The organism is Bhargavaea cecembensis DSE10 (assembly GCF_000348905.1).
In the GTDB taxonomy this organism is placed as follows: domain Bacteria; phylum Bacillota; class Bacilli; order Bacillales_A; family Planococcaceae; genus Bhargavaea; species Bhargavaea cecembensis.
The window spans coordinates 115,343-173,013 of record NZ_AOFT01000002.1 but is presented as its reverse complement, the minus strand read 5'-3'; the positions used below and the strand labels follow the sequence as shown (position 1 = coordinate 173,013).

The 57,671-nt window shown below is 56.3% G+C and carries 59 protein-coding genes and 1 riboswitch (2 of these 60 running past the window's edge); of the genes, 53 read left to right on the top strand and 6 right to left on the bottom strand.

The features are described 5' to 3' along the window. The 21 genes from yfmH to glnA all read left to right on the top strand — a co-directional run. On the top strand, positions 1–952 hold the 3' portion of the coding sequence (gene yfmH, locus C772_RS02515; RefSeq protein ID WP_008297121.1) for an EF-P 5-aminopentanol modification-associated protein YfmH. It extends 347 nt beyond the left edge of the window; only the last 952 of its 1,299 coding nucleotides appear in the window; the start codon falls outside the window, past its left edge; it ends in the stop codon at positions 950–952. Beyond that, positions 949–1,683, top strand: a complete 735-nt coding sequence (gene ymfI, locus C772_RS02510; RefSeq protein WP_008297119.1) for an elongation factor P 5-aminopentanone reductase — start codon at positions 949–951, stop codon at positions 1,681–1,683. The genes yfmH and ymfI overlap by 4 nt, the downstream gene beginning before the upstream one ends. A gap of 292 nt (positions 1,684–1,975) precedes the next feature. Beyond that, positions 1,976–2,767, top strand: a complete 792-nt coding sequence (locus tag C772_RS02505; protein ID WP_008297117.1) for a DUF3388 domain-containing protein — start codon at positions 1,976–1,978, stop codon at positions 2,765–2,767. Between the two features lie 16 nt (positions 2,768–2,783). Further along, a complete protein-coding gene (locus C772_RS02500; RefSeq protein WP_008297115.1) occupies positions 2,784–3,680 on the top strand; it encodes a helix-turn-helix domain-containing protein in 897 nt (298 codons plus the stop codon). Between the two features lie 44 nt (positions 3,681–3,724). Continuing rightward, entirely contained in the window at positions 3,725–4,303 is a 579-nt protein-coding gene (gene pgsA, locus C772_RS02495) for a CDP-diacylglycerol--glycerol-3-phosphate 3-phosphatidyltransferase (protein ID WP_008297114.1), read from the top strand. Between the two features lie 12 nt (positions 4,304–4,315). After that, the gene (locus tag C772_RS02490; RefSeq protein ID WP_008297111.1) at positions 4,316–5,569 is read left to right on the top strand and encodes a competence/damage-inducible protein A; all 1,254 of its coding nucleotides are present in this window, start codon (positions 4,316–4,318) and stop codon (positions 5,567–5,569) included. Positions 5,570–5,772: 203 nt separating this feature from the next. Next, positions 5,773–6,834 carry a recombinase RecA gene (gene recA, locus C772_RS02485; protein ID WP_008297109.1) on the top strand — a complete coding sequence of 354 codons (1,062 nt, stop codon included), beginning with the start codon at positions 5,773–5,775 and terminating at the stop codon, positions 6,832–6,834. Between the two features lie 318 nt (positions 6,835–7,152). Continuing rightward, complete coding sequence (rny, locus tag C772_RS02480; protein ID WP_008297107.1) at positions 7,153–8,718, top strand: ribonuclease Y; 1,566 nt, start codon at positions 7,153–7,155, stop codon at positions 8,716–8,718. Positions 8,719–8,792: 74 nt separating this feature from the next. Beyond that, positions 8,793–9,590, top strand: coding sequence for a TIGR00282 family metallophosphoesterase (locus C772_RS02475; protein ID WP_008297104.1), 798 nt, complete (start codon positions 8,793–8,795; stop codon positions 9,588–9,590). A 103-nt stretch (positions 9,591–9,693) separates the two neighbouring features. Beyond that, positions 9,694–9,960, top strand: coding sequence for a stage V sporulation protein S (locus C772_RS02470; protein ID WP_008297102.1), 267 nt, complete (start codon positions 9,694–9,696; stop codon positions 9,958–9,960). Between the two features lie 210 nt (positions 9,961–10,170). Further along, a complete protein-coding gene (locus C772_RS02465) occupies positions 10,171–10,602 on the top strand; it encodes a RicAFT regulatory complex protein RicA family protein (protein ID WP_008297101.1) in 432 nt (143 codons plus the stop codon). A 95-nt stretch (positions 10,603–10,697) separates the two neighbouring features. Beyond that, positions 10,698–11,276 carry an outer spore coat protein CotE gene (cotE, locus tag C772_RS02460; protein WP_035001294.1) on the top strand — a complete coding sequence of 193 codons (579 nt, stop codon included), beginning with the start codon at positions 10,698–10,700 and terminating at the stop codon, positions 11,274–11,276. 90 nt (positions 11,277–11,366) lie between these two features. After that, the gene (gene mutS / locus C772_RS02455; RefSeq protein ID WP_008297097.1) at positions 11,367–13,952 is read left to right on the top strand and encodes a DNA mismatch repair protein MutS; all 2,586 of its coding nucleotides are present in this window, start codon (positions 11,367–11,369) and stop codon (positions 13,950–13,952) included. A 4-nt stretch (positions 13,953–13,956) separates the two neighbouring features. Then, positions 13,957–15,897, top strand: a complete 1,941-nt coding sequence (gene mutL, locus C772_RS02450; RefSeq protein WP_008297096.1) for a DNA mismatch repair endonuclease MutL — start codon at positions 13,957–13,959, stop codon at positions 15,895–15,897. 19 nt (positions 15,898–15,916) lie between these two features. Continuing rightward, on the top strand, positions 15,917–17,410 hold the full coding sequence (glpK, locus tag C772_RS02445; RefSeq protein WP_008297094.1) for a glycerol kinase GlpK: 1,494 nt from the start codon (positions 15,917–15,919) through the stop codon (positions 17,408–17,410). 14 nt (positions 17,411–17,424) lie between these two features. Further along, positions 17,425–19,065: a glycerol-3-phosphate dehydrogenase/oxidase gene (locus C772_RS02440; protein WP_008297092.1), complete on the top strand. Its 1,641-nt coding sequence runs from the start codon at positions 17,425–17,427 to the stop codon at positions 19,063–19,065. Positions 19,066–19,078: 13 nt separating this feature from the next. Continuing rightward, entirely contained in the window at positions 19,079–19,981 is a 903-nt protein-coding gene (locus tag C772_RS02435; protein ID WP_235046363.1) for an alpha/beta fold hydrolase, read from the top strand. Further along, entirely contained in the window at positions 19,978–20,931 is a 954-nt protein-coding gene (gene miaA / locus C772_RS02430) for a tRNA (adenosine(37)-N6)-dimethylallyltransferase MiaA (protein WP_008297088.1), read from the top strand. Before C772_RS02435 ends, miaA begins: the two co-directional genes overlap by 4 nt. A gap of 108 nt (positions 20,932–21,039) precedes the next feature. Then, the gene (gene hfq, locus C772_RS02425) at positions 21,040–21,285 is read left to right on the top strand and encodes an RNA chaperone Hfq (protein WP_008297087.1); all 246 of its coding nucleotides are present in this window, start codon (positions 21,040–21,042) and stop codon (positions 21,283–21,285) included. A 157-nt stretch (positions 21,286–21,442) separates the two neighbouring features. Next, positions 21,443–22,708, top strand: a complete 1,266-nt coding sequence (locus tag C772_RS02420; RefSeq protein ID WP_008297085.1) for a methionine gamma-lyase family protein — start codon at positions 21,443–21,445, stop codon at positions 22,706–22,708. Between the two features lie 19 nt (positions 22,709–22,727). Continuing rightward, complete coding sequence (glnA, locus tag C772_RS02415; protein ID WP_008297083.1) at positions 22,728–24,062, top strand: type I glutamate--ammonia ligase; 1,335 nt, start codon at positions 22,728–22,730, stop codon at positions 24,060–24,062. Between the two features lie 47 nt (positions 24,063–24,109). Here glnA and C772_RS02410 read toward each other — a convergent pair whose 3' ends face one another. Further along, positions 24,110–24,754 carry an SDR family oxidoreductase gene (locus tag C772_RS02410; protein WP_008297081.1) on the bottom strand — a complete coding sequence of 215 codons (645 nt, stop codon included), beginning with the start codon at positions 24,752–24,754 and terminating at the stop codon, positions 24,110–24,112. 136 nt (positions 24,755–24,890) lie between these two features. Continuing rightward, on the bottom strand, positions 24,891–25,508 hold the full coding sequence (gene lexA, locus C772_RS02405) for a transcriptional repressor LexA (RefSeq protein ID WP_008297079.1): 618 nt from the start codon (positions 25,506–25,508) through the stop codon (positions 24,891–24,893). Between the two features lie 169 nt (positions 25,509–25,677). Here lexA and C772_RS02400 point away from each other — a divergent pair, with 169 nt between their 5' ends. The 6 genes from C772_RS02400 to C772_RS02375 all read left to right on the top strand — a co-directional run bounded on the left by C772_RS02400 (position 25,678) and on the right by C772_RS02375 (position 29,944). Next, a complete protein-coding gene (locus tag C772_RS02400) occupies positions 25,678–25,986 on the top strand; it encodes a cell division suppressor protein YneA (RefSeq protein WP_008297077.1) in 309 nt (102 codons plus the stop codon). After that, on the top strand, positions 25,983–26,648 hold the full coding sequence (locus C772_RS02395; protein ID WP_035001230.1) for a YneB family resolvase-like protein: 666 nt from the start codon (positions 25,983–25,985) through the stop codon (positions 26,646–26,648). The genes C772_RS02400 and C772_RS02395 overlap by 4 nt, the downstream gene beginning before the upstream one ends. A gap of 56 nt (positions 26,649–26,704) precedes the next feature. Further along, entirely contained in the window at positions 26,705–26,938 is a 234-nt protein-coding gene (locus C772_RS02390; protein WP_008297075.1) for a DUF896 domain-containing protein, read from the top strand. A gap of 94 nt (positions 26,939–27,032) precedes the next feature. Then, positions 27,033–29,030: a transketolase gene (tkt, locus tag C772_RS02385; protein WP_008297074.1), complete on the top strand. Its 1,998-nt coding sequence runs from the start codon at positions 27,033–27,035 to the stop codon at positions 29,028–29,030. Positions 29,031–29,197: 167 nt separating this feature from the next. After that, a complete protein-coding gene (locus C772_RS02380) occupies positions 29,198–29,653 on the top strand; it encodes a hypothetical protein (protein WP_008297073.1) in 456 nt (151 codons plus the stop codon). Positions 29,654–29,722: 69 nt separating this feature from the next. Continuing rightward, positions 29,723–29,944, top strand: coding sequence for a YneF family protein (locus tag C772_RS02375; protein ID WP_008297072.1), 222 nt, complete (start codon positions 29,723–29,725; stop codon positions 29,942–29,944). 184 nt (positions 29,945–30,128) lie between these two features. On the opposite strand, the gene C772_RS02370 is transcribed toward C772_RS02375, so the two are convergent. Together C772_RS02370 and C772_RS02365 are read right to left on the bottom strand one after the other, a co-directional pair. Next, on the bottom strand, positions 30,129–31,094 hold the full coding sequence (locus C772_RS02370) for an alpha/beta hydrolase (RefSeq protein ID WP_008297071.1): 966 nt from the start codon (positions 31,092–31,094) through the stop codon (positions 30,129–30,131). Between the two features lie 30 nt (positions 31,095–31,124). Continuing rightward, complete coding sequence (locus C772_RS02365; protein WP_008297070.1) at positions 31,125–32,033, bottom strand: hydroxymethylglutaryl-CoA lyase; 909 nt, start codon at positions 32,031–32,033, stop codon at positions 31,125–31,127. A gap of 88 nt (positions 32,034–32,121) precedes the next feature. Between C772_RS02365 and C772_RS02360 the strand changes: the two genes are divergently transcribed. Next, on the top strand, positions 32,122–33,306 hold the full coding sequence (locus tag C772_RS02360; RefSeq protein ID WP_008297069.1) for an acetyl-CoA C-acetyltransferase: 1,185 nt from the start codon (positions 32,122–32,124) through the stop codon (positions 33,304–33,306). Between the two features lie 22 nt (positions 33,307–33,328). Continuing rightward, a complete protein-coding gene (locus tag C772_RS02355; RefSeq protein ID WP_008297068.1) occupies positions 33,329–33,580 on the top strand; it encodes a YqkE family protein in 252 nt (83 codons plus the stop codon). Between the two features lie 33 nt (positions 33,581–33,613). On the opposite strand, the gene C772_RS02350 is transcribed toward C772_RS02355, so the two are convergent. Beyond that, on the bottom strand, positions 33,614–34,516 hold the full coding sequence (locus tag C772_RS02350) for an aldo/keto reductase (protein WP_008297067.1): 903 nt from the start codon (positions 34,514–34,516) through the stop codon (positions 33,614–33,616). A 66-nt stretch (positions 34,517–34,582) separates the two neighbouring features. Between C772_RS02350 and C772_RS02345 the strand changes: the two genes are divergently transcribed. The 12 genes from C772_RS02345 to C772_RS02285 all read left to right on the top strand — a co-directional run bounded on the left by C772_RS02345 (position 34,583) and on the right by C772_RS02285 (position 45,410). After that, positions 34,583–35,128 (top strand): NUDIX hydrolase, encoded by a 546-nt coding sequence (locus tag C772_RS02345; RefSeq protein ID WP_008297066.1) that lies wholly within the window; start codon positions 34,583–34,585, stop codon positions 35,126–35,128. 57 nt (positions 35,129–35,185) lie between these two features. After that, positions 35,186–35,698: a hypothetical protein gene (locus tag C772_RS02340; protein ID WP_008297065.1), complete on the top strand. Its 513-nt coding sequence runs from the start codon at positions 35,186–35,188 to the stop codon at positions 35,696–35,698. Positions 35,699–35,798: 100 nt separating this feature from the next. Continuing rightward, a complete protein-coding gene (fur, locus tag C772_RS02335) occupies positions 35,799–36,260 on the top strand; it encodes a ferric iron uptake transcriptional regulator (RefSeq protein WP_008297064.1) in 462 nt (153 codons plus the stop codon). A gap of 67 nt (positions 36,261–36,327) precedes the next feature. Further along, entirely contained in the window at positions 36,328–37,230 is a 903-nt protein-coding gene (xerD, locus tag C772_RS02330; protein ID WP_008297063.1) for a site-specific tyrosine recombinase XerD, read from the top strand. 87 nt (positions 37,231–37,317) lie between these two features. Continuing rightward, positions 37,318–38,502 carry a phosphopentomutase gene (gene deoB / locus C772_RS02325; RefSeq protein WP_008297062.1) on the top strand — a complete coding sequence of 395 codons (1,185 nt, stop codon included), beginning with the start codon at positions 37,318–37,320 and terminating at the stop codon, positions 38,500–38,502. 16 nt (positions 38,503–38,518) lie between these two features. Further along, complete coding sequence (locus C772_RS02320; RefSeq protein WP_008297061.1) at positions 38,519–39,820, top strand: pyrimidine-nucleoside phosphorylase; 1,302 nt, start codon at positions 38,519–38,521, stop codon at positions 39,818–39,820. Between the two features lie 636 nt (positions 39,821–40,456). Continuing rightward, on the top strand, positions 40,457–40,810 hold the full coding sequence (locus C772_RS02310; RefSeq protein WP_035001291.1) for an STAS domain-containing protein: 354 nt from the start codon (positions 40,457–40,459) through the stop codon (positions 40,808–40,810). After that, positions 40,800–41,249 carry an anti-sigma F factor gene (gene spoIIAB, locus C772_RS02305; protein ID WP_008297058.1) on the top strand — a complete coding sequence of 150 codons (450 nt, stop codon included), beginning with the start codon at positions 40,800–40,802 and terminating at the stop codon, positions 41,247–41,249. Before C772_RS02310 ends, spoIIAB begins: the two co-directional genes overlap by 11 nt. Positions 41,250–41,252: 3 nt before the next feature. After that, positions 41,253–42,047 (top strand): SigF/SigG family RNA polymerase sporulation sigma factor, encoded by a 795-nt coding sequence (locus tag C772_RS02300; protein ID WP_008297056.1) that lies wholly within the window; start codon positions 41,253–41,255, stop codon positions 42,045–42,047. Beyond that, the gene (locus tag C772_RS02295) at positions 42,044–43,498 is read left to right on the top strand and encodes a spore germination protein (protein WP_008297054.1); all 1,455 of its coding nucleotides are present in this window, start codon (positions 42,044–42,046) and stop codon (positions 43,496–43,498) included. Before C772_RS02300 ends, C772_RS02295 begins: the two co-directional genes overlap by 4 nt. Positions 43,499–43,566: 68 nt before the next feature. Continuing rightward, positions 43,567–44,895: a diaminopimelate decarboxylase gene (gene lysA, locus C772_RS02290; RefSeq protein ID WP_008297053.1), complete on the top strand. Its 1,329-nt coding sequence runs from the start codon at positions 43,567–43,569 to the stop codon at positions 44,893–44,895. Positions 44,896–45,038: 143 nt separating this feature from the next. After that, positions 45,039–45,410: a GNAT family N-acetyltransferase gene (locus C772_RS02285; protein ID WP_008297050.1), complete on the top strand. Its 372-nt coding sequence runs from the start codon at positions 45,039–45,041 to the stop codon at positions 45,408–45,410. On the opposite strand, the gene C772_RS02280 is transcribed toward C772_RS02285, so the two are convergent. Continuing rightward, positions 45,404–45,916 (bottom strand): DUF309 domain-containing protein, encoded by a 513-nt coding sequence (locus tag C772_RS02280; protein ID WP_008297049.1) that lies wholly within the window; start codon positions 45,914–45,916, stop codon positions 45,404–45,406. The genes C772_RS02285 and C772_RS02280 overlap by 7 nt on opposite strands. Before the next feature lie 43 nt (positions 45,917–45,959). Between C772_RS02280 and C772_RS02275 the strand changes: the two genes are divergently transcribed. From C772_RS02275 to C772_RS02220, 12 genes are all read left to right on the top strand, one after another. Further along, positions 45,960–46,706 carry a segregation/condensation protein A gene (locus tag C772_RS02275; RefSeq protein ID WP_008297048.1) on the top strand — a complete coding sequence of 249 codons (747 nt, stop codon included), beginning with the start codon at positions 45,960–45,962 and terminating at the stop codon, positions 46,704–46,706. Positions 46,707–46,708: 2 nt separating this feature from the next. Then, entirely contained in the window at positions 46,709–47,308 is a 600-nt protein-coding gene (gene scpB / locus C772_RS02270; RefSeq protein WP_008297046.1) for an SMC-Scp complex subunit ScpB, read from the top strand. A gap of 21 nt (positions 47,309–47,329) precedes the next feature. Further along, positions 47,330–48,310 carry a D-alanyl-D-alanine carboxypeptidase family protein gene (locus tag C772_RS02265; protein ID WP_008297045.1) on the top strand — a complete coding sequence of 327 codons (981 nt, stop codon included), beginning with the start codon at positions 47,330–47,332 and terminating at the stop codon, positions 48,308–48,310. A gap of 84 nt (positions 48,311–48,394) precedes the next feature. Continuing rightward, positions 48,395–49,126 (top strand): pseudouridine synthase, encoded by a 732-nt coding sequence (locus C772_RS02260; RefSeq protein WP_008297043.1) that lies wholly within the window; start codon positions 48,395–48,397, stop codon positions 49,124–49,126. A gap of 112 nt (positions 49,127–49,238) precedes the next feature. After that, positions 49,239–49,790, top strand: a complete 552-nt coding sequence (resA, locus tag C772_RS02255) for a thiol-disulfide oxidoreductase ResA (protein ID WP_008297042.1) — start codon at positions 49,239–49,241, stop codon at positions 49,788–49,790. Positions 49,791–49,805: 15 nt separating this feature from the next. After that, entirely contained in the window at positions 49,806–51,467 is a 1,662-nt protein-coding gene (gene resB / locus C772_RS02250; RefSeq protein ID WP_008297040.1) for a cytochrome c biogenesis protein ResB, read from the top strand. After that, on the top strand, positions 51,464–52,648 hold the full coding sequence (gene ccsB / locus C772_RS02245; protein WP_008297038.1) for a c-type cytochrome biogenesis protein CcsB: 1,185 nt from the start codon (positions 51,464–51,466) through the stop codon (positions 52,646–52,648). The genes resB and ccsB overlap by 4 nt, the downstream gene beginning before the upstream one ends. A gap of 175 nt (positions 52,649–52,823) precedes the next feature. Beyond that, positions 52,824–53,537: a response regulator transcription factor gene (locus tag C772_RS02240; RefSeq protein WP_008297037.1), complete on the top strand. Its 714-nt coding sequence runs from the start codon at positions 52,824–52,826 to the stop codon at positions 53,535–53,537. Beyond that, the gene (locus tag C772_RS02235) at positions 53,530–55,308 is read left to right on the top strand and encodes an ATP-binding protein (protein WP_008297036.1); all 1,779 of its coding nucleotides are present in this window, start codon (positions 53,530–53,532) and stop codon (positions 55,306–55,308) included. The genes C772_RS02240 and C772_RS02235 overlap by 8 nt, the downstream gene beginning before the upstream one ends. 49 nt (positions 55,309–55,357) lie before the next feature. Next, complete coding sequence (locus C772_RS02230) at positions 55,358–55,891, top strand: RNA polymerase sigma factor SigX (protein WP_008297035.1); 534 nt, start codon at positions 55,358–55,360, stop codon at positions 55,889–55,891. Continuing rightward, on the top strand, positions 55,888–57,126 hold the full coding sequence (locus C772_RS02225; protein ID WP_008297034.1) for a hypothetical protein: 1,239 nt from the start codon (positions 55,888–55,890) through the stop codon (positions 57,124–57,126). The genes C772_RS02230 and C772_RS02225 overlap by 4 nt, the downstream gene beginning before the upstream one ends. A gap of 110 nt (positions 57,127–57,236) precedes the next feature. After that, positions 57,237–57,368, top strand: a riboswitch (FMN riboswitch). A gap of 164 nt (positions 57,369–57,532) precedes the next feature. Next, a protein-coding gene (locus tag C772_RS02220) for an ECF transporter S component (RefSeq protein ID WP_008297033.1) crosses the window boundary here: on the top strand, positions 57,533–57,671 show its 5' end (the start). The gene runs 446 nt beyond the window's last position; the window shows 139 of its 585 coding nt (coding positions 1–139); it begins with the start codon at positions 57,533–57,535; the stop codon falls past the right edge of the window.

Genomic DNA, 57,671 nt, shown 5'->3' with positions numbered 1-57,671 from the left:
ACTCCTGCTGGATTTCGTCCAGGCGCCTTATTTCACGGAGGAAACCGTTGAAAAGGAAAAAGGGATCATCGGACAGGAGATCACGATGTACGATGACCTGCCGGACTGGCGCTCGTATTTCGGAACGATCGAAAACCTGTACAAGGAGCATCCTGTGAAGATCGACATCGCCGGAACGGTCGAGTCGATATCGAAAATCACAGCAGATCACCTGTATGAGTGCTACCACACGTTCTACCATCCGTCGAACATGCTTGTATTTGCGGTCGGAGCGGTCGACCCTGAAGAGATGATGGACTTTATCCGGGACAATCAGGCTGGGAAGACGTTCGACAAGCCGGAGCGGATCGTCCGGCAGTTCCCGCAGGAGAAGATGGAATCAGCAGTGAAGGAAGGCAGCCTGGAGATGGATGTTTCCAAGCCGAAGGTCCATGTGGGAATCAAGCTTCCTGCACTTGCAGAAGAAGGGCTGGAAGGGCTGAAGCAGGAGCTGGCTTACCAGATCTTAATCGACCTCCTGTACGGAAAAACGTCCAAGTTCTATACGGAAGCCTACGAGGAAGGCCTGATTGACGAATCGTTCTCGACTGACTTCACTGCAGAAGAAGGATTTGCCTTTTCGGTGATCGGATCTGACAGTGCCAAACCCGAGGAGCTGACGAAGAAGATCGAGGACACCCTGCAGTGGGCGTCGGAAAAGTTTCCGTTCGGCCAGGAAGACCTGGACCGCCAGCGCAGGAGACGGATCGGCTTCTTCATGCGCGCGCTGAACTCGGTCGAATACATTGCGAACCAGTTCACCCGCTATGCATTCAATGGGATGAACCTGTTTGACACCGTAACCGCACTGGAGGCGCTGGAAGTGAAGGATCTCCAGAGAGTCCTCGTGCCGCTCACAGATGAGAAGGCGCGCACCGTATTCACGGTAAAACCTCCGGCGAACGGAGGGTGACCCCGCTCAGGTCCGCAGCGGTGCTCGGTGCCTCCGGAGGGATCGGCACCGCAGTCGCGGAGCGGCTTGCCGCTTCCGGCTGGTCCCTTTACCTGCATTACAATTCCTCACGGGATTCCGCACTGGCACTCGAGAAGCGGCTCGCAGAGGCTTACCCGCACCAACGATTCATCGCGGTACAGGCGGACTTTGCCGCCCCGGACGGAGGGGAGCGCCTGGCCGCTTCTACCGGCGACCTTCAGGCGGTCATCTCCTGCACCGGCCAGGGAATGACCAAGCTGCTCTCGGACACGGGAATGGATGACCTGGACGCACTATGGCGCGTGCATGCAGCAAATCCGATGCGTTATATCGGCCTGGTTTCTGAAAAACTGCGCCGCCATCCTGTTTCCCGCGTCGTCATGATCGGCTCGATCTGGGGTGACACGGGAGCAGCCGGGGAAGTGGCATACTCCGCCGTCAAGGGGGCAGTCCACTCGTTCGTCAAGGCCTATGCGAAAGAGGCGGCTGCCTCGAATGTCCTGGTCAATGCCATCTCTCCGGGCTGGATCGAGACTTCGATGAACAGCCACCTGGATGAGGAAGAGCGCAGGCTGGCGTTCGGCGAGATTCCGCTTATGCGCCCGGGCACTCCGGAAGACGTTGCCGGTACGGTGGATTTCCTGCTGGGCGAACAATCCCTCTACATCACCGGAGAAATCATCAAAGTCAACGGCGGATGGTATATCTGAACCAACGGCGGACCGGGGCACAAAAGCCCGGTCCGCTTTTTAATGGGTGCTTACCGTGATCTGACAATTAGATGGAAGAAAGATTCCAATGGAGCTTTGCAAAAGCATGCACATGAAACGGCAATCTGAATGATTTTCATATTTTAAGATATTGTTGCCTGATTCACGGTTAATAGGGGATCAAAGTCTTTCGTGGGTTCCGAAATCCCCCCGGCTAACCCTTTTCTTCAAATGACAAATCCGATATGATAGAAATACATTGCGCATCCGGCGCCGATGGAGGCGACCCAAATTGAGTGAGTGGTACATGGAATACGAAATCGAAGTGAACCGGCCGGGGCTTCTGGGGGAAATTTCCTCACTCCTCGGTCTCCTGCGTGTCAACATCGTGACGATCAACGGTGTGGACCAGGGCAGGAGGGGCATGCTGCTCCGGACCGAGAACGATGACGCCATCGAGCGGTTTGAACTGATCGCATCGACGATGGACATGATCAATGTCAGAAAACTGAGGCATCCGAAGCTCCGGGATATCCTGGCGGTCCGGCATGGCCGGTACATCCAGCGAGATGCCGATGATAAAAAGACATTCCGCTTTGTGCGGGACGAGCTCGGCATTCTCGTCGATTTCATGGCTGAAATCTTCAAGCAGGAAGGCCACAAACTGATCGGCGTCCGCGGCATGCCCCGCGTGGGCAAGACGGAGTCTGTCGTGGCGGCGAGTGTGAGCGCGAACAAGAAATGGATTTTCCTTTCTTCGACGATGCTTCGCCAGACGGTCCGGAGCCAGCTGGCCGGCGACGAATTTTCACCGGATAATGTCTTCATCCTCGACGGGATCGTGACAAGGAAGGCGAGCGACGAGCGGCATATGCAGCTTGTCCGGGAAATTATGCGCCTGCCTGCGATAAAAGTTGTGGAACATCCTGACATGTTTGTGCGTCTTTCTGAGTACACCATGGATGATTTCGACTATATCATCGAGATCCGCCGTGATGAAGATGAAGAAATCACTTACGAGAAGCTGGAAGAAAACGACAGGATGTCGAGCCGGAGCGGGATGGATTTCGGATTCAATATTTGATAGGCAGGTGTTTTGGTTGTCCGAATTGGGCGCTCGGCTAAAACAGGCGAGGATGGAGAAAGGCTACTCGCTTGAAGATTTGCAGGAAATCACAAAAATACAGAAACGTTATCTTGCCGCCATCGAGGAAGGCAAGTTCGGCATCATGCCCGGCACATTCTATGTCCGGGCGTTTATCAAGCAGTACGCGGAAGCGGTCGACCTGGATGCCGATGAGATGCTGGCCATGTACAAGGCGGAGGCTCCGGAACCGCTTATCACGGGAGACTCGGCGGGGATGTCCGCCCCGACGATGAGACGCACGTCCATGAGGCGTGCGGGCAAGGCAGCCGAAGCGATGCCAAAGGTCATTCTTGCGCTGTTCATCGTGGTGGCCATCGGCATCGTCTGGTTCCTGAAGGCCAACCAGGCGGCGGATACCGAACCGGCCGAAGAAATCAACGAAACGGAAAGCACCGTGCAGGTGGAACAGGTCGGTCCTGAAGATGCTGAGGACGCGGCACCTGCCGAAGACGCGGATCCTGCCGAAGAAGAGGCTGCTGAAGAAGCGGAAGAGCCTGCGGAAACGGAAGAACCGGCGGAGCCGGAAGCCGCACTTGCAGTCGACAGGACCGAAGGCGAGAACACCTTCTACAACCTGTCCGGCACCGACAAGGCGAGCATCACGCTGAACGGGAAAGGCCGTTCCTGGATTTCCGTGACAGACAATACCGGGAAGCAGTACTTAAGCAAGAGCCTCGAGAACGGACAGACAGAGACCATCGAGGCACAGGGCGTACAGTGGTTGCGTTTCCGCATCGGCTATGTGCCTGGCGTGGAGATCACCGTGAACGGAAGTCCGCTCACTTACGCAGTTCCCGGAACGGATCGGGTTACACAGAACATCATCATCCAGCTTGGTGCTGCACAATAGTCATCTCTAGGGATGACTTATTTTTTTTGAAAGGGGCATAATTGATGAATTTACCTAATAAAATCACCGTGGCGAGAGTTCTTCTCATCCCGGTGTTCATCCTGTTCATGCTGGCTGATTTCGGCATGGGCACCATCCGGGCAGGCGGCGTTGAACTTCCGGTTGAGCATCTGATCGGCGGCATCATCTTCATCATCGCGGCGCTGACGGACTGGTTCGATGGACACCTGGCCCGCAAATACAATCTTGTCACGAACATGGGCAAGTTCCTGGACCCTCTGGCGGACAAGCTCCTCGTCTCCTCGGCGCTCATTATTCTCGTTGAGATGGGCTTTGCGCCTTCGTGGGTCGTGATCATCATTATTTCCCGCGAGTTCGCGGTGACCGGCCTGCGACTGATCCTGGCGGGCGGCGGGGAAGTCGTGGCGGCGAATATGCTCGGAAAGATCAAGACGACCACACAGCTTCTTGCAACCATCTTCCTGCTGCTCCACAATATCTTCTTCGAAGCGGCCGGTATCCCGTTCGGAACCATCATGCTGTACATCGCGCTCATCTTCACGGTCTGGTCGGGCGTGGATTACTTCTATAAAAACCGCCGTGTTCTGCTTGATTCTATGTAAGGGGGAGTCACCGTGAAAGCCGAAATCATTGCTGTTGGATCCGAACTGCTTCTCGGGCAGATCAATAACACGAATGCCCGATACATTTCAGCAGGGCTCGCCGAACTAGGCATCAGCGTCCATTTCCATACCGTGGTCGGGGACAATGCCGGCAGGCTCGAGGATGCGATCCGGATCGCCGAGTCCCGGGCTGACCTGCTCATCTTCACGGGCGGGCTCGGCCCGACAAAGGATGACCTGACGAAGGAAACGATCGCCCGCCACGCCGGCACCCGGCTCGTGTATGACGATGAGGCGCTCGTATCGATCCGTGCCTGGTTCGAGCGCATGGGGCGTGAGATGACGGACAACAATAAAAAGCAGGCCCTGATCCTTGAAGGGGCAGCCGTTCTGCAGAACCATCACGGCATGGCGCCGGGCATGCTGTTCTCCGCAGGCAGCCGCCACTATCTCCTGATGCCGGGTCCTCCGAAGGAAATGGAACCGATGTTCACCGTGCAGGCGAAACCGCTTCTTGCCAGGCTTGCAGGCTTCACAGGACCGATCGCTTCGCGCGTTTTCCGCTTTTACGGCATCGGGGAAGCCGAACTGGAGCACAGGCTGTCGGATCTGCTGGACAATCAGACGAATCCTACACTTGCTCCGCTTGCTTCAGACGGTGAAGTGACGATCCGCGCAACCGCGAAGGCGGACACAGTGGAAGAGGCGGCCGGTCTGCTGGACGGGGCGGAAGCCGAGATCCGGAAGATTGTCGGCAAGTACCTGTACGGTTATGATGACGAAACACTGGTCTCGAAGGCCGCTTCTCTCCTGATCGGAAATGGCCTGACCATTTCCGCTGCGGAAAGCCTGACGGCCGGCCTGTTCATGTCCGAGCTTGCCGAACAGCCCGGCATCAGCGCCGCACTGGCCGGTGGAGTCGTGACCTATACCGCAGAGGCAAAGATGGAGCAGCTTGGCATTCAGCGTTCCCTGCTTGATGAAAAGGGCGTCGTAAGCGAAGAAACGGCTTCCGCAATGGCGAAAGCGGTCCGGGAAAAGTTCGGCACCGATATCGGCGTCGGACTGACGGGGGCAGCCGGGCCGGATCCCCATGACGGCAAACCGGGAGGCACCGTCTGGGTTGCCATCGCAACCGGAAACGAAGTACGGACACGGGAACTTCTGCTTTCGGGCATGCGGAACACAAACCGCATCCGGGCCGTGAAATCAGCTTTGCATATGCTGATCGGGTTGATCGGCGACACGGCTGAAGGGCATAAATAAAAAAGATAAGGCGCCGGGAATTTCGATTTCGGTGCCTTTTTTCATGCCGAAATCCAAAAACGGGGCGCCGGGGCTGCTCGATTTTCAAGTATGACCTGCATGAAAATCGAATGGATGTTCGCTTTTTTCTTGTGTTTTTCTCAATAACCGAGTATAGTAGAGACAGAAAGAAAACCAGTATACACCCATGAGGAGGAACAAGTTTGAGCGATCGCAAAGCTGCATTGGATATGGCACTGAAACAGATTGAAAAACAATTCGGGAAGGGTTCCGTCATGAAATTGGGCGAGCAGACGGACCGTGTGATCTCGACGTCTTCGAGCGGTTCACTCACGCTTGACACCGCGCTCGGAGTAGGCGGGTACCCGCGTGGCCGGGTGATCGAAATCTATGGACCCGAGAGCTCAGGCAAGACGACGGTTGCGCTACACGCCATCGCGGAAGCGCAGGCGGCAGGCGGTTCGGCAGCCTTTATCGATGCCGAGCACGCCCTTGACCCTGTCTACGCGCAGAAGCTGGGCGTCAACATCGATGAGCTGCTCCTTTCCCAGCCGGACACGGGAGAACAGGCTCTCGAAATCGCAGAAGCGCTTGTACGCAGCGGCGCGATCGACATTATCGTCATCGACTCCGTCGCGGCACTCGTGCCGAAAGCGGAAATCGAAGGCGAAATGGGCGATTCCCATGTCGGCCTCCAGGCCCGCCTCATGTCCCAGGCGCTCCGGAAGCTTTCCGGCGCGATCAATAAATCGAAGACCATCGCCATCTTCATCAACCAGATCCGTGAGAAAGTCGGCGTCATGTTCGGTAACCCGGAAACCACTCCTGGCGGCCGTGCGCTGAAGTTCTACAGTTCGGTCCGCCTTGAAGTGCGCCGCGCCGAGGCGATCAAGCAGGGCAACGACTTCGTAGGTAACCGCACAAGGATCAAGGTCGTCAAGAACAAGGTGGCTCCGCCGTTCCGCACGGCGGAAGTCGACATCATGTACGGTGAAGGGATTTCCAAGGAAGGCGAAATCATTGACCTTGGAGCAGAAACCGATGTCGTCCAGAAAAGCGGTTCCTGGTACTCGTACAATGGCGAACGCCTTGGACAGGGCCGCGAGAACTCGAAACAGTTCCTGAAGGAAAACCCTGATATCCGCCAGGAGATCGCCGGTAAGATCCGTGAAGCCTATGGCCTGAACGGCCCTCAGGTTGCCGCGGAAGAGGAAGAGGAGTCCGAGGACGAGATCTTCGACCTGCTCATCGACGAGGAAAAGTAAAAAAATAAGCCCGGTTTTGGACCGGTCCCGGCCGGCAGCGGCGCCCTCTTCCCCCTGAGAAAGAGGTGTCGCTGCCGGCCGGTTTTTATTGCGGCGGCCTGCACCGGGACAGGCCGCGGAAAGGGGCGGGAAATGCCGGGAAACGGCGCAGTTCCAACCTTGACAGCGCTTTTTGCCGCCGGTACAATTGAAGATGGATAGATTTATCCAATAACCATCATGACAGATTTTGTGCAAGACCGGCATGAACAGCATGAATGCCCGGCATGACGCCGGAATGGTTTAACAGACGAATGAAAGCAGGGGGAGGTGACCTCAATGGTTGAAGTGATCATCTCCGCTTTGCTCGGACTCATCGTCGGTGCAGTTGTTGGCTATTTTGCCTTAAAACAAGTGAACGATTCCAAAGTGACCGGTGCGAAGCAGTCTGCCGAATCCATCGTGGAGGATGGCAGGCGCGAAGCGGAGGCACTGAAAAAAGAAGCGCTACTTGAAGCGAAAGATGAAACTCACAAACTACGGACAGAAGCCGAATCGGACATCCGGGAACGCCGCGCAGAACTCCAGCGGCAGGAAAACCGGCTGTTGCAGAAGGAAGAGAATCTTGACCGCAAGGAGGATGCGCTGAACAAACGTGAAGCGGGTCTGGAGCGCAAGGAAGACGCTTTGGCCGAACGACAACAGCATATCGCACAGATGGAGAGCAAGGCGGAACAGCTCATGAGCGAACAGCAGACTGAGCTTGAACGCATATCGGCCCTTACCCGGGAAGAGGCACGGCAGCTGATCCTTTCGGAAGTGGAAACAGAGCTTTCAACGGACATCGCCGTCATGACCAGGGAGGCCGAACTGAGGGCGAAAGAAGACTCGGACAAGAAAGCCCGTGAAATCCTGTCACTGGCCCTGCAGCGGTTTGCTGCCGACCATGTGGCGGAAACGACCGTATCGGTGGTCAATCTGCCGAACGATGAGATGAAGGGCCGGATTATCGGGCGTGAAGGGCGGAATATCCGTACCCTGGAGACCCTGACCGGAATCGATCTCATCATCGACGATACACCGGAAGCGGTCATCCTGTCGGGCTTCGATCCGATCCGCCGCGAAATCGCGCGGCTGGCCCTTGAGAAGCTTGTACAGGACGGGCGGATCCATCCGGCCCGGATCGAAGAGATGGTGGAGAAATCCCGCAAGGAAGTCGACGAGCAAATCCGCGAAGCGGGCGAGCAGACGACATTCGATCTGGGAATCCACAATCTCCACCCGGATCTCATCAAAATCATCGGCCGCCTCAAATACCGGACAAGCTATGGCCAGAATGTCCTGAAGCACTCAAAGGAAGTGGCCTATCTGTCCGGACTTCTCGCGGCCGAGCTCGGGTTCAAGGATTCCGACATCGCGCTTGCACGGCGCGCGGGACTGCTGCATGACATCGGCAAGGCGATTGATCACGAGGTGGAAGGCAGCCACGTCGAAATTGGCGTCGAGCTCGCCAGCAAGTACAAGGAACATCCGGTTGTCATCAACAGCATCGCATCCCACCACGGGGACACGGAACCGACATCGGTCATCGCCATCCTCGTGGCGGCTGCCGACGCCCTGTCGGCAGCGCGCCCGGGTGCCAGAAGCGAGACGCTGGAAAATTACATCCGCCGTCTTGAAAAGCTCGAGGAAATCGCCGAAGACTACGATGGTGTCGAGAAGTCCTATGCCATCCAGGCAGGACGGGAAGTCCGCATCATCGTGCGTCCGGATCAGGTGGATGACATCACGGCCCACCGGCTCGCAAGGGATATCCGGAAGCGGATCGAAAGCGAGCTCGATTATCCGGGCCACATCAAAGTGACCGTCATCCGGGAGACCCGGGCGGTCGAATACGCAAAATAACAGCATAAACAGGCTTCCTGGGAAATGTCCGGGAAGCCTTTTTCATTGCTGATACAGGATGGAGAGAGCACCAAATGAAAATTCTGTTTATCGGAGACATTGTCGGCGAGCCCGGCATGGAAATGGTACGGCGGACGCTGCCGGGCCTGCGGAGAAAGTATGCGCCTGATGTGGTGATCGCCAACGGAGAAAATGCGGCATCGGGCAAGGGGCTGAGGCGCCAGGATTATGACGACCTGATCTTCGGTGGCGTGGACGTCATTACGATGGGAAACCATACGTGGGACAAAAAAGAGATTTTCGATTTTATCGACGGGGCGGACTCACTCATCCGGCCGGCGAACTTTTCGCCGGAAGCGCCGGGCCGCGGCATGACGACCATCTCGAAGGAAGCGGGCCTGCTGACGGTCATCAACCTTCACGGACGCGCATTCATGCCGCCCCATGATGATCCGTTTGAGGCGGCTGACCGGCTGATCGCCCAGGCCAAGGCAGAGTCGCCGCTGGTGTTCGTCGACTTCCATGCGGAAGCGACAAGCGAGAAAATTGCAATGGGCTGGCATCTTGACGGCCGGGTGACGGCCATGGTCGGAACCCATACCCACGTCCAGACCGCGGATGAGCGGATCCTGCCTGGCGGGACCGCCTATCTGACGGACGCCGGGATGACCGGACCATACGACGGGATCCTCGGCATGAAGAAAGAAGAGGTGCTGTACCGCTTCCGCACAAACCTGCCGGCCAGATTTGAAGTGCCGAAAAACGGGCGTACGCAGCTCGGTGGCTTTTTCGTTGAGGCCGATGCGGGATCCGGGAAGGCGATCCGCTGTGAACGCATACTCGTCAATGATGACCACCCGCTAAAAGGATGATCCGGCCACTCCGGTTGTGTGTTCATGCGCTATCCGCGCCCCGCATACAATAAGACATGGAAGAGTCCGGTTCCATGAAAGCGGAAAAACAGGAGGGATAGGCATGGACTCATTGAAAGTATCCTCACGCTCCAATCCGAATTCTGTCGCAGGAGCACTCGTCGCGGTCATCCGGGAGAAAGGGTATGCGGAAATGCAGGCTGTCGGGGCCGGAGCGCTCAACCAGGCCGTCAAGGCCGTCGCCATCGCAAGAGGATTTGTCGCACCGAGCGGCAATGATCTGACCTGCTCGCCGGCCTTCACCGACATCCTGATCGCAGGAGAGGAACGGACGGCGATGAAGCTGCTAGTGGAAAAAAGAAAACGATGAACTGTCGGCCTCCCGATGCGGGAGGCCGTTCGGTTTTCGGATTTATATCCGGACGGCCCTCCAGATGTGTCAATGTGCCGACATTCGGGCACCCGGCTTGTCTGGTCGCAGCCCGGTCTCGTATAATGGGGAAAACATCCCGGTTCCGGCCGGTTAAATTTGTCCGATTGCCGCCCCGGCAAACAGCGGACGGCAGAAAAGGTGGATATCATGGAAAACACATACACGAAACACGAGATCATCGAGAAGGCGAAAGAGCTGGCCGAAATGATCGCGCAGACGGAGGAAGTGGACTTCTTTAAGCGTGCAGAAGCGCAGATCAATGAAAACCAGAAGATCCGGGAAAAAATCGCAAGCCTGAAGAGCCTCCAAAAACAGGCAGTGAACTTCCAGCAGTACGGCAAGGAACGCGCACTCGGACTTGTGGAAAATAAAATCGAGCAAATCGAGAAAGAGATCGACGAAGTGCCGATCGTCCAGGAGTTCAAGCAATCCCAGGTAGAAGTGAACCAGCTGCTCCAGCTTGTGTCCAACACGATAGCAAATAATGTGACCAACCACATCATCGAATCGACCGGAGGCGACGTACTCCGCGGCGAGACCGGCTCCATGGTCCGCAACGCTCCAGGCGGCAAAAAATAAAAGAAAGTCCGAAGGAAGAAATTCCTTTGGGCTTTTTTCACTTCCTGGGCGAATGTTGCATAGGATGGAAGTGAACCGAAGAAGGAGGGTTGACCCTGAGAAACTTACGGCAGATCGTCACGAAAGCGGTAGTCGCCAAAGGAAAGAAGAGAACGGAGTCGACGGAGGTGCTCCGGCCGCCAAATAAGCCGTCGGGCATCCTGGGCTGCTGGATCATCAACCACACCCATCAGTCCAAGAAGTATGGCAAGTATTGCGAGGTGTCCGGCAAGTTCGACATCAACGTCTGGTATTCCCACCATGACCATTCGAAGACGTCGGTCTACACGGAAACCATCAGCTACAAAGACCGAGTCCGCCTCCACTATCGTGATGGTGCGACCGGCGGCCAGGAAGATGTGTACACCAAGGTCATCCAGCAGCCGAACTGCACCGAAGCGATCATTACCAAATGCGGAGAAAAATTTAGCGTTTCGGTCGAGCGCGAACTCCTTGCCGAGGTGGTTGGGGAGACGAAGATTTGCGTACAGGTCCACCCGGACGACTTTGAGGAAGAATGGCGTTTTGACGACGAAAGTTCATCTTCTTCCGGAGGACACGGGGACGGCAATGACTTCAAAAAGGACTTTGGCGGGGAGAAGGGCGATTCAGACAAGGATTCGAGTTCGTACTGAGAGGCCGGGGAGCTTCCCCGGCTTTTTCTGTTGTGCCGGGTCTCTGATATAATTGAAGGAATACTGAGGTTTACGGGAGTTGTAGCAACGATGGCAGTGAAAACATTGACACCTATGATGAGACAGTATCTGGAGATCAAAGAAGATTATAAGGACGCGTTCCTGTTTTTCAGGCTCGGCGATTTTTACGAAATGTTTTTCGAGGATGCGCTGAATGCATCTCAGATTCTTGAAATCACCCTGACATCCAGGGACGGCGGCCAGACCGGAAAGATTCCGATGTGCGGTGTGCCGTACCATTCATCCGCAGGATATATAGAGACGCTTGTCAGGAAGGGCTATAAGGTGGCGATCTGCGAGCAGACGGAAGACCCGGCATTGGCCAAAGGCATCGTCAGGCGGGAAGTCATCCAGCTGATCACGCCTGGGACATTGACGGAAGGCCGCACGGTCGGGGAGAAGTCGAACGTCTATATCGGCTCTGCAGGAAGGACAGGTGAGGGAGAGTATGCGCTTGTGCGCATCGATCTTTCGACCGGCGAGGGAACGGCGACCTACGCGGGGCGTGATCCGAAATCGCTGGTTTCGGAAGCGGAAGCACTCCAGATCCGGGAGATTGTCGTGCCGGACGAGCTTTACCTGGATCTGCACGAGCAGGCCCAGGCCCGTTCTATTTTGCTGTCCATAGAGAATGAGGAAGCAGACCGGGACTGGGAGACGGCACTGACGGATGCCTGCCCCGCTCCGATCCGGCCTTCGGCTGCCCGTCTTCTCCGCTATCTGGAGCGCACTCAGAAGCGGTCCCTGTCCCACCTGCAGCCGATTGTCTATCGTGAGCAGAAATCCGTTTTGTCAATCGACCCGAACTCCAGAAGGAACCTGGAGCTGGTCCGGTCCATCCGCGGAGGCGGCGAGAAAGGCTCTCTTTTCTGGCTGCTGGACGAAACGGTCACGGCAATGGGCGGCAGGAGGCTTAAACAGTGGATCCATGAGCCGCTTGCCGGGAAGGACGCCATCCTGGAGCGTACAGACGCCGTGGAAGAACTGATTGCAGACTTTTTTGTCCGAGGCGAAGTCCGGGAACTTCTGAAGGGTGTCTACGATATCGAACGGCTTGCCGGTAAGGTGGCGCTCGGCAATGCAACGGGCCGGGAGCTGGCCCAGCTTCGCCGCTCCCTGTCACAGGCCGGTCCGATCCGCGGGTCACTGGCGGCTTCCGGGGGAGAAAAGCTAAAGCGGATGGCCGGCTCCATTGATCCGTGCACAGACGTCCTCGCCATCCTGGAGCGGTCGATTACGGACGATCCGCCGATCAGCAATAAAGAGGGCGGTGTGATCCGGGAAGGGTATCATGCACGCCTGGACGAACTGCGGGATGCCTCCAAGAACGGCAAGGACTGGATCGCCGCACTGGAGGCGGAAGAGCGCAGCAGGACCGGCATCAAATCGCTTAAGATCGGATACAACAGGGTATTCGGTTACTATATCGAGGTCACCAAGTCGAATGTCCACCTGATTGACCAGGAACGCTACGAACGGAAGCAGACACTGGCCAACGCGGAACGATACATCACGCCGGAACTCAAGGAAAAGGAAGCCATCATCCTGAATGCCGATGAGGAAGCCCTCATTCTGGAGGCGGAACTGTTCCAGGCGGTGAGGGATGAGGTGAGACGGCATATCCCTTCCATCCAGGCCCTGGCCGACTGTCTCAGCACGCTGGACGTCCTGACCGCGTTTGCGGAAGTATCCGAGAAATACAGGTTCGTTAAGCCCGTCTTCAATGAAGGACGCGAAATGAAAATCATCGGGGGCCGGCACCCGGTAGTCGAGAAAATGCTGGATGACGGCACTTATGTGCCGAACGACTGCATCCTGGATGAAGGCTCGAACATGCTGCTCATCACGGGACCTAACATGTCAGGGAAAAGTACATACATGCGACAAGTCGCACTGACAGTCATCATGGCGCAGATCGGATGCTTCGTCCCTGCCGACCGTGCCGAACTTCCCGTGACCGACCAGATTTTCACACGTATCGGCGCGGCCGACGACCTGGCGGGCGGCCAAAGCACATTCATGGTTGAGATGATGGAATCCCGGCTGGCACTCGCGAACGCGACGCCGGACAGCCTGCTGCTCTTTGACGAGATCGGGAGGGGAACGTCCACTTATGACGGGATGGCGCTTGCACAGGCGATGATGGAGCACATCCACGACCATATCGGGGCCAATACACTGTTTTCCACGCATTATCATGAACTGACCGGACTATCCGAGACGCTCGGCCGTCTGAAAAACGTCCATGTGGCCGCTGCCGAACAAAACGGAAGGGTCATTTTCCTTCATAAGGTGAAGGATGGGGCGGCGGACAAGAGCTATGGGATCCAGGTGGCGGAGCTTGCAGGGCTTCCGGAAAGCGTCATCCGGCGGGCAGACGAACTGCTGGGTGAGTTCGAGGCCGAGAAACCGGCTTCCGAGCCTTATACGGAACCGGAAGGCCAGCTGTCGCTGTTTGACGAAGCCGGTGAAGAGACGGACTCCGCCAAGCCGGCCGGTTCACAATCCGGCCTGGCCGGCGAAATTGAAGGGCTGGACCTTCTGCGCATGACGCCGATGGACGCTTTCCAGTGGCTCCACGGCATGCAGGAACGACTGAAACGGAACGGAAGGTGATCGGATGGGACAAATCGTTCTGATGGATGAACCGCTGTCCAATAAAATCGCGGCCGGTGAGGTGGTGGAGCGACCGGCATCCGTCGTGAAGGAACTCGTGGAAAACGCCATTGATGCCGGAGGGACTTCCATCGAGGTGAGGCTGGAGGAAGCCGGGCTTTCTTCGATCCGTGTGACAGACAACGGGAGGGGCATGGATACGGAAGATGCCCTTCTCTGTTTTTCACGGCATGCGACCAGCAAGATCGGCAACGAGCATGACCTGTTCAGGATCCGGACGCTCGGCTTCCGGGGGGAAGCCCTGGCCAGTATCGCCGCCGTCTCGAAGGTGGATATGCAGACGTCCGACGGTGAATCCGGAGGGTGCAGGATCCGCATCGAGGGCACACGCCTTGTCGAACAGGAGCCGGCCGCCTATCGCAGGGGGACCGACATCACGGTTTCACAGCTGTTCTTTAACACACCGGCCCGGCTAAAGTACATGAAGACGATCCAGACCGAGCTGGGCCATTCCATCGACTACATGAACCGGGCCGCTCTCAGCCATCCGGATATCGCATTCCGGCTGGTCCACAACGGCCAGGAGCATCTCCGGACATCGGGAAGCGGAAATCTCCTCAAAGTCATCTCGGACATCTACGGGCCGGGGACCGCACGAAAAATGCTCGAATTCGGCGGGGAGTCTGCAGATTATAAGGTGTCCGGTTATTGCGCGCTTCCGGAGATCACCCGGGCCTCTAAAAATTACATGACTGTCCTGGTGAATGGCCGCTGGGTCAAAAGCTATGCGATCACGAAGGCCGTGATTGACGCGTACCATACTTATCTGCCGATCGGGCGCTTTCCGATTGCCGTCATCGACATCCAGGGCGATCCGTATCTGACGGATGTGAATGTGCACCCTGCGAAGCAGCAGATCCGCCTCAGCAAGGAACCGGAACTTTGTGCGCTGATCCGTGAAGCGGTCCGCAGGGCAGTGTCCGGAGCGATTGGCGCGCCGGCTGCAAAGCCGCCGAAGGAAGCGCGGCCGAAAACGGAGCAGACTTCTCTCTGGCACCAGCAGGAAAGGGAAAACCGCGTCATTCCGGAAACCGCGAGGACTGTTTATCGTCCGGCTTCTCATAGTCCGGAAGTCCGGGTGACGGATCATGATCCAACCGATCCGGAATTGCCAAACAGGAACGGGCTGCGACTTCCATCAACAGAGGGCAGGCTGCAGGAAGAATCAGCCCGCCGGCATCCGGCGGCACAGATCATTGCCGACCCACCTGCCCATAATGCAGAGACGGCCGCTCCGGAACCTCTCGATGATCCTCCTTTTGAGGAGCAACAGGTGGAAGAAGGGGATGCCAGGAAAGTGCCGTTCGGCGAGCTGGAGGTAGTCGGACAGATTCACGGGACCTACATCGTCGCCCAGAGCACCGACGGTTTTTACCTGGTGGACCAGCATGCCGCCCAGGAACGGATCAAGTATGAGTATTTCCGCGAAAAGGTAAAGCGTGCGGATGGCAATGAGCGCCAGGCACTGATGATTCCGATGACATTCCACTATCCTCCCGACGACATGGAAAGGATCCGTGAACTTCGCGGCACACTGGCGTCAGTCGGTGTGGAAATGGAGGAATTCGGGAGCCGGACGTTTGTTGTCCGTGAGCACCCCGCCTGGTTCCCGGCGGGTTCCGAAGAAGAAATCATCGATGCGCTCGTCGAACAGGCACTGGCCGATAGAAGGGCCGACATCGGCAAGTTCCTTGAAGAGACGGCCATTCTCATGAGCTGCAAGCGCTCGATCAAGGCGAACCATTACCTGACACGGGCGGATATGGAGCGGCTGCTGCAAGATCTCGGGCAGGCCGAGAATCCGTACACTTGCCCGCACGGCCGGCCGGTCATCATCCATTTCTCCACATATGAAATCGAGAAGATGTTCAAGCGTGTGATGTGACACGAAAGGGGAGAGCCAATTGGAAACTTATATTCTGTCAATCGACCAGGGAACGACCAGTTCACGCGCCATCCTGTTTGACCGGGAAGGACGTGTGGTCCATTCCGCACAGCAGGAGTTCAGGCAGTTTTTTCCGCATCCCGGATGGGTGGAGCATGACGCCAATGAAATCTGGGGATCGGTCCTTTCCTGCATCGCCGCAGTGATGACCGAAAGCGGCGTCGGACATGAACAGATCGGGGCGATCGGCATCACGAACCAGCGGGAAACAACCGTCGTCTGGGACCGGAAAACCGGGCGCCCGGTCCACCATGCCATCGTCTGGCAATCCCGCCAGACACAGCCGATCATCAATGAACTGAAAAAGTCGGGGCATGAGGATCTGTTCAGGAAAAAGACGGGTCTGGTGCTGGACCCTTACTTTTCCGGAACGAAAGTAAAGTGGATTCTGGACAAAGTCGAAGGTGCCAGGGACCGGGCAGAGTCGGGGGACCTGCTGTTCGGCACAATCGACAGTTTTCTGATCTACAAGCTTTCCGGCGGAGCCGTCCATGTGACCGATGTGACAAATGCCTCAAGGACCCTCCTCTTTAACATCCATGACATGAAGTGGGATGAGGAACTGTGCGACATCCTGGACATCCCGATGAAAATGCTTCCGGAAGTGAGGCCTTCATCCGAAGTATATGCCCATACGGACCCTTCGGTCTTTTTCGGCGGGAAGGTGCCGGTCGGCGGAGCGGCGGGCGACCAGCAGGCGGCTCTGTTCGGGCAGGCCTGCTTTGAGAAGGGCATGGCGAAAAACACGTACGGCACAGGGTGTTTCATGCTCATCAACACGGGAAAACAGCCAACCCAATCCAATCATGGGCTATTGACGACCGTCGCCTGGGATATCGGGGAGGGGCCGGTCTATGCCCTGGAAGGCAGCGTGTTTGTCGCGGGCTCCGCCATCCAATGGCTGCGTGACGGCCTGCGCATGCTCCGGAAAGCCGGGGACAGCGAACAGTATGCCGCCCGGGTCGATTCGGCGGATGGCGTCTACGTCGTGCCTGCGTTTGTCGGGCTCGGTACGCCATACTGGGATTCAGATGCGCGCGGCGCCATCTTCGGCCTGACAAGAGGGACGGAGAAAGAGCATTTTATCCGTGCCACACTCGAGTCTCTCGCCTATCAGACAAAGGACGTGCTGGATGCCATGGAGAAAGACGCGGGCATACCGGTCAAGCATCTCCGCGCGGACGGCGGTGCCGTTGATAACGGGTTCCTCATGCAGTTCCAGAGTGATATCCTCCAGTCGGATGTTGAACTGTCCGAACTAAGCGAAACGACCGCATTGGGCGCCGCCTATCTGGCGGGGCTGTCGACCGGATTCTATAAGGATTGTGACGAGATCGCTTCGATGTGGAGGTCCAGGAAGCTGTACTCTCCGAAGATGGACACTGCAGAGCGGGATCGCCTGTATGCGGGTTGGCAAAAAGCGGTGGAAGCGACGCGTTCGTTTAGATTGTGAAGGGAGTGGCGACCATGTTCTCGACATTGCTCAGGCCGAAGATGAAGCAGCATGCCTCAACGTTCCGTTTTGACCTCCTGGTGATCGGGGGCGGGATCACCGGTGCAGGAATTGCGCTGGATGCCGTCACCCGGGGAATGTCCGTCCTGCTTGTTGACATGCAGGATTTTGCGGAAGGTACATCCAGCCGGTCCACAAAACTCATCCACGGGGGGCTCCGATATCTGAAGCAGATGGAGCTGAAGATTGTTTCGGAAACCGGACGCGAGCGGAAAATCGTTTATGAAAACGCCCCCCATGTATCAGAGCCGGAGCGGATGCTGCTGCCGTTCCACAAGGGCGGAACGTTCGGACCGCTCATGACCTCCGCCGGGCTTGCTGTGTATGACCGACTGGCAGGGGTCGGGAAAGCCGAACGCAGGACGATGCTGAGCCCGGAAGAAACCCTCCGGCTGGAACCGCTGCTGAAGCGGGACGGCCTTCTCGGCGGTGGCCACTATGTGGAATACCGGACGGATGATGCCCGCCTGACCATCGAGGTTCTCAAAAAAGCGGCTGAAAAAGGTGCACTCTGCCTGAACCACTGCAAGGCGGAAAAACTGGTCTATGACGCGGAAGGAAAAGTGGCCGGTGCACAGATCCGGGACCGGCTGGACGGCAGCCGGTTCCGTGCGGATGCCGACCACGTCATCAATGCCGCCGGGCCATGGGTGGATGAAGTAAGGGCTCTGGATGCCATCGACAATGATAAGCATCTCAAGCTCTCAAAAGGTGTCCATATTGTCATCAGCCAGTCACGCTTCCCGCTCAGGCAGGCTGTGTATTTCGACAGTCCCGACGGCCGGATGATCTTCGCCATTCCCAGAGATGGCAAGGCATATGTCGGCACGACCGATACGTTCTACGACGGGGCCCCTGAAGAGGTTGCGGCAACCGGTGAAGATGTAGATTACCTCCTCGAGGCTGCAAACGGCATGTTCCCGGGCATCGGCCTGAGCAGGGAGGATGTCGAGTCCACCTGGGCAGGCGTCCGTCCGCTGATCCATGAAGAAGGGAAGAATCCTTCGGAGATATCACGGAAGGACGAAGTCTGGGAGTCGGATTCGGGCCTCCTCACGATGGCCGGAGGAAAACTTACCGGTTACAGGAAAATGGCCGAGGATGTCGTTGACCGTATTGTCCGGCGTTCAAAGGACCGCACATTTGGACCGTGCATCACCAAAGCACTCCGTTTGTCGGGCGGCGATTTCGATGATCCCGATGAACTTCAAACGTTTATCGAAGGCAAGGCGAATGAAGCGGAACTCTACGGCCTGACACGGAAAGAAGGACGTGAAATCGCTGCTTTCTATGGAACAAATGCCGATGTGGTGTTCCGTTTTGCCCACGCAGCGGGGGATGGCGGCGGGCTCAGTGCTTCTGTAAGGGGCAGGGTCCTTTATGCCATCCACGGAGAAATGGCAGCTACGCCGGCCGATTTCCTTGTCCGGAGAACAGGATGGATGTTTTTCAATGCCGGCAGGGCACGGGAAGATAGGGAGAAAATTTCAGATTACATGGCAGAATTGCTTTTCCTGGAGCCGGGGGAGAAGTCAAGGATGCTTGATGAACTGGACCATGCCATCAGACAGACGGCAGGTCTGCAAGGAGGATGAACGATTGGACAGAATGACCATCCACATGACCGACGGCCATATGGTCAGCGCTTTTCTGGCAGAGCCGGATGGGCCGCCGAAAGGCCATATCCACCTGCTTCACGGGATGGCGGAGCATATCAGCCGTTACGCAGAGTTTGCCGGTGCACTCAGGAAGGCCGGCTATATCGTAAGCGGACACGACCACAGAGGCCACGGAAGGACAGTCAGGCTAAACGGGATCAGGGGCTTTTTCGCGGAGGAAGACGGCTTCGAGCGGGTGGTGCAGGACGTGCACGAAGTGACATCACTTCTCCGGGATAGCCATCCCTCTCCTGCCTTCACGATTTTCGGGCACAGCATGGGGTCATTTGTCGCGAGGCGATATTCGCAGCGCTATGGTCATATGCTGGACCGTGCGATTTTCATGGGGTCGGGGGACCATCCCGGCCCGGCCATCAGGGCGGGACGCATGATTGCCGCCGGATATGTTGCTGCAGGGATGAAAAAAGAGCCGAATCAGTTGCTGAACTCCCTGACATTCGGCGGCTACAATCTTCAGTTCCCGGACGCGAAGACGCCATTTGACTGGCTTAACGAAGATGAGGATGCGGTCAGGGCATATTTGGATGATGAGGACTCGGGATTCGTCTCGACGACCGGATTTTTCTCCGATCTGTTTGACGGCCTGGACCTGATCCATGCTGACCGTGAAATCCGCAGAACACCTGAAAACCTTCCGATCCTCATGATATCCGGTGCGGCGGATCCGGTAGGGAAGAACGGAGACGGAATCTGGAATGTCGCGCGGCAGTATGCGGCAAACGGAGTCCGCAATGTGACCGTCTATCTGGCGGAAGACGGCAGGCATGAAATTCTTCATTCACCGAAAAAAGGCCGGATCACTGAGTACATCACGGAGTGGCTGGAAGCATGAACGGCGAAATCCGTCCTGAAGTCATCGCGATCGTCGGCCCGACGGCATCGGGCAAGACCGACCTGAGTGTCAGCCTTGCGGAAGCAACAGGCGGGGAAGTCATCAATGGTGATGCGTTCCAGGTATACCGGGGCCTGGATATCGGCACCGCCAAAATCACGATGGAGGAAATGCGGGGCGTGCCGCACCATCTGTTTGATCTCCTCGGGCCGGGGGATGAGTTCTCAGTGGCCGATTACCAGCGGCTTGTCAGGGAGAAAATCTCAGAGATCCGTTCCAGGGGACGCCTGCCGATCATCACAGGCGGCACCGGCCTGTATGTGCAGTCGGTCCTGTATGACTTCCGCTTTACCGAACAAAAGCATGATCCGGGACTCAGGATGGATCTTGAGCAGATCCTCAGGGAAGAGGGGCCGGCGCGTCTCCATCAGCTTCTTATGGAAAAGGACCCTGTGTCCGCCGCGGAGATCCACCCCAACAATACGAGAAGGGTGATGCGCGCTCTCGAGATTGCCTCCCTGACCGGAAAGACGAAAAAGGAAGCCGAAGGAATGGACGGGGCCGGGGCGCTGTATGACCATTTGCTTGTCGGACTTGCCATGGACAGAAGCGTTCTCTATGAACGGATCAACCGAAGGGTTGACCTGATGGTGGATGCCGGATGGATCGGGGAAGTCCGCCGCCTGGTGGACGCCGGTTTCGGAGACAGCCAGTCCATGAAGGCAATCGGATACCGGGAGATCGGCTCTTATCTGAAAGGTGAAATGGATTTGGAGCAGGCGCTTGAACTGACAAAACGGAACACGAGGCGCTATGCCAAACGGCAGTTCACTTATTTCCGGAACAAGCTGGACGTGCACTGGCTGGATGCTTTGGGAGGAACCCGTCAGAATACGCAAAAAATACTCGCATTGATGAAGGATTTTGGGGCGCCGGGACGGAATACATAAAACAGGGCCCATGCCAACTACCGCGGCAGCGGCGCCGTGATGTACGGCGACTGTGCCCAAAAGCGCAAGCGTTGGGCAATATAAAGAGAGAGCGGAGGAATAGGTGTAATGAAGTCGGCAAACATTCAGGATACATTCCTGAACCAGATCCGTAAAAACGGGGTTTATGTAACCGTGTTCCTGACCAATGGTTTTCAGCTGAAGGGGCAGGTGAAGTCGTATGACAACTTCACGGTACTGCTCGAAACAGACGGGAAGCAGCAGCTGATCTACAAGCATGCGATTTCCACATTCGTCCCCGCACGGCCGGTCAATCTTGCCCCGAGGGAAGAGCAGGCCGAAGAAACGGTATGAAAACAGACGGGCTGCCGGGAAGCAGATGTGCCATGCTTCCGGGCAGCCCGTCCGTTGTGTCCGAGGGTGACTCTCCAGGCATCTGTGTCCCGGGTGCAGGATCATGCCAATGCGGTATACTTGTATGGTGACTATGCAACAGAGAGGAAAGAGTTTGATGGCCGACATCATGAATCACACAGAACAAATCGGGATCTGGAGGAAAGAGGCGGAAAGGAAGATCGCGCCTTTCCTGGAACGCACCGATGAGGTGGCGCTTGCGAATCAGGCAAAAGTGCTCGCAGCCTTCAGGGAGAACCGGGTATCCGACCATCATATGAATCCGTCGACCGGGTACGGTTATGATGATGAGGGCAGGGATGTCCTGGAGCGGGTATACGCGACCGCGTTCGGATCCGAGGCGGCACTGGTCCGCAATCAGATCATCTCCGGCACCCATGCGATCTCCATCGCGCTTTTCGGCGTGCTGCGCCCGGGTGACGAATTGCTTTACATCACCGGCGAACCCTATGACACACTCGCTTCGATCGTATCGGGCCCTGAAGGCAAGGACACCGGCGCCCTGAGCGATTTCGGGATCTCCTACCGCCATATTGATCTGAAAGAGGACGGCTCAGTCGATTTTGAAGCTGTGCGCGGGGCTGTTACAGAAAAGACGAAGATGATCGCGATCCAGCGCTCGAAGGGTTACTCGCTCCGTCCCAGTTTTACAGTCAGTCAGATCGGGGAGATGGTGAAGAAGGTCCGTGAATTTGCACCACATGCCGTTATCTTCACTGACAACTGCTACGGTGAGTTCGTCGAGACAATGGAACCGACCGAGGCAGGTGTTGACCTGATGGCCGGATCCCTGATCAAAAACCCGGGCGGAGGGCTGGCCAAAACCGGCGGGTATCTGGCCGGACGTGCAGAACTGATTGAAAAATGTGCTTACCGGATGACTTCTCCGGGTATAGGAGCAGAGGCGGGAGCTTCTCTTGGGACGCTCCCGGATATGTATCAGGGCTTTTTCCTGGCGCCCCATGTGACGGCCCAGGCCGTCAAAGGCGCGATTTTCACATCGGCGATGCTCGAGGCAGCCGGCATGACGACTTCACCGCATTATTCCGCGGACCGCACAGATCTGATCCAGTCGGTTTCATTCAACGAAGCAGCCCAGATGATCCGATTCTGCCGGGAGATACAGGCGAATTCGCCGGTCAACGCGCATTTTGCGCCCGAGCCGTCTTATATGCCGGGATATGAAGATGACGTCATCATGGCGGCCGGCACATTCGTGCAGGGTTCTAGCATCGAGCTGACGGCAGACGGTCCGATCCGTCCGCCCTATACCGCTTATATCCAAGGCGGTCTTACATACGAACATGTACAGATCGCGATTCTTGGCGCCCTTGGCGCGCTGTTGGAGGAAGACCTGCTTTAAAAATTGAAAGGATGGTAACGTGGCCAAAATTACGAAGGAAGATATTAAGAACGACATACAAAAGCAGAATGTGAATTTTATCCGCCTGCAGTTTACGGATATACTCGGGACCGTGAAGAACGTTGAGATCCCGGTATCCCAAATTGACAAGGCGCTGGACAACAAAATGATGTTTGACGGTTCGTCAATCGAAGGATTCGTGCGGATCGAGGAATCTGATATGTACCTGGTGCCGGACCCGGACACCTGGACGGTCTTCCAGTGGGATACAGGTTCAGGTAAAGTGGCACGTCTGATCTGTGACGTCCACCGTGCGGACGGGACACCGTTTGAAGGGGACCCGAGAAGCAACCTGAAGCGCGTGCTCAAGGAAATGGAAGAGCTCGGGTTCACCAAATTCAATATCGGGCCGGAGCCGGAATTCTTCCTTTTCAAGCTCGACATGAACGGGGAACCGAGCCTCGAGCTGAACGACTATGGCGGCTACTTTGACCTTGCGCCGACCGACCTTGGCGAAAATTGCCGCCGGGATATCGTGCTCGAACTGGAAGCGCTCGGCTTCGAAATCGAGGCTTCCCACCATGAGAACGCCCCTGGCCAGCATGAGATCGATTTCAAATACGCGGACGCCATCCGGGCGTGCGACAACATCCAGACATTCAAGCTTGTCGTCAAAACAATCGCCCGTAAACATGGCCTCCACGCCACCTTCATGCCGAAGCCGCTTTTCGGAGTGGCAGGATCGGGCATGCACGTCAACATGTCCCTGTTCAAGGGAAGCGAAAATGTGTTTGAGGACCCGGACGGAGAGGAGGGCCTGAGCCGTGTCGCTTACCAGTTCATGGCCGGACTGCTGCAGCACGCACACGGCTTCACGGCAATCGCCAACCCGACCGTCAATTCGTACAAACGCCTGGTGCCGGGCTATGAGGCACCGGTCTATGTCGCCTGGTCGGGGACGAACCGGAGCCCGCTGATCCGCATCCCGACATCCCGGGGGCTGAGCACACGAATCGAGGTGCGTTCGGTCGATCCGGCCGCCAATCCGTACATGGCGATGGCGGTCCTGCTCGGAGCGGGACTCGAAGGCGTCCGCAGCGGCATGGAGCCGCCGGAGTCCGTCGACCAGAACATTTATGAAATGAGCCTCCGTGAGCGCCGGAGCATGGGCATCGAGGATCTTCCGGCAAGCCTGAAAGAAGCGCTTGACGCACTTGCCGATGACAAGGTGATCCAGAGTGCGCTCGGCAGCCACATCTACAAAAACTTCGTGGACACGAAAGAAGCGGAATGGAACATGTTCCGGACAACTGTCCACCCATGGGAAAGAGAGCAGTACATGAAAATGTACTGATGCATAGCGAAGGGAGCGCAGCAAACGATGCTGCGCTCCCTTTTCATTTATAACTTTTCCAGTGCGTCACTTACCGGGGTCTCTCCGGATACGACATCAAAGGAACGGTTGCGGGTGTTTTCCGTGCGCAGTGATTCGAACAGGACACGCGCAACATCTTCCCGCGGCACACCGCCCGGCTCCAGGTGTTCTGCGGCTGAGATGCGGCCCGTACCCGCCTCATCCAGCAGCAGGCCCGGCCGGACGATGGTATAATCCAGTCCGCTTTCACGTAGGATATTGTCGGCATGGTGCTTGGCCACGAAGTAGGGCCTGATCTGATCCGACCAGCGACCGCGGTCATCCGCTCCGATTGCGCTGACCATCAGGAATCGACTGATGCCCTTTTGGCTGGCGGCCTCGACTGCCTTCGCAGCACCGTCGAGGTCGATGAGAAGGGTCTTGTCCGGGCCGGTATGGCCGCCGCTGCCGGCCGTGAAGACAACTGCATCCATTCCGTCCATTGCCGCAGCAAGTGCTTCTGTCCGGTCTTCCAGATCGGCGACTGCAGTTTTGGCCCCCATTTCTTCAAAGTCGGGCTTCTGCTTTTCGTCGCGGATCATGGCGGTCGGTGTATGCTCCCCGCTCTCGCTCAGAAGTTTCACCAGCTGCTTCCCGATCTTGCCGTTTGCTCCGATAACCAGTACGTTCATTCGTCCATCTCTCCTTTCCCGCTGATGATTCCACTATATCGGAACGGTCTGCGGGTTCAAAAAGAAAAGCTTCTTTCCGGGAATCAAAAACAGCCGGCAGCGATGAGACGCTGTCGGCTGTGTGTGTATGCGAATTTCACTGGATGTGGCGGTAGACACCAACGACTTTTCCGAGGATGGACACCTGTTCGACAATGATCGGGTCCATCGAGGCGTTCTCCGGCTGGAGGCGGAAATGTCCGGCTTCCTTAAAGAAGCGCTTCACGGTCGCTTCGTCGTCCTCTGTCATCGCGACAACGATTTCACCATTATTGGCGGTGCTCTGCTGGCGGACGACGACATAGTCGCCGTTCAGGATGCCGGCTTCGATCATGGATTCTCCCATGATCTCCAGCATGAAGAGCTGGTCATCCGAGCTGCCGTACTGGTCGGGAAGAGGGAAGTACTCTTCGATGTTCTCGACAGCCGTGATCGGCTGACCGGCAGTGACCTTGCCGACGACCGGCACCTGGACAACACTTGCTTTCGGAATCGTGTCGCCAGCCTCCAGGATCTCAATGGCGCGCGGCTTGGTCGGGTCGCGGCGGATGAGCCCTTTGTTCTCCAGCCGAGCCAGGTGGCCGTGGACCGTCGAGCTGGAAGCGAGCCCAACTGCTTCACCGATTTCACGGACGGATGGCGGATAGCCTTTTGTCCTGACCTCTTCCTTGATGAATGTCAGGATCGCTTCCTGCCTCTTCGACATTTTCTTCAAACGGATTCACCTCTTCTTTTCACGTTATCTGATTGGTACAAGTATATCAGCCGTCTCAATGAAATGCAAACATAGGTTCGAGAAAACGGCTTGACAAAAACATTTGTTCGCATTACGATGAAGATAATATGCGAACAGACATTCGAATTAATTTGAGGAGGGACCCGACGTGAACGTTATCCGAAATTATTCTTACATTGTATTTCTATTCCTGATCGCCATTGTTTCAGTAGCGATGCTTCCCGGGCAGGAGGAAGAACAGCCGGTGCAGACAGCCGAAATCCGGGTGAACCATGGCGATACGCTGTTCGCCCTCCATCAGGAAGCCGGCACATCACTTCCTGCCGAGCTATGGATAGAGGAAGTGCTCAAGCTGAACGGCAAGAAAGATGCAACGATCCTTGCCGGGGAGACGCTGCTCATTCCCGCAAAAGTGAGTTATTCGGATGATATCCAGCTGGCCGGTGAGGGAGAGTGAAGCCGGGACGCACATGCGCAATCTACTGCCGGGTAAGTACGGAAAAGGAGACGCAGGACATGTCGCTCGGGCGGCAGGAGGAAGAACTGCACGCATTTGCCGGTGAGCTGGGCCTGTCGGTGACCGGCGTATTCACGGACCGCCACAGCGGATATGATATGGAGAGGGACGGCCTGCTGGACCTGATCGACCATGTCCGTGAAGGTGCCGCAGACATTGTCCTCGTGCAGGATGAGACCCGTCTGGGGCGGGGAAATGCCCGCGTCGCCGTCCTCCATCTTCTGCAGAAGGCGGGAGCAGCAACCTATACATATACGGACAAGGGGCCCGCAGCCCTGAACGAGATGGACACGATGCTTCTTGATATTCTTGCAATTGTCGAGGAATATCAGAGGAAGATGCACAACGCGAAAATCCGTCGGGGCATGCGCAGGGCAGTGGAAAAGGGTTACCGGCCGGAACGGAACCTAAAAAAGCGGGGCAACCCGGAAGGCCGCGAGCGGATCGATGTCCCGCTCGCAGAGATAGTCAGCCTCAGGCAGAAAGGACTGACTTTCGAGGAAATCGCCTCAACTTTGAGGGGGCTCGGCCATGACGTCAGCAAAGCGACGGTGCACCGCCGTTACAGGGAATATGCAGAAACACTGGAGACGAGCGAATGAGTTGCGCTCGTCTCTTTTTTTTCTTATCTTTAGGAGAAATGGAAAGGGGAGATTTCATGCTTTCACCCGAAAAGCTCGCCCGCATCAATGAATTGGCGAAAAAGAAGAAGACAATCGGACTGACGATGGAAGAAGCGAAAGAGCAAACCTCGCTCCGCAAGGAATACCTGGATGTCTTCCGTTCGAATATGAAGAAGACGATTGAAAACGTCACAGTCATCGATCCGGAGGGGAATGACATCACCCCGGACAAGGTAAAGAGGCTCAAATCCAACAAATTCCCGAACTGAGCCCACGGGGCGGACGGAATCCGGTTGTAAAGAATGCCGGGCTCGTCTACACTTAAAAAGGTTCAACTATTTGTTCGTGAAAGGATGTCGAAAGATGGCGAATCATGCCGATGCACTTGCAATCACCACGATCCGGACTCTGTCCATCGACGCGATCGAGAAAGCCAACTCCGGCCACCCGGGCCTCCCGATGGGCGCCGCTCCGATGGCTTACACCCTCTGGACAAAACACATGAAGCATAATCCATCGAACCCCCAGTGGTTCAACAGGGACCGTTTTGTCCTCTCCGCAGGGCACGGGTCGATGCTCCTTTACTCCCTCCTCCACCTTGGCGGCTACGATCTGCCGATGGACGAGATCAAGAACTTCCGCCAGTGGGGTTCCAAGACACCGGGCCACCCGGAATACGGCCATACGGACGGCGTGGAAGCGACCACCGGGCCGCTCGGCCAGGGAATCGGTATGGCGGTAGGCATGGCGATGGCAGAACGCCATCTTGCTGCAACTTACAACAAGGACGGCCATGAGGTTGTCGACCATTACACGTATGCACTGTGCGGCGACGGGGACCTCATGGAAGGGGTTGCCTCCGAGGCCATCTCCCTTGCCGGCCATCTGAAGCTGGACAAGCTGATCGTCCTGTATGACAGCAATGACATCTCCCTGGACGGGGAACTCGACATGAGCTTCTCGGAAGACGTCCGGAAACGCTTTGAGTCTTACGGCTGGAACTATCTCCGTGTTGATGACGGAAATGACATCGATGCCGTATCCCGTGCCATCGAAGAGGCAAAAGGGAACGCGGGCGGTCCGACCCTCATCGAGGTGAAGACGATCATCGGCTACGGTTCGCCGAACAAATCGGGCAAAGCGGACGTTCACGGCGCTCCGCTGGGCGAAGATGAGATGAAACTCGTCAAGGAGTACTACAACTGGACGTTCGAGGAAGATTTCCACGTACCGGAAGAAGTGTACGATACGTTCCGCAAGGCAGCGGAAGAAAACGGCGAGCAGGCCGAGAAACAGTGGAACGAACGTTTTGCGGCATATGAGGAAGCTTACCCCGAAGAAGCGGCCCGGCTGAAGGCTGCGCTTGAAGGCAAACTTCCCGAAGGCTATGCAGAAAACCTGCCGGCCTATGAAACCGGAAAGTCCGTTGCGACACGCAGTGCGTCCGGCGATATGATCAACGCCCTGGCGGAATCGGTTCCTTCCCTGTTCGGCGGAAGTGCCGACCTTGCAGGTTCGAACAAGACGACAATCAAGGGGGCGGGTGACTTCCTGCCGGACAACTATGGCGGCCGCAACATCTGGTTCGGCGTCCGTGAATTTGCGATGGGGGCCGCGCTCAACGGGATGGCACTGCACGGGGGACTCCGGGTATTCGGCGGCACGTTCTTCGTCTTCAGTGATTATGTGCGTCCTGCAATTCGCCTGTCGGCACTGATGGGTGTACCGGTCACCTATGTGTTTACGCATGACAGCATTGCTGTCGGTGAAGACGGCCCAACCCACGAGCCGGTCGAGCATCTGGCTTCCCTCCGCGCAATGCCGGGCCTCTCGGTCATCCGCCCTGCGGACGGAAACGAGACGGCCGCTGCCTGGAAGCTGGCAGTTTCCTCGGAAAACAAGCCGACGGTCCTTGTGCTTTCCCGCCAGAACCTGCGGATCCTCGAACATTCCGCGGAACGGGCGATGGAAGGCGTCGAAAAGGGAGCCTATATCGTCTCCGAGGCGGATGGAGGAAACCCGGACGGAATCCTTCTTGCAACCGGTTCGGAAGTCAGCCTCGCAATCGAAGCACAAAAGCAGCTTCTTGAGGAAGGCGTCCGTGTCCGTGTTGTCTCGATGCCGTCATGGGACCGCTTCGAGGAACAGGATGCCGCCTACAAAGAAGAAGTCCTTCCGAAGTCCGTGACCAAGCGTCTCGCGATCGAGATGGGCGCTTCCCTCGGCTGGCACAAGTACACCGGTTTCGAAGGTGATGTGCTCGCCATCGATACATTCGGTGCAAGCGCGCCGGGCGGTACAGTCGTGAAAGAATACGGCTTCACTGCTGAAAATGTGGCAGCCCGCTTTAAACAACTCTGATCAAGGAAAAGGAAGGTGCCCGTTTGGGGGCCTTCCTTTTTCATTTCCATCGAGACGGGCTCCCGCCCGCCTCCGGATAATTCGACAAAACTAGAGGGGTTCTTCTCCGCACTCTGACATCTTTTTTTCACATAACGGGATATGATGTTGAAAAAGGGGTGGCAGTCATGCGCGAATACATCATATACGAAGTGAAAAACGACCACCAGCCGTTTATTCTGGGACGGGAGCGGATGCTGGAAGAACTGCTGGCTATGGAGGGGGAGGAAAGCCCGGAAGTCCGGTATCTCTGTCATGAAGTCGATCCCGATCGGCTGATGTTCCAGCTGAAGCGCAGAATGGACAGGCGGTTTCCGGAAGTGGGGCGGGAGGGGGGCCTGCTCCGTCTCCACCACCCTGTGAAGGGCACGATCCGGATCGGGTTCGGCGAATACAGCATCACTGCCCGGTGCGAAGGCACGAGGATGCTTGATCTGGACCTGTTTGCCGGACTGTCCGGAATCAGCGGGGGCTACTTTGCGGTCCGCGGGGGAAGCGGGGAATGCGGCTGGCTGAAGCCGGTGAGATTCTGGGAAAACGGTGTCGGGACAAGCCGCCAATTATGCGGAAATAGTAGTATCTGACTTCGGAATGTTGTATACTTCTCCTTGGTGCACATTCCGTGAAACTGATGGCACGAAGGAGGAACCACAATGGCGACCGTTTGGTGGATCATTCTGCTCATCGTCGCGTTGCTCGCCGGGGTGGCTCTCGGCTTTTTCATCGCACGCAGATATATGATGAATTACCTGAAAGAGAACCCGCCGATCAACGAACAGATGCTGCGTATGCTGATGATGCAGATGGGAATGAAACCTTCCCAGAAGAAAATCAATCAGATGCTGGCACAGATGAACAAAATGAACGACAAATAAGACAGCGTCCTTCCCCGCGGAAGGGCGTTTTATTTTTGGTTTCCCGCGGATACACAAAAGGAGGCGTCATGGATAGTCAGGTGGCACTGACTTTCCATGATGCCTCTTTTTGATATGCTCCGATGGACGATCGTTAAATTTTCGCGAATGTACACAATCCGTTACCCGTCCCATCAATCATTGATCAGGCGATTCCCGACCGGTTGTCGGCACCGCCGGGAAGCAAGCCGTATTCTTCAAGGAACGACCTTACCGTCTGTTCGTATTCCTCGGTGTTTTCGTTATAGGACTGGGCATGGGTGCCCTTCTCGAACAGCCGGATCGATTTCGGCTCCGGCTTCAGCTCATAGAGCTCTTTGGTCATCTCCGGCAGTATAAAGTCGTCTTCCAGGCTGTGGATGAAGAGAACCGGCCTCCGGATGTTGGCGACCGATTGCCTCGGGGAGACGAGGTCGAGCGTATAGCCGTCCCTCACCTTTAGGAACATATTGGCCAGCCTGATGGCGAAACCTGTCCGGAGCGGTGTGGAACGTCTAAGGATATGGAGGACCTGCTCGGTGAAATCCGAGAACGGGCAGTCGGCTATGTAAAAGTCGGCCTCGTCTCCGACACTTCCTGCATACAGTAGGGATGTCGCAGCCCCCATGGATTCCCCATGCACGCCGATGATGGCATTTTCGCCGGCATAGTTCCGGAGTTCATCGATGACTGCGCCGAGATCCGTTTTTTCATAATGGCCGAAGCTGGTCGTCCGTCCTTCAGAATCCCCATGCCGGCGGTGGTCGTAGATAACGGAATTAAATCCGAGCCGCTCAAACATCCGGGCATACTTGACCGAATTGATCTTGTTTTCCGTGACGCCATGGGAGATGACGACGTAATGGCTCGTAACCAGGGGCTCAAGAAGCACGGCCTTGAGCCGGTATCCGTTGGGCGAGTCGACCCAGCGTTCTGTTTTGCTGACGGCGTTATACCAGCCTTCATCAAAGCGCTTCGCGGAAATTTCCCTTTGCAGGATCACATCGTCCTCTTTCTTTTTCATGTACATCAGGCGGTTTGTTGCAAGGAGGCCGATGGCCGATCCGACAGCAGCAGAGATACCCGTCACGATGCCGGTGGCCGTCAGCCAACGCTTCGTGCGATTTCCCATTTCATGGCCTCCTTTCCGTTTGATTAGTTCTTATCCTATACGTTGTCCGTTCTTATACAGTGTATACATCCCCGTGGCAATCGGGCGCGAAACGTGGGAAACCACTTCATCGACCGCGCGGCAAATGCCGTCAACCGAAATACCGGTTTCGATACCCATCCGCTCAAGCATATTGACCACGTCCTCGGTTGCTACGTTTCCGGTAGCGCCCGGTGCAAACGGACAGCCGCCGAGTCCGCCGGCCGATGTGTCGAACCGGCTGACGCCGGCCTGGAGTGCCGCAAATATATTGGCAAGTGCCATTTTACGTGTGTCATGGAAGTGTGCCGTCAGCAGGATGTCCGGCAGTTCTTCCTTCAGCCGGCTGAACAGCCGGTAGCTCTCTTCAGGTGTCGCCATCCCGATCGTATCAGCCACGCTCAGCTCATCTGCGCCAAGTTCGGCGAACCGTCTGCAAAGGCTGACCGTGCGTTCCGTGTCTACCGGACCTTCAAACGGGCAGTGGAATGCGGTCGAGATGCACGCGCGTACGAAAAGTCCGTCCTCCTTCAATTTCCGGATCTGCGGAGCCAGCTGCTTCATGCTTTCTTCGGTTGTCCTGTTGATGTTTTTCTTATTAAATGCATCCGTTACGCCGACAAACACGGCGATATTTTCCGCCCCTGCGGCTCTCGCATCGGCGATTCCCCGCTCGTTTGGCGCAAGTACGAATGGTCTGCCCGTCCGCTTTGCACCGGCCATGATGTCTGCCGCATCCCCCATCTGCGGCACCCATTTCGGCGATACGAATGAGGTAAGCTCCATTTCACTGACCCCGGCATCCTGCAGGGCGCGGATGAACCGGAGCTTCACCTCCGTCGGGACCCGGTTCTTTTCGTTCTGCAGGCCATCCCTTGGCCCCACCTCGATAATCTCAACTTTTTTTGGTAGACTTAACATGACAAACCCCCTCCTTGTTTTCATTGTAAGGATGCAGACGGGGCGGGGCAAGGCAATAAGCAGATGAGTGGAAAGGGGAGATGGGGAAATGACAAAAGAAGTGGTAATCGCAAGTGCGGTCCGTACGGCAATCGGCACATTCCTTGGGTCGCTAAAAGATATCCCTGCAACTGAACTTGGAGGCACCGCAATCCGGGAGGCGCTTTCCCGTGCAGGCGTTGCCGGGGAACAGGTGGACGAAGTCATCATGGGGAATGTCCTCCAGGCAGGACTCGGCCAGAACCCCGCCCGCCAGGCATCCATCAAAGCGGGACTTCCTGAGACGGTACCGTCGTTGACCATCAACAAAGTATGCGGTTCCGGGCTAAAGGCGGTCCATCTGGCTGCCCAGGCGATCAAGGCCGGGGATGCCGATATTATCGTGGCCGGCGGCATGGAGAATATGAGCCAGGCTCCGCATCTCCTGAAAGGGGCACGTGACGGCTTCAAGATGGGGGACCAGAAACTGGTCGACAGCATGATTTCGGACGGACTCTGGTGCGCATTCAACGATTATCATATGGGCATCACTGCAGAGAACCTCTGCGACCGCTACGGCATCAGCCGTGAGGAGCAGGATGCGTTTGCGGCACGTTCACAGGAGCGGGCGGCAGCTGCCATCGAGGCAGGCCGTTTCAAGGAAGAAATCGTGGCAGTCGAAATTCCGCAGCGCAAAGGTGACCCGATCGTCTTTGACACGGACGAACACGTAAAAGCGGGCTCCACTGCCGAGAAACTGGCGAAGCTCCGCCCGGCATTCAAAAAAGAGGGGAGCGTCACTGCAGGAAATGCTTCCGGCATTAATGACGGCGCGGCAGCGTTTGTGGTGATGTCCAAAGAAAAGGCGGAAGAGCTAGGCGTAGAGCCGCTCGCGGTCATTGCCGCCAATGGCAATGCAGGCGTGGATCCGGCCGTGATGGGCATAGGTCCGGTCCAGGCAGTCAGAAATGCACTGGACAAAGCCGGACTGGAACTGGGGGACATGGACCTCGTTGAAGCGAACGAAGCATTCGCGGCCCAGTCGATCGCCGTCGACCGCGAGCTTGAATTCGACCATGATAAACTGAATGTAAACGGCGGCGCGATTGCGCTCGGACACCCGATTGGAGCCAGCGGTGCGCGGATTCTCGTGACATTGCTTCATGAGATGAAGCGACGTGACGCCAAGACGGGTCTTGCCACACTCTGCATCGGCGGCGGCCAGGGTGTCGCGACAGTCGTGCGCCGTCCCTGAATGACTGAAGGAAGGTGAGTCTGTGGCCAAAAAGAAACCGCAGCAGCGGAAAGCGGCCGTCCAGAAACAGGACAGCCGCCCGACACTCGCCGACGGGCTCGGCGGGGATACACTGGATAAGCTGAAACAGGCAAAGCAGGCACTTCTCCAGACCGAAAAGGAAGAAGAGGAAAAACGCCTTGCACAGAAGGCCAAGGAACGACGTGAACGGGAAAAGAACATGTCGTTCGGAGAGCTTCTCGAGAAATACGGCGAGAAGGGTTCCAAGTATTAAAAGCCATTCGGCCAAACGGAAAGCACCGGGACATCAATCCCGGTGCTTTTCATATTGCTCTTTTGCTGTCAGGGCGGCATAGGCCCGGACGGTTTCGCTGTCAGGCATGCTGTCATACGCGCTGAGCGTCTCGTTCAGCTGTTCTTCGCTGCTTGCCCCCGTGATGGCGGATGCCACCGTGCTGTTTTCGAGGATGAAGGCGAGAGCCGCCGAATGGAGTGTCCCCGGCAGCCTGCCGAACTCCCTGATCAGTTCGAGAAGCTTACCTGACGAGTACGATAGGTATCCGTTCATTGCTTCTGTGCGTTTTTCCCCTTCAGCTGTCAGGAGCCCTTTTGCCAACGTTCCGCGTGCGACAACAGAAGCCCCCGCCTCACTGATGCCGCCCAACCATTCCTCCGGCCTGCGGTCAAGCAGGCTGAACTGCATCATGTTGGATACTGCTTCGCTGTTTTTTAGGAATGGCAAAAAGACATTCGGGCGGATGGATGAAATGCCGTAGTGGCGGATCAGCCCTTCCCGCTTCAGGTCTTCGAACACCCCGATAACGGCACCGAGGTCATCATCCGCCGTTCCGCCGTGGAGCTGGTAGACATCAATATAGTCGGTGCCGAGACGCTTGAGGCTATCATGGACGGACTTGCGGATATGCTCTGGAGAAGGGTCCCATTCCCATCCGTCCCGGCCATCCGTCCAGCGGTTTCCCGCCTTGGTGGCCAGGATGATGTCCTGACGCCTGTTTCCGAGCGCCTGGCCGAGCAATTCCTCATTTCTGCCTTTCCCATACAGGTCGGCAGTGTCGAAGTAGTTGATTCCGGCATCCAGTGCCGCTGCCACAATCCGCTCCGCCTGGCGGACATCATCCGGAAGCGACATGCAGCCGAGTCCGATTTCCGATATATGCGGACCGGTTTTACCGAGTTTCCGTGTCTTCATCGTATCCCCTCCCGAATCCATAGTATAATGAATGCGCAAGGACGACCAACAGAAAGGGATGGTCCAATGGATAAGTTTGAGGAACGGACAGTACATACGGAGACGATTTATGACGGCAAAATCATCCGCCTTGAAATCGATGATGTGATCCTGCCCGACGGGAAGCCGGCGAAAAGGGAACTCGTCCGGCATCCGGGCGCAGTGGCTCTGATTCCGATTACCGATGACGGAAAGCTTGTGATGGTCGAACAATACCGGAAGGCGCTCGGAATGACCCTGCTTGAAGTGCCGGCAGGCAAACTCGAGCCCGGTGAATCGCCTGAAGTGACAGCCCGTAGGGAACTGGAAGAGGAAACCGGCTACTCTTGCGGCCGCCTGGAGCCGGTAACAACATTTGCAACCTCGCCGGGATTTGCAGATGAGACAATCCATCTGTTTGCCGCAACTGGACTCTGTAAAATCGACAATCCGGCGGCGGGCGATGAAGATGAGTTCGTCGAATTGCTTGAAATCCCTTTGGAGGAAGCGGTTTCGATGCTGGATGAGGGGAAAATCCGGGACGCCAAAACGGCTTTCTCCATTCTTTGGGCGGATCGTTCGGGAAGAAGGTAAAGACATGTCAGGGAGCGGACAGGCATAGGTTGTACAAATCCTCCGGAGGTGCAGCCCATGCAGCGATCGCTCCCTTTTCTTTATCTGCTCACACTACTGATTATCGGGTTTACGGGCGGGACCGTCCTGTTCCGCTTTGCGGAAGCGGGCATGGCCGAAACGGTCACCGTCTTTCTTGATCCGCGCCTCGACCTTGCGGCTCCGGCCAAGCCTTACCGGGCCCTTCTGGCTTTCTTGGCATTCCATGCGCTGGCCCTGTTCCTGGCTTCGCACGCCGCTCTCCGGCATGCGGTCATGTTTGTCGCAGGCCTGAGAGCTGTCTTCTTCGGCTTTGCCTCGACTTACCTGATCAGCCAGGAAAATGCGCTCACTTTTTATGCAGGCTGGTGGTTTCCGGCACAGCTTCTCCTCACGCTGCTGTTCATATTGTTCTGCATGAATCTCTCGCCCCCGTTCATGCTCAAGAAATATTTTAGCAGGCACCGGAAAGAAGCGGTGATCAGGGTCGCCGCCCTGTCGGCCGCCATCCTTGCAGTGGAAATCGGTTTGTTCATTTTCCTTGATAATTGAAAATGATTATCATATTGTAATGATTGTTGTTAATATGTTGGAACTCTTGTAACCATCCGGCCTGGTTGATATAATAAGTACAGTTTGAGGGGGGCGTCTCATGGAAAGCAGGATTGAACGCATAAAAAAGCAGCTCCACAATGCGAAATACAAACTGACGCCCCAGCGCGAAGCCACGGTCTCTGTACTGCTGGAGCATGAGGAAGACCACCTCAGCGCAGAGGATGTCTATCTGCTCGTCAAGGAAAAGTCGCCCGAAATCGGGCTTGCAACTGTCTATCGGACACTGGAGCTGCTGACCGAACTGAAAGTCGTCGACAAAATCAATTTTGGAGACGGGGTATCCCGCTTTGACCTGCGGCAGGAAGGTGCCGCCCATTTCCACCATCACCTCGTCTGCATCGAGTGCGGCGCGGTGGATGAGATCCAGGAGGACCTGCTCGGTGACGTCGAACAGATTGTCGAGGACCGCTGGAACTTCCGCATCAAGGATCACAGGCTCACATTCCACGGAATCTGCAGCCGCTGCAGTAAAGGAAATGAAGAAAAAGAATCCGAATAACAGAAACGGACAGGATGGCGAAAGCTGTCCTTTTTTCATACGGATAAGTCCGGAAAGGGGAGAGAACATGAAAGAGTCCGAAGATGCGCTGAACGACTATCTTCATTTTCTGAGAGTCGAAAGGCAACTGGCGGAAAATACAATCGGGTCCTATAAAAGTGATCTGCTCGGCTACGTCCGCCATCTGGAAAAGGAGGTGCAGCCGGGCAGCCTGGACGGCGTCACCCGCCCCCATATCCTCGGTTACCTGGAGGTTCTGGAACAAGGCGGGAAATCGCCGAGGACCATTTCCCGGCACATCTCCTCCATCCGGTCTTTCCATCAGTTCCTCGTGAGGGAGCGGGTCACGACGTCTGATCCGACCATCCAGCTGGATCTTCCGAAGCTCGAGATGAAATTGCCGAGGGTGCTGTCCGTCGGGGAGGTCGATTCGCTGATCGGGGCACCGGACCGCTCGAAGCCCGCGGGCGTACGGGACAGGGCGATGCTGGAAATGCTTTACGGTACCGGCATGCGGGTCAGTGAGTGCATCGGGATGAATACCGGTGACGTCCATCTGTCAATGGGGTTTGCCCGCGTATTCGGCAAGGGCGGCAAGGAACGGATTGTACCGCTCGGCAGGAATGCGATCGACGCGGTCACCTCCTATATCGAGCAGGCGAGGCCATTGATGCTGAAGGGAGACCGGGCGCAGGATGCACTATTCGTCAATGCGAGGGGCGGCCGCCTGACACGCCAGGGAGTCTGGAAGCTGTTGAACCTGCACGCGAAAAAAGCGGGCATCACGAAAGAACTCACTCCGCATACCCTGCGGCATTCCTTTGCGACGCATCTTGTGGAAAATGGGGCAGACCTCCGCGCCATCCAGGAAATGCTCGGCCATGCGGACATTTCGACGACACAGATTTATACCCATGTCAGCAAGACCCGTCTGAAGGATGTCTACAGCAAGTTTCATCCCCGTGCCTGACACGGGTAAAATGTGACGTCAGACCTCTGATTTGTGGTACAGTATTCTTGTAATGGGTATACGTAGTGCCAAGGAGGTTTTGCGACAATGACAGCGCAACCATTTAATCGAATTCATCTGATTGTCCTCGATTCGGTCGGCATCGGCGAAGCACCGGATGCTGCCGAATTCGGTGACACAGGGGCAGATACACTCGGTCATATCGCCGAGACCACAGGCGGGCTTGACATGCCGAATATGGCAGGCCTCGGCCTGGCCAATATCCGTCCGCTTAAAGGACTTGAGACGGCGGACAAGCCTGCAGGATATTACGGGCGCATGCAGGAAGCATCTGTCGGCAAGGACACGATGACCGGCCACTGGGAAATCATGGGCCTGAACATCGACAAGCCGTTCAAAGTGTATCCGGAAGGTTTTCCTGATGGGCTGATCCGTGAGCTGGAGGAGCGGACGGGGCGCCGTGTGATCGGAAACAAGCCCGCCAGCGGCACCGTCATCATCGATGAGCTCGGGCCGCTCCATATGGAATCCGGCGATCTGATCGTCTACACATCGGCGGATCCGGTGCTGCAGATTGCTGCGCACGAAGGCGTCATCCCGATCGAGGAACTTTACGAAATCTGTGAGACCGCAAGAGAAATCACACTCAAGCCCGAGTACCTGGTCGGCCGGGTCATCGCCCGCCCGTTCATCGGGGAACCCGGCAACTTCACCCGGACGAAAAACCGGCATGACTATGCACTGAAGCCGTTCGGACGCACTGTGATGAATGAGCTGCAGGACGGCGGCTATGACGTGATCGCGGTCGGGAAAATATCCGATATCTATAACGGTGAAGGTGTGACCGATGCGGTCCGCACTTCTTCAAACATGGATGGTGTCGACAAGCTGCTTGAAGTGATGAACCGTGATTTTAATGGTCTGTCGTTCACCAATCTAGTTGACTTTGACGCACTATTCGGCCACCGCCGTGACCCGGAAGGCTATGGCAACGCACTCGCCGAGTTTGATGCGCGCCTCCCCGAGATCATGAATGCCCTCCGTGAGGACGATCTCCTGATCATCACGGCGGACCACGGAAACGACCCGACGGCTCCAGGGACCGATCATACGCGTGAGTATGTCCCGATCATCATGGCTTCTCCGAGATTTGCACAGGGCGGCGAACTGCCGCTCCAGAAAACCTTCGCTTCCGTCGGTGCGACCGTTTCGGACAACTTTGGCGTGAAAATGCCGGAGTTCGGCGAAAGCTATCTTCCATTTTTGAAATGAAAGCGGGTTGAACGACATGAGAATGGTTGACATCATCACAAAAAAACGGGACGGCGGCAGATTGTCGGAGGAGGAGATCCGGTTCTTCATCAACGGGATCACGGATGATTCGGTACCGGACTACCAGGCAAGCGCGCTGCTGATGGCCATCTATTTCGAGGGAATGGCCGAAGAAGAGCAGGCATTGCTGACAGAAGCCATGGTGGACTCGGGTGACCGCATCGACCTGTCCGGCATCGAGGGTACCCTCGTTGACAAGCATTCCACAGGTGGCGTCGGGGATACGACCACACTCATCCTCGGGCCGATTGTTGCGGCCTGCGGCGTGCCGGTCGCCAAGATGAGCGGACGCGGCCTCGGCCACACAGGCGGGACGCTCGACAAATTGGAATCAATTGACGGATTCCATATCGAACTCACGGAAAAGCAGTTTGCCGATCAGGTGAACAACCTGAAGCTCGCGGTCATCGGCCAAAGCGGAAACCTCACCCCGGCGGACAAGAAGCTATACGCCTTGCGTGATGTGACGGCAACCGTCGACAGCATCCCGCTGATCGCAAGTTCGATCATGAGCAAGAAAATCGCTGCTGGGGCAGATGCCATTGTTCTGGACGTTAAAACCGGCGAAGGCGCCTTTATGAAGACGGAAGAGGATGCACGGCGTCTTGCCGAAGCCATGGTCGGCATCGGCAATGCCGTCGGGCGCAAGACGATGGCCGTCATCTCTGACATGAGCCAGCCTCTCGGCTACGCAATCGGAAACGCACTCGAGGTGAAAGAAGCGATCGAGACACTCAGGGGAGAAGGTCCCGAAGACCTCACCCGTCTCTGCGTCGAACTCGGCAGCCGCATGGTCGTCGCCGGAGGAAAAGCCGGAAGCATCGGGGAAGCGGAAGGCATGATCCAAAAAGTGATCAATGACGGCTCGGCACTTGCCCTGTTCCGCAAGTTTATCGAGGCACAGGGCGGGAATCCGGAGATCGTCGACGATCCTGCGAAACTTCCATCGGCATCGGAAGTCATCGAGTTCAAGGCCGAGGCGGACGGATATGTCCAGTCCATCGGCGCGGATGACATCGGCCTTGCCGCAATGCACCTCGGAGCGGGACGCGCGACCAAGGATGAGCAGATCGACCTTGGCGTCGGCATCGTCCTGAAGAAAAAGGTAGGAGACGCCGTGGAGAAAGGTGAGCCGCTTGCCGAGATCCACACAAACGGCAAAGGCACCGACACCGCGATTGGCATGCTCCGTGAGCATATCATTGTCGGTCCCGAAAAAGCCGACGCACCGGCGCTCATCCACGGCGATATTCAGTAAATTAAGGAAACAGATCGGACCCAGAGAAAATCATTCTGGGTCCGATTTGTCGTATCAGGAGATGTGTATTGAAAGTTAGGGATTATAAAATTTGCGTATGAATCGAAGAAGTTCGCGTGCGACTGAATCCAGTTACTCCAAAATGCATACCCATACTCCAATTGAGCTCCCGTTGCTCCAGATTACATTCCCATACTCCAATTGAGCCTCCGTTGCTCCGAATTGCAGCCCCATACTCCAATTGAGCTCCCGTTGCTCCAGATTGCATTCCCATACTCCAATTGAGCTCCCGTTGCTCCAGATTGCATTCCCATGCTCCAATTGAGCCTCCGTTGCTCCAATTCAGACTACCTAACTCCAAGTGGCAGCCCGTTACTACCCTTTTCTCCAACTAGCCCATAACGGATTGAAGCAGAGAAGCCTACAGCTGAATTCAAAAGGCTCATGCAATCTGCATGGCGGCCCGCCACTTCTCCCCGATAACTGTAATTTCCACGTATATTCGGGTCCGTTCTCGGGCAGGCTTGGACGGCGAAGGCCGTCATGGCCGAAAATTGCCGGATTTCCACTACTTTCGTCGAGTACAAGGAATCCGGAAAGCGGCCGTTGAATTACGAGCCGAAAGGGGGCATCCATATGAATCAGATTACATTGACATCGGGCGGCATCGTAATTGTCCGCCCTGCAGGAGAATTGGATCACCATACAGCAGACAGCATCAAGCGGGAGGTAAGCCGTCTCATCTTCGGCGGGAAGGCAAGTGCAGTCATCTGGGACCTCGGCAGCCTGCAGTTTATGGACAGTGCGGGCATCGGGCTGATATTGGGCAGGATGAGAGATCTCGGTGCAGTCGAAGGCGGGACGGTAATCCTGAATCCGTCTCCGACGATGAAGAAAATGTTTGAGCTGTCCGGGTTGGGCAGCCACCTGTTGGAAGGTACTCAAGAAGATGCGATAAAACGGCTGGGAGGGATCCTTCATGGAAAATGAAATGACGCTATCGTTTGCCGCAATCAGTGAAAACGAAGCACTTGCCCGCATGACGCTCACCTTCTTCGTGGCGGCACTTGACCCGACGCTTGAGGAAATATCGGAATACAAGACAGTCATCTCCGAAGCGGTAACGAATGCGATCATCCATGGGTACGAGGAGGATCGCTCCGGTATCGTCACGGTCCATGCGGCGCTGGACGGCAGGGAGGTGACGGTCACGATCAGTGACCAGGGCGGCGGGATCGAGAACGTGGAAGAGGCGATGCAGCCGATGTACACATCAAAGCCCGAACGGGAGCGTTCCGGAATGGGATTCACCATCATGGAAAGTTTCACCGACAGCCTTTCGGTCGACTCCGGCCAAGAAGGCGGGACAACCGTCACGTTCAAGAAGAAATTCTCTCCTGTGCAGGAAACCTGCTCCTCGGTGGGATGACGGATGCAGGAATATGTGGAGCAGCGTAAACCGCCACTTTTGACACAGGAGACGATGAGAGAACTGATCCGCGAAGCCCAGGCGGGAAACGCCGAAGCCAGACGGGTCATGGTCGAGGGCAATACAAGGCTCGTCTGGTCCATCGTGCAGCGCTTTTCTTCAAGGGGAGTGGAACTGGATGACCTGTACCAGATCGGCTGCATTGGCCTCCTCAAGGCGGTCGATAAGTTCGATCTGAGCTTTGAGGTGAAGTTCTCCACTTATGCCGTGCCGATGATCATCGGGGAGATCCAGCGTTTTCTCCGTGATGACGGCATGGTGAAAGTGAGCCGGTCGATCAGGGAGCTGAATTTCAAGATCCGCCATGCGACAGACGACTTCCTGAAGGATCATGAACGTTCCCCGACGATTTCCGAAATATCCGCGATACTGGATGTTCCGGTTTCCGATGTCATCGTTGCGATGGATGCGATGAAGGACCCGGCGTCCCTCCAGGAACAGCTATATGAAGGGGAGGGCGATTCGGTCACATTGATGGACCAGGTCCGGGATGAGCGTTCGGAAAAAGGGTTCGAGCATATTCCTCTGAAGGACATCATCTCCAGGCTGGATCCGAGGGACAGGACCATTATCGTCATGAGGTTTTACATGGACTGTACGCAAAGCGACATCGCGGAGCGGCTGGGAATCTCCCAGGTGCAGGTATCCCGGCTTGAGAAGAAGATCCTTGCAAAGATGAAGGCATACATGAGGCCCGACCTGATGAAAGAGCCGGTGGAGACGAAGGGAGAAGGGTGACGATCGAACGGCTATATGACAGCAGAGAACAGGCAAAAGAAGAGCTGGGCGGCTTATTCGGAAAGGGAGAGTCCTACGATTTCGTCATGCTGGACATCCATATCCGTCAGGAGCCTGCCACGATTGTCTTCATGAACGGGTTGATCAGCTCGGATGTCACAGCGCAGCTTCTGACTTCGATGCAGATGTCGGATATCTGGGATGAGCTGGAGGAAAAGATCACCCGGGAAAACTTCCTGACCTATTTCCCGTTCCATGCCGTTGAACCGGCCAAAGACAAAAACGCCATGATCGACTCCATCCTGAGCGGCCAGCTCGTGTTCGTGATGGAGGACGGTTCCGTTTTCCAGGTCGACGTCCGGGAGTACCCGGGCAGGCAGCCGGAAGAGCCGGACAATGAAAAGGTTATCCGCGGCTCGAGGGACGGCTTCACGGAAAACATCATCCTGAACACCGCGCTGATCAGAAGGCGGCTCCGGGATCCGCAGCTTCGCTTTGAAATCCAGCGGGTAACAGAGCGCGGCCGGACAGACATTGCAATCGGATACCTGAAGGGTGTCGCAAGCGAGCAGCATCTGGATATGCTCAAAAAGCGCCTGGCTGAAATTGACCACGACGGATTGACGATGTCGGACAAGCAGCTGGAAGAGCTTTTGTTCAAGCAGAAGTTCCATCCCGTGCCGTTTGTGCGCTTCACGGAAAGGCCGGATATTGCAGCAGCCCATTTGCTGGAAGGCCATATTGCAATTGTCGTCGATACGTCTCCGTCGGTACTGCTGATCCCTGTGACGATCTTCCATCACCTTCAGCATGCTGAGGAATTCCGTCAGGCACCGCTTATCGGTACCGGCGTCCGTGCCATCCGCTTTTCGGGGATTCTGATGGCTGTGTTTCTCTTGCCGTTCTGGTACCTGCTCGTCAAGCATCCGGAGTTCGTGCCGAAGGCATTGGATTTTGTCGGGCCGAAGGAAAGCGGAGAAATTCCGCTGCTGTTCCAAATTATCGCGGCGGACATCGGAGTGGAATTCATGCGTCTTGCCGCCATCCATACCCCGACGCCGCTGTCTACGGCACTCGGCCTGATCGCAGCGGTCATCCTGGGGCAGATGGCGGTTGATGTCGGACTGTTCACTGCTGAAGTCATTTTGTACGTGGCACTGACGGCAGTCGTGACATTCGCAATCCCTTCCTATGAACTGAGCATTTCTGCAAAAATCTTCAGGACGCTGCTGCTCATTTTGACGGCTCTGGCAGGGCCGCCCGGCTTCTTCGCCGGCGGCGTGATCCTGTTCTGGTATCTCTGTTCCATCAAGCCGATGGGCGTCCCGTATCTCTGGCCGCTTGCACCGTTTTTCCCGAAGGCATTCGGCCGGGTCATCGTCCGGTATCCGATGATCGGAAGCTCGCTGAGGCCGTACATCACGGATTCTCCGAGACGGCAGCGCAGCTGATGACCGATTGCACGTTCGCCCCCTTCATGGTAAAGTTTTAATAGACTAAGCCGGAAGGATGAGGCATTGTGCATCTATACGGAACACAGAAGATCAATAGCAACGGACATCTTGAAATCGGCGGGGTGGATGCGGAAGAGCTGGCACGCATCTACGGCACCCCGCTGATTGTCTATGATATCGCGCTCGTACGTGACCGCGCCCGGTCGTTCCTGAAAGCATTTGAAGAAGAAGGGGTCAGCGGACAGGTCGCCTATGCGAGCAAGGCGTTTTCGAGCATCGCGATGTTCCGGATCGTCCGGGACGAAGGCCTCTCGCTCGACGTCGTCTCGGGAGGAGAACTTTATACCGCAATCCGCTCCGGCTACCCTGCTGAACGGATCCACTTCCACGGGAACAACAAGAGCGAAGAAGAAATCCGGATGGCATTCCGGGAAGGCGTCGGCTGCATCGTAGTGGACAACTTCCATGAAATCGGCATGATCGAACAGATCTCGGAAGAGCTGGCACTGCCGATGGATGTTCTGATCCGCGTCACGCCGGGGATCGAAGCACACACGCATGACTTCATCACCACCGGCCAGGAAGATTCCAAGTTCGGCTTTGACCTGAATAATGGACAGGCTGACGAAGCGTTCCGTCTGCTGTCCGGCATCAGCCGCATCCGGATCCTTGGCCTTCACTGCCATATCGGCTCCCAGATCTTCGATACGGCGGCATTCAACCTTGCTGCGGGCTCGCTGATGCGGAAAGTCGCCGCATGGCGGGAAGAGGACGGATACACATGCCCGGTCCTGAACCTCGGCGGAGGATTCGGCATCCGCTATACGGATGAAGACCATCCGCTTGAACCGGAAGAGTACGTCCGCGCCATGATCCGTACGGTCAAGGAAGCCGCTGCAGAGTCTGACTATCCGGTACCGGAGCTCTGGATCGAGCCGGGACGCTCCCTCGTCGGTGAAGCAGGCACCACGCTTTATACGGCAGGTTCCGAGAAGGAAGTTCCCGAAACCCGAACCTACCTGTCCGTCGACGGCGGCATGAGCGACAATATCCGTCCGGCCCTGTATGGTGCAGCCTATTCGTCCGCCGCGGCACTGCGCATGGACGAGCCGCACACTTCGGCCTATACGATCGCCGGCAAATGCTGCGAATCAGGTGACAAGCTGATCGAGCAGGCCTATCTTCCGGACGTGGAGCCGGGCGACCTGATCGCTGTTTTCTGCACGGGCGCATACGGCTACGCCATGGCAAGCAACTACAACCGGATGCCGCGCCCGGCCGTTGTGTTCGTTGAGGACGGGGACCACCGTGCCGCAATCCGGCGAGAGACGTATGATGACCTGATCCGTCTCGAGCTGGAGGCGGCCGGTATCGGAAAGGAAGAGGTGCGTTGAGGAAGAGGAACATCCTCCTGTTCATCGTCATCCTCCTCATGGCGCTGGCCTGGGGGGCCGTGTACTGGATTTTCATAGCCCCGAATTTCGGGCCTCCGACAAGCTGACAGCGAGCGGAGAATACGGAAGAGAGGGAGCCGACCATGTTACTGCGCTATAAAAAATCACTTGAAAAAATCGCGATGGGCCTCCTGTCCTTCATGCCCGGCGAAAAAGATGTGAAGAAACTGAAGGAGACGATCACCCGATACGAGACAGACGACCAGAGCCAGCTCTATCTCTGGAAGACCGGAGAGGATTATATCGGCCTGGTCGGCGTGGAACTCGACGGGGACCGCGTCACCGTCTGCCATCTTTCCGTCAACCCGTCCCACCGGGGCGAGGGTGTCGGAAAAGAGATGGTCTCAAAGCTGGCGGCGATCATGCCGGGCAAAACCATCGTCCCGACAGAAGCCACACGCCCGTTTCTGGAAAAGTGCCAGGAAATTATCGAAGGAGGAGCAGACCGTCAATGACGACTGCTCCTCCTTTTTTCGCGTTCCGACAGAATATGGCTCCGGTCCCGGAGCATATGTTTATGAATGAGACGGGCCCCTGTCAAGTTCGGGACGGCTCCGCTCCTGACCAGTTCCGAGACGGCATCCCGGATTGCGGGGTCGGCCACTCTGATGGTGAACGGCTTGAAAGGCCGGCCCCCGTCCACGGCATTCCCGGCTTGCCGGAGATCCCGCAGAAAAGCGGGCAGGTCCAGGCCATGCGAGAAAGGCGAACCGCCGTCATGCGCCATGCGGAGCAGCCGCTCCGCTTTCGAAAGGAGCTTGGCGGCGCCGCGGAAATTTCCGCGCCTCCAGTGGTAGAGCGCGACAGCCGCCTGGATATAGCCGACCAGCGGATGCGTGCGGTCCCTCGGCGCGACGAGGTTCCAGTAATCCTCAAGCACTTCGTGGCACTCAAAATAATCTTGATTCTCATTAAAGTACGCAATAAACTTGATGAAAAGCGGATGACGGAGCGGATTCATGAATCGTCCTCCCTTCCGCAACGAATCGACTGCAGGTGAATCCATGTCCTATTTGGTGAAGTTGGAGGCGTTTGAAGGCCCCCTAGACCTATTATTGCACTTAATCAACCGGATGGAAATCGATATCTACGACATCCCGATGGCGGAACTGACCCGCCAGTATATCGACCATATCCATACGATGAAGGTACTTGAACTGAACGAAATGAGTGAGTACCTCGTCATGGCCGCAACACTTCTGGCCATCAAGAGCAAGATGCTCTTGCCTGTCCATGAGGAAGAAGCCCCGGACATCGATGATTTTGCGGAAGACGGTCCCGATCCCCGGGACGAGCTCGTGGAACGGCTGATCGAATACCGGAGATACAAAGAAGCCGCGGCAACACTGAAGGAATACGGGGAAGAGAGGGGCAGGAGCTTCACGAGGCCGCCGGCGGAGCATGCCGCTGCCGGTATGGCAGCTGCCCTCCCGGATGAGGGCCTGAATGTCCACGACATGATTGCGGCTTTCCGCAAAATGATGGAGCGGAAAAAACTCAGGGCGCCTCTCAGGACAAGGATCACCCGCCAGGAAATATCCATAGCGGATACCATGGAGAAAGTGGTCGGGCGCCTCGGGGAAACCGGCGGCCGGGCGATGTTCTCCGACTTGTTTGAAACAGGCGAACGGGCGGAGCTGGTGGTGACATTCCTGTCGCTGCTGGAGCTGATGAAACAACAGCGGATCACTGTCGAGCAGGAACGGAATTTTGACGATCTGACCGTCGTCCTCAGGAAGGAAGTTTTGTAGTTTTGGAGAATGGAAATCAGCTAGCCGGACAGGTCGAAAGCCTGCTGTTCGTAGCGGGCGACGATGGCCTTACGGCAAAACAGCTGGCCGAGCTGACGGGCACCGACAAAGAGGCTGTCGAGCGGGCAATTGCACAGATCAGCGAAGCGAGCAGGCCGGAGGGAAGGGGACTCCGGGTTGTGGAACTGGCCGGCACGTTCCGGCTTGCGACAAAGCAGGAGCATGCAGATGCGGTCCGCCGCCTTCTAGAAAACCCGACAACACAGGCTCTGACGCAGGCGTCGCTGGAGGTGCTTGCGATCATTGCCTACCGACAGCCGATCACCCGGGTGGAAGTGGAAGAAATCAGGGGCGTGAAGTCGGAGAGGCCGATCCAGACACTCGTGTCGAGGGGGCTGGTCAAGGAGGCAGGGCGTGCCGAAGGGACGGGGCGTGCTATCCTTTACGGAACGACCGACACGTTCCTCGACCATTTCGGGCTGGCCAGCCTGAAGGATCTCCCTCCCCTGAATGATGCGGGAGATGAGGCTGCAGATGAAGAAATGGATCTGTTCATGTCCAATTTCACAGAAGCGTTCGATGAAGAAGGAACTGACGAATAATCTGACGGAAGGCGGTGGATCTTGAAAAAGCAGATATCCGCGCTGCTGGTTTCGATCCTGATTGTATGTTCTTTTCCTGCTGCAGCATCTGCGGCCCAGGCCTATGCCGTGATCGATGCGGAGACCGGCAGACTCCTGAAAGGGGCGAATGAGGATGCCCGCCTGCCGATTGCAAGCCTGACGAAAATCTGGACGGCACTCACCTACATCGATGCCGCCGGGACGGACGGCACGGTCACGGTTTCCAAAAACGCCACGAACCAGGAAGGTTCATCCATCTACCTCCGTACCGGGGAAGAGGTTCCTGCCGAGAAACTGCTGTATGGACTGATGCTCCGCTCCGGAAACGATGCGGCAACGGCACTGGCCGAAGATGCAGGAGGGTCTGTCGAAGGGTTCGTCGACATGATGAACGAAAAGGCGCAATTGGCGGGACTTAAAAACACGGAGTTCACCAATCCGTCCGGGCTCCATAATGACCGGCATCTGTCGACGGCCTATGACACGGCCCTCATGCTGAAACACGCGATGGACAACAGCCGGCTGAAGGAAATCTCATCCACCACTCTTTACAATTACGGGGATGGCGGGTGGCAGAATAAGCATCGGCTGGTCAGGGCGGAAGGGGATGCGGTCGCCGGGAAGACGGGCTTCACCAAAACCGCCGGGCGGACGCTCGCGACACTGTTCGAGAAAGACGGCAAGCGGGTGATTGTCGTCACCCTTAACGACGGGGACGACTGGAATACGCACCGCAACCTGTCCGGGGAAGCTTTCAGGACTTATAAGAAAGTCATCCTGGCGGAGGAAGGGACGTATCAGATCCTCCCCGGGATCCGGGGAGAGCTGGAGAAGCCGCTGGCCGTTCTATTATCGGAAAAAGAGATTGAAGAGGTTTCCCACGCCGCGATCATACCGCGCGGCGCCGGTGAAGGCATCTGGCAGGTGAGGCTGGACGGCGTGCCGATCGCCACAGCCAAACTGAAGATATCAAGGAGGTGACCGCATCGCTGCCGATGCGGTCTTCTTTTCATTTCACTATGGTTGTGACATAATTTTGTGCAGTAAATGTGATGGGGTGACCTGATGGAAAGACTTCAGAAAGTAATTGCGGCGGCGGGAATTGCATCCCGGCGAAAGGCGGAGCAGCTGATTGCCGACGGCCGTGTGACGGTGAACGGAAAAACCGTGACAGAGCTCGGAACCAAAGTGGGCGCATCCGACAAAATAGAAGTGAACGGTGTACGTCTTGAGCGGGAGGAAAAGGTCTACTATCTCCTCTATAAGCCCCGCGGTGTCCTGTCGGCGGCATCCGACGACAAGGGCCGGAAGACCGTGGTCGACCTGTTTCCGGAAGTGGAGGAGCGTTTGTACCCGGTCGGCCGCCTGGACTTCGATACAACAGGCATTCTTCTTCTTACAAATGACGGGGACTTCGCTTATCTGATGACCCACCCGAAATTCGAGATTGAAAAGACGTATGTCGCCCGGACAAAGGGAATCCCGACAAAGGAGAAGCTGAAACAACTTGAGCGCGGCATCGTCCTGGAAGATGGCAAGACCGCTCCGGCGAAAGCCAAACTTCTCAGCATGGACAAAAAAACGGACAAGGGAATTGTCCAGCTGACGATCCATGAAGGAAAGAACCGGCAGGTAAAGCGTATGTTTGAAGCGATCGGCTGCCCGGTGCAGAAGCTGAAGCGGGAGTCATTCGGCTTCCTTGACCTGCACGGCCTGAATGCCGGTGACCGCAGGGAACTGACCGCACATGAAGTCAAGCAGCTGCGGGTGCTCGCCGAAACCGGGAAGATCCGCTGAACCGGAACGTTCACAAACCCTTCATATGTAAGGATTTCGGCATGTTCCGCCTTTGTTATAATGGGAAGGGATCTTTCCAATCCTGTATTTATGAAAACGAGGTGACATTCGGATGAGCAAGCAGCAGGAACGGGAAAAAAAGCGAAAGAGGCAGCAGATCATCCGGACTGCTATTCTGGCCGTTCTGGGAATTGCCATTGTTTATACAATCGTTGCCAACGTCACGAAAGATGAAGATATCGTCGAGGTCGGCGACACGGCTCCGGACTTCGAGCTGGTCGACCTCGAGGGGAACACCCACAAGCTATCCGATTACCGTGGTGAAGGCGTATTCCTGAATTTCTGGGGCACCTGGTGCGGTCCGTGCAAAAAAGAAATGCCGCATATGGAAAAGTACTATAACGAGTTTGAAGACCAGGGCGTCAACATCCTCGCGGTGAACATCTCCGAGTCTGACCTGAAAGTACAGTCCTTCGCCAATACTTACGGCCTGACGTTCCCGATCGTCATCGACAAGACGAACAGCGTAAGGGATGCCTATAATGTAAGGCCTCTTCCGACAACATTCCTTGTCGGTCCCGATGGAAAAGTGAAAAAAATCATCGAGACGGAGATGAGCGAACAAGAGATCAAAACCTACATGGAAAGCATCATGCCCAGTTAAGGAGTCCTGACAACCATGAGTTCGATCAAATGTGAATGCGGCCATCTCAACCCGGAAGGGACAGATATCTGCCAGAACTGCGGACGGCCGCTTTCAACCGAAGAAAAATCAAAAAAACTGGCTGACATGCGCTATGACGGTGCCGCCATCCGTTCAAAGACGCACCAGCGTACGGTGGTCGACAAAATCTGGAACTTCTTTTCCAGCGTTAAGATCGGTGTCAGCATCATTATCGCCATCCTGGTCGCAGCAGCGGTCGGCACAATCCTGCCGCAGGTGTTCTACATCCCTGGCGGCGGTGCCAATGAGGCGCAGACAGCACAGTACTACGAAGACAACTACGGTATATTCGGCCAGATCTACAACGCGCTCGGCCTGAGCGACCTGTACGGATCCTGGTGGTTTATGACGCTTGTCGGCATGCTCGGCATTTCTCTCGTCGTCGTGAGTCTCGACCGCGGGATCCCGCTCTACAAGTCGCTCAAGAATCAGCGCGTCGACCGTCACCCGAGCTTCCTGAAGCGCCAGCGCCTATACGGCGAAGGCCAGGTCGATGATCCGGATGCCGTCATGAAGAAAGCTGCCGAAAAGCTGAAGGAACAGCGTTACAACATCCGGGAAAAGAACGGTGCCCTGCTGGCCGAGAAGGGACGCTGGGCGCGCTGGGGCCCTTATGTGAACCACCTGGGCCTGATCATCTTCCTGTTCGGGGTCATGCTCCGCGCACTTCCCGGCTTCTATGTCGATGAGTCGATGTGGATCCGTGAAGGGGAGATCCTTGCGGTCAAAGGAGCGCCCGGGCTTTACCTGGAGAACAAAGGGTTCACATTCGACGTGTATACACAGGAAAACACGGACGAAGTGTTCAGCGAGGCGATCGACCGCGTCGGCACCGTCGCTTCAAACTACCAGACGGATGTCGCGCTTTACGAGACACCGGAAGGGGCACTGCCCGGTTCGACCAACGCAGAGCTCGTCAAAGAGTACTCCATCGTCGTCAACAAACCGCTCAAGCATGAAGGCTTTCATATCTTCCAGATGGACTTTAAGCTGGACGAGCTGAGCGCAATGACGTTTGCACTCGAGAACAAGGAAACCGGTGAATCCCTCGGGGAGCTGACCGTCAACCTGGACGATCCGCAGAAGGATTACGATCTCGGAAATGGTGCCAAAGTGGAACTGCTCGATTACTACCCGGATTTCGACGGATTTGAAAACGGGGAGCCGCAAACGAAGACGCCTGTGCCGAACAATCCGGCATTCCTTTTCAAAATGACGACTCCGGAAACTCCGGAGGGCGAGACAAGCTTCGTGGCGATCCGCCAGACGCTTGAGCCACTCGGAGAAAACACCCACAAGCTGGCCTTCCAGAAGGCCGAGACGCGCGATGTGTCCGGCCTGACGATCCGAAAGGACAAGACCATTCCGGTCATCGTTCTGGGCGGAACGATCTTCATGATCGGCCTTGTGCAGGGGTCCTACTTTAATCACCGCAGGTTCTGGATCAGGAAGTCTGAAAACGGACAGGTCATGGTTGCCGGCCACACAAGCAAGAACTGGGTGGCCCTGCAGCGTGAACTGGATGCGGTAACCGAATATGCCGGACTTCCTGCATATACCGACCAGCGAGACAAGGAAGCACAAACGGATAAACCGGAAGGAGATTCCAAATCATGAACCTAGTTGACCTTAGCGGAAATCTCCTCTTCACTGCATTCATCGCTTACCTCGCCGGGACGATTCTGTTCGGCGGCGCGGTGAAAGGGTCGAAGAACGAGGCTTCCGCCTCCAATAAACGCTGGGGCAAGCTCGGCATCACGGTGACCATCATCGGTTTTCTTGCACACCTCGGCTACTTCATCACCCGGTGGATGGCCTCGGGCCACGCGCCGGTCAGCAACATGTTCGAATTCACCACAGCTTTCGGGATGCTGCTTGTCGGAGCGGCCATCCTGTTCTACTTTCTCTATAAGACACCGCTCGTGGGCCTATTCGCACTCCCGATCGCGCTTGTGATCCTCGGATATGCGGCAATGTTCCCGAGGGACATCCAGCCGCTGATCCCGGCACTTCAGAGCCACTGGCTGACGATCCACGTCATCACGGCGGCACTCGGCGAGGCAATCCTCGCGATTTCGGCTGTTGTCGGCCTTATCTATCTTCTGAAGAATATCGACCTGACGAAAAAGTCGAAAGAGCGGAAATGGCTGGAATTCATCATGTATACGCTCGTGGTCGTCCTCGGCTTCATTGTGATCACAGTCGGCTTCCGCGCTGCGGGATATGAAGCGGCATTCGACTACGTTGACAAGAACGACATGCAGGCAGAAGTGGTATACCATATGCCTCCGCTGTTCGGCATGAACGAATACAATGCAAAAACGGAAGGCACAATGGACCCGCTGGCGGAAATGCCGCCGATCATCAATGCAAAGACGCTCACGACGTTCACCTGGTCGGTCATTGCGGGGACCATTCTTTACTTCCTGATCCGGCTGATTACCCGACGACGCATCGCGGAACTGGTAAAGCCTCTCGCGGTCAAGGCCAATTCCCAGCTCATGGATGAGATCGGTTACCGGTCCGTCCTGATCGGGTTCCCGGTCTTTACCCTCGGGGCACTGATTTTCGCGATGATCTGGGCACATGAAGCCTGGTCCCGATTCTGGGGATGGGACCCGAAAGAAGTCTGGGCGCTGATCACCTGGCTGTTCTACGCCGCCTATCTCCACCTCCGCCTTTCGCGCGGGTGGGAAGGCCGCAAATCGGCATGGCTTGCAGTTATCGGCTTCGCCATCATCATGTTCAACCTGGTGGCGGTCAACCTCGTCATTGCGGGCCTCCACTCCTATGCATAATCAATTGGACCCTCCGGATTTTCCGGAGGGTCTTTTTGCGGCTCTTTCTGCGCCGGAATGCTTCTGTACCAAGCATCGGTTAAAACGCCGCAGCACAGCGATTCGTTTTCATTTTCCGGCTCCGAACGGTACAATGGTAAGTGAAGAGCAGTGCAGTTGAAAGGGGAAATGGTTTGTGACTGAACAGGTTTCCATCCTCGTCGTCGATGATGAAGAACGCATCCGGCGACTGCTGAAAATGTACCTTGAGCGCGAGGGCTATGAAGTTGAGGAGGCAGTCGACGGTGATGAGGCGCTGGAGATGGCGCTTGGCCGTGACTATGACTGTATCCTGCTCGACATCATGATGCCGGGCAAAGACGGCGTGGAGGTATGCACCGCGCTCCGGGAAGAGAAAATGACGCCGGTCATCATGCTGACGGCGAAAGGTGAGGAAGCGAACCGCGTCCAGGGATTTGAGGCCGGCGCGGATGATTATATCGTCAAGCCGTTCAGCCCGCGTGAGGTTGTGCTCCGCGTCAAGGCCGTGCTGAGGCGCTCGGCGAACTATGCTTCGGTCGATCCTCAGGCGCCGAAGGACCTGGTTGTCTTCCCTCATCTCATGATTGACAACGACGCGCACCGTGTGACGGCGGAGGGCAAGGAAGTAAACCTGACGCCGAAGGAATATGAATTGCTGTACTTCCTCGCGAAGACGCCGGACAAGGTATTCGACCGGGAACAGCTGCTGAAGGAAGTGTGGCACTATGAATTCTTCGGCGACCTCCGGACAGTGGATACGCATGTCAAGCGGCTTCGCGAGAAGCTGACGAAAGTCTCTCCGCGTGCGGCGAAGATGATTGTCACCGTTTGGGGCTTCGGCTACAAGTTCGAGGCAGGCAATGAATAGAATATGGAACAGCATCGTCGGGAAGCTATGGGCAACCATATTGCTTCTCGTTTCATTTGTCCTGTTCATTGTTAGTGTCCTGCTCCTCGAATTCCTCGGGAACTTTTATGGGAACCAGGCGGAGAATGCGCTCCGTCAGCAGGCCGTTACAATCTCCAAGATTGTCGATCAGCACGAGGACCCGACGACCTCGATCTATGTGATCGATGATCTTCTGGGCGAGGATACAAGTGCGGTGATCGCTGACTCTCAGGGTGAGGTGATCAGTGCCTTTCATGAGGAAGACAACGGAGGAGAAATACGCGAAATCCTCCTGGAGGACAAAGAGCTTTCACGCGTGTTCCTGGAGGACTCTCCTGTAGTCAAGGAGATGAACCTCCCGTCTGCGGAAGATTCGGATCGGATGGAGACGTTTTCCATCCTGGCTGCCCCGCTTCATGAAGGGGATGAGCTGAACGGAGCGGTATTCGTCTACCAGAGCATGCAGGCCGTTCATGATACCATCCGGCAGACCACGTATATCGTCCTGTTGTCCGCCTTTATCGCATTTGTCCTGACGACATTCTTTGCGTTTTTCCTGTCTTCCCGAATCACGTCTCCTCTCAGGAAACTCAAGGAAGCGGCGAACAGCCTTGCGGAAGGCCGCTATGACACGGAAGTTCCCACACCCCAGCACGATGAGATCGGCGACCTGGCCGTAGCCTTCAATAAAATGGGGAAGCAGGTCAAGCACAACCTCGAAGTGATCGGCCAGGAAAAAGAACAGCTTCAGAACATCCTCACTTCGATGACGGATGCGGTGATCTCATTTAACCGTGACCGTTCGATCCTGCTTACGAATCCGCCGGCGGACCGGCTCCTCAGAAAGTGGCGGGATGCCAGGAAAGACCAGGAAGGGGACATCCCGGACGAAATCACCGGCATGCTGAACCATGTCGTCATGTACTCTGAAGAAGTCGAGGACGAACTGGCGCTGGACGGACAGTATTTTGACATCACGATCAGCCCGCTCTACAGCGGCAGCTATATCCGTGGCGCGGTTGCGGTTTTCCGTGACATGACGGAACAGCACCGCCTGGATAAGGTCCGGACCGACTTTCTCGCTAACATCTCGCATGAGCTGAGGACCCCGATTTCCATGCTGGTCGGCTACTCGGAAGCGCTGAGCGACGGAATTGTCGAGACGGAAGAAGACCGTGAGGAAATGATGAAGATCATCCGTGACGAAGCGATGCGGATGGGCCGCCTTGTCAATGATACGCTCGACCTGACCCGTCTCGAATCGGGGTACATGCGGCTTTACAAGGAACCCGTCGCTGTTCGTCCGATGGTAGAACGCATTGCGTCCAAGTTCGTGCAGAAAGCGAAAGATGCCGACATCTCGCTCCACGTCGATTCGGCAGGTGCCGGGGAAGCGATTGTCGAACTGGATGAAGACCGGATCGAACAGGTCATGACCAACCTGATTGACAACGCCATCCGGCATACTCCTTCAGGCGGAAGCGTCGAGGTCAGATCCTCCGCTTCCGACGGATTGCTTGAAGTGGCTGTTGCCGATACCGGCTCCGGCATTGCCGAGGAAGACCTGACATACGTGTTTGAGCGGTTCTACAAGGCCGACAAGGCCAGAACAAGAGGAAAGGGCGGCACAGGCCTTGGTCTTGCCATTGCGAAGAACATCGTCGAGTCCCACGGCGGCTGGATCCGTGCAGAAAGCAGCCTTGGAGAAGGGACGACGATGACTTTCAGCATCCCTTATGAAGAGCATTGAAACTTTTTCGCCATTCGGGCGACCAATTCCAGTGAACGGAGGGCAGCTCATGGATGAATCCGTGTTTCACCGGATTTATGAGGAATACCACCAGGATGTCTACCGGTTCCTCATCTATCTGACAAAGGACCGGACGCTCTCCGAAGATCTGCTGCACGAAGTATATGTGCGTGTGCTGAAATCATTCGGCAGCTTTCAGGGAAAAAGCAGCGAGCGGACCTGGCTGTTTTCAATTGCGAGGAATGTGGCGTTTGATCATTTCCGACGGGCATCCGTCCGGAGAAAGCGGACAGACGAGTCGTATGACTGGGAGACGGAGCAGCCCGCCGACCGGGGCCCGACACCCGAGGAAGCGGCTGTTCACGGAGATGAAATGGTCCGGCTGTTCGGAGTGTTGGATGCCTGCACGGAAGACCAGCGGATGGTGCTGATCATGAGATTCCTCCAGGAACTGTCCATTGCAGAAACGGCAGAGGTGCTGGGCTGGACGGAAGCAAAAGTCAAGACGACCCAGCACCGGGCAGTAAAGAAAGCCAGAGAACTCTTGGAGAAATCGGACGGACAGGGAGGTGGCGGACGATGAGCAATGACAACTGGAGAGACGAGGAAGTCGGCCGCTGGCTGAAGTCCGTACCTAAACCCGAAGACATGAGGAGCCGTGAGGATATCCTGTCACGGCTGAAGGACGACCCCCGGCTCCGGGAAAAACAGCCGTCCCGGAACCGGAAATGGATTCCGGCCGGAGTTGCCGCCGCGGCCCTTCTGGCGGCGGGCATCCTGATTCCGTCAATGATGGACGGCGGCAGTGAAATGAGCATGAATGACTCTGCCACCGAACAAGCAGAGGATGCCGCACAGATGGCCACGGAATCCGGCAGCCGGATGGAAACAGGTTCAGTGGAGGACAGCCGTGCGCTGCCGGATAAGAGCAATGACGAAGGGAACGAACTCTTTAGTGCGGACACATCCATGGATGGGCAGGTCTCCGGTGCGGTTTATCCCGACAAATTGAACGGCATCGTTCCGTTCAGGATCGGCCTGGTCGCAGCGGCGAATGTCATTCCCGTGACGATCCTGATTCCGGAAGAGACGATCGGTGCTGACTTCGGCGGGAAAATGCCCGGACAGGTCGAACTTTATAACCGCTATGCGCCGCAGATCGATGAAGAAGCACTTGGTTTTGACGACTATCATCCGTATGACGCGAACGTCAGCGGCGCCGGCGGGGAAGTGACGCTGACCCTTTCCGGCGGCCATTCCTACGACATCGCAAGCGCCTCAATAGGCGCTTTCACGGAGTCGGTACAGGAGACATTCGGGAGCGAAGAGTCAGTCCGGCTGCTGGATGAGGGCGGCGCTCCTGCGGAATTTGACCAGATCGGCCCATTCCCGGAGATTCCGCTTGAAAGGGAAGGGGCCGTGTACTTCGCCTATGAGAAAAATGACGGGTCCACCGTCCTCGCACCGGACCGGCATCTCGGTCCGGCCGGCCCGGCCGAGGCAATCGGACTGATGAAGAACCGGACGAACGATCTATATGAACCGGTTGTTCCGGAGGATGCCGACTTTACGGTAGAACTGCCGGGCGATGGTGATGGCGATGTCATGACAGTCCGCTTTAAAGAACCATTTGACTTCAGCGGAATGGAAGCACAGGACGCCGCCCGGATGATCGACGGCATGGCTCTGACAGCCGCTGAATATGAGCTTCGGGTCCGCTTTGAGAATGCAGTCAACCCGCCTGACGGCTACCGGCTTGAAGAAGCGCTTCCGCTTCCTGCGGGACCAAACGGAATGAATCTGGTAACCGGCAACTGAATTTTTGTGATTTTCCGGTGATAGTTGCCGAAAAAACTTCGGACAAAACGGTTTACAAATCATCTGCTTTTTCGTATGATAGGGTTGTAATAAAAAATAACCACATATTGATTCATCTTCGGGGCTGGGTGAAATTCCCGACCGGCGGTGATGGGGCATAGGCCCCTAAGCCCGCGAGCCGCAAGGCAGGATTTGGTGAGATTCCAAAGCCGACAGTAAAGTCTGGATGGGAGAAGGTGAAGGCACGGCCGTTTCTGTCTGCGTTTTATGGACAGGTGACGCCTGTATTAAACTTGCCTTTCTCCCCTGGACGGATTTCCGTTCAGGGGTTTTGATTTGGGGCAGTTATTCGGGGGCCGTCGTCCTTCCTTCGTTGAAGAGGATCAACAGAAGGAGAGAATGTGTTATGAAGAAAAATCTGCGCCTGCGGTCGATGATCGCAATCGCCATGCTGAGCAGTATCTCGTTTGTGCTCATGCTGTTCAACTTCCCGCTGCCGCCGTTCCCTGCATTCCTGCAAGTCGACTTTAGTGAAGTGCCGGCCA

Excerpts from the sequence above, each read along its gene's own strand:
- C772_RS02470 (WP_008297102.1), top strand. The coding sequence starts at position 9,694 with ATGGACTCATTGAAAGTATCCTCACGCTCCAATCCGAATTCTGTCGCA.
- spoIIAB (WP_008297058.1), top strand. The coding sequence starts at position 40,800 with ATGGAAAATGAAATGACGCTATCGTTTGCCGCAATCAGTGAAAACGAA.
- C772_RS02475 (WP_008297104.1), top strand. The coding sequence starts at position 8,793 with ATGAAAATTCTGTTTATCGGAGACATTGTCGGCGAGCCCGGCATGGAA.
- C772_RS02380 (WP_008297073.1), top strand. The coding sequence starts at position 29,198 with ATGCGCGAATACATCATATACGAAGTGAAAAACGACCACCAGCCGTTT.
- tkt (WP_008297074.1), top strand. The coding sequence starts at position 27,033 with ATGGCGAATCATGCCGATGCACTTGCAATCACCACGATCCGGACTCTG.
- xerD (WP_008297063.1), top strand. The coding sequence starts at position 36,328 with ATGAAAGAGTCCGAAGATGCGCTGAACGACTATCTTCATTTTCTGAGA.
- rny (WP_008297107.1), top strand. The coding sequence starts at position 7,153 with ATGGTTGAAGTGATCATCTCCGCTTTGCTCGGACTCATCGTCGGTGCA.
- C772_RS02320 (WP_008297061.1), top strand. The coding sequence starts at position 38,519 with ATGAGAATGGTTGACATCATCACAAAAAAACGGGACGGCGGCAGATTG.
- resB (WP_008297040.1), top strand. The coding sequence starts at position 49,806 with ATGAGTTCGATCAAATGTGAATGCGGCCATCTCAACCCGGAAGGGACA.
- hfq (WP_008297087.1), top strand. The coding sequence starts at position 21,040 with ATGAAGTCGGCAAACATTCAGGATACATTCCTGAACCAGATCCGTAAA.
- C772_RS02360 (WP_008297069.1), top strand. The coding sequence starts at position 32,122 with ATGACAAAAGAAGTGGTAATCGCAAGTGCGGTCCGTACGGCAATCGGC.
- C772_RS02285 (WP_008297050.1), top strand. The coding sequence starts at position 45,039 with ATGTTACTGCGCTATAAAAAATCACTTGAAAAAATCGCGATGGGCCTC.
- deoB (WP_008297062.1), top strand. The coding sequence starts at position 37,318 with ATGACAGCGCAACCATTTAATCGAATTCATCTGATTGTCCTCGATTCG.
- C772_RS02310 (WP_035001291.1), top strand. The coding sequence starts at position 40,457 with ATGAATCAGATTACATTGACATCGGGCGGCATCGTAATTGTCCGCCCT.
- C772_RS02225 (WP_008297034.1), top strand. The coding sequence starts at position 55,888 with ATGAGCAATGACAACTGGAGAGACGAGGAAGTCGGCCGCTGGCTGAAG.
- C772_RS02390 (WP_008297075.1), top strand. The coding sequence starts at position 26,705 with ATGCTTTCACCCGAAAAGCTCGCCCGCATCAATGAATTGGCGAAAAAG.
- C772_RS02435 (WP_235046363.1), top strand. The coding sequence starts at position 19,079 with ATGACCATCCACATGACCGACGGCCATATGGTCAGCGCTTTTCTGGCA.
- C772_RS02350 (WP_008297067.1), bottom strand. The coding sequence starts at position 34,516 with ATGAAGACACGGAAACTCGGTAAAACCGGTCCGCATATATCGGAAATC.
- C772_RS02230 (WP_008297035.1), top strand. The coding sequence starts at position 55,358 with ATGGATGAATCCGTGTTTCACCGGATTTATGAGGAATACCACCAGGAT.
- C772_RS02420 (WP_008297085.1), top strand. The coding sequence starts at position 21,443 with ATGGCCGACATCATGAATCACACAGAACAAATCGGGATCTGGAGGAAA.
- C772_RS02235 (WP_008297036.1), top strand. The coding sequence starts at position 53,530 with ATGAATAGAATATGGAACAGCATCGTCGGGAAGCTATGGGCAACCATA.
- C772_RS02280 (WP_008297049.1), bottom strand. The coding sequence starts at position 45,916 with ATGAATCCGCTCCGTCATCCGCTTTTCATCAAGTTTATTGCGTACTTT.
- C772_RS02300 (WP_008297056.1), top strand. The coding sequence starts at position 41,253 with ATGCAGGAATATGTGGAGCAGCGTAAACCGCCACTTTTGACACAGGAG.
- C772_RS02440 (WP_008297092.1), top strand. The coding sequence starts at position 17,425 with ATGTTCTCGACATTGCTCAGGCCGAAGATGAAGCAGCATGCCTCAACG.
- ccsB (WP_008297038.1), top strand. The coding sequence starts at position 51,464 with ATGAACCTAGTTGACCTTAGCGGAAATCTCCTCTTCACTGCATTCATC.
- C772_RS02260 (WP_008297043.1), top strand. The coding sequence starts at position 48,395 with ATGGAAAGACTTCAGAAAGTAATTGCGGCGGCGGGAATTGCATCCCGG.
- miaA (WP_008297088.1), top strand. The coding sequence starts at position 19,978 with ATGAACGGCGAAATCCGTCCTGAAGTCATCGCGATCGTCGGCCCGACG.
- resA (WP_008297042.1), top strand. The coding sequence starts at position 49,239 with ATGAGCAAGCAGCAGGAACGGGAAAAAAAGCGAAAGAGGCAGCAGATC.
- C772_RS02465 (WP_008297101.1), top strand. The coding sequence starts at position 10,171 with ATGGAAAACACATACACGAAACACGAGATCATCGAGAAGGCGAAAGAG.
- C772_RS02340 (WP_008297065.1), top strand. The coding sequence starts at position 35,186 with ATGCAGCGATCGCTCCCTTTTCTTTATCTGCTCACACTACTGATTATC.
- C772_RS02370 (WP_008297071.1), bottom strand. The coding sequence starts at position 31,094 with ATGGGAAATCGCACGAAGCGTTGGCTGACGGCCACCGGCATCGTGACG.
- C772_RS02275 (WP_008297048.1), top strand. The coding sequence starts at position 45,960 with ATGTCCTATTTGGTGAAGTTGGAGGCGTTTGAAGGCCCCCTAGACCTA.
- C772_RS02410 (WP_008297081.1), bottom strand. The coding sequence starts at position 24,754 with ATGAACGTACTGGTTATCGGAGCAAACGGCAAGATCGGGAAGCAGCTG.
- fur (WP_008297064.1), top strand. The coding sequence starts at position 35,799 with ATGGAAAGCAGGATTGAACGCATAAAAAAGCAGCTCCACAATGCGAAA.
- C772_RS02375 (WP_008297072.1), top strand. The coding sequence starts at position 29,723 with ATGGCGACCGTTTGGTGGATCATTCTGCTCATCGTCGCGTTGCTCGCC.
- mutS (WP_008297097.1), top strand. The coding sequence starts at position 11,367 with ATGGCAGTGAAAACATTGACACCTATGATGAGACAGTATCTGGAGATC.
- mutL (WP_008297096.1), top strand. The coding sequence starts at position 13,957 with ATGGGACAAATCGTTCTGATGGATGAACCGCTGTCCAATAAAATCGCG.
- C772_RS02345 (WP_008297066.1), top strand. The coding sequence starts at position 34,583 with ATGGATAAGTTTGAGGAACGGACAGTACATACGGAGACGATTTATGAC.
- pgsA (WP_008297114.1), top strand. The coding sequence starts at position 3,725 with ATGAATTTACCTAATAAAATCACCGTGGCGAGAGTTCTTCTCATCCCG.
- C772_RS02365 (WP_008297070.1), bottom strand. The coding sequence starts at position 32,033 with ATGTTAAGTCTACCAAAAAAAGTTGAGATTATCGAGGTGGGGCCAAGG.